Source organism: Lentzea sp. NPDC054927, assembly GCF_053610285.1.
Window position 1 is genome coordinate 1 of sequence record NZ_JBSGXZ010000048.1, and the last position, 56,145, is coordinate 56,145.

The 56,145-nt window shown below is 68.0% G+C and carries 55 protein-coding genes (1 of these 55 only partly in view); 24 read left to right on the plus strand and 31 right to left on the minus strand.

Going from position 1 to position 56,145, the window contains the following annotated elements; genetic code table 11:
- The first annotated feature begins 180 nt into the window (after positions 1 to 180).
- Complete coding sequence (locus ACWGE0_RS39035) at positions 181 to 1,074, plus strand: 1-aminocyclopropane-1-carboxylate deaminase/D-cysteine desulfhydrase (protein WP_452265910.1); 894 nt, start codon at positions 181 to 183, stop codon at positions 1,072 to 1,074.
- Here the strand turns inward: ACWGE0_RS39035 and ACWGE0_RS39040 are convergent.
- On the minus strand, positions 1,056 to 1,967 hold the full coding sequence (locus ACWGE0_RS39040; RefSeq protein ID WP_452265911.1) for a helix-turn-helix domain-containing protein: 912 nt from the start codon (positions 1,965 to 1,967) through the stop codon (positions 1,056 to 1,058). The genes ACWGE0_RS39035 and ACWGE0_RS39040 overlap by 19 nt on opposite strands.
- Before the next feature lie 273 nt (positions 1,968 to 2,240).
- Here ACWGE0_RS39040 and ACWGE0_RS39045 point away from each other — a divergent pair, with 273 nt between their 5' ends.
- The 3 genes from ACWGE0_RS39045 to ACWGE0_RS39055 all read left to right on the plus strand — a co-directional run bounded on the left by ACWGE0_RS39045 (position 2,241) and on the right by ACWGE0_RS39055 (position 4,187).
- Positions 2,241 to 2,939, plus strand: coding sequence for a DUF5753 domain-containing protein (locus tag ACWGE0_RS39045; protein ID WP_452265912.1), 699 nt, complete (start codon positions 2,241 to 2,243; stop codon positions 2,937 to 2,939).
- 72 nt (positions 2,940 to 3,011) lie between these two features.
- Positions 3,012 to 3,461, plus strand: a complete 450-nt coding sequence (locus ACWGE0_RS39050) for a hypothetical protein (protein WP_452265913.1) — start codon at positions 3,012 to 3,014, stop codon at positions 3,459 to 3,461.
- Between the two features lie 90 nt (positions 3,462 to 3,551).
- Entirely contained in the window at positions 3,552 to 4,187 is a 636-nt protein-coding gene (locus ACWGE0_RS39055; RefSeq protein WP_452265914.1) for a class I SAM-dependent methyltransferase, read from the plus strand.
- A 68-nt stretch (positions 4,188 to 4,255) separates the two neighbouring features.
- Here the strand turns inward: ACWGE0_RS39055 and ACWGE0_RS39060 are convergent, their stop codons facing one another.
- Both ACWGE0_RS39060 and ACWGE0_RS39065 read right to left on the minus strand, forming a co-directional pair.
- The gene (locus ACWGE0_RS39060; RefSeq protein WP_452265915.1) at positions 4,256 to 4,858 is read right to left on the minus strand and encodes a hypothetical protein; all 603 of its coding nucleotides are present in this window, start codon (positions 4,856 to 4,858) and stop codon (positions 4,256 to 4,258) included.
- 11 nt (positions 4,859 to 4,869) lie between these two features.
- A complete protein-coding gene (locus ACWGE0_RS39065) occupies positions 4,870 to 5,412 on the minus strand; it encodes a hypothetical protein (protein WP_452265916.1) in 543 nt (180 codons plus the stop codon).
- Positions 5,413 to 5,476: 64 nt separating this feature from the next.
- On the opposite strand from ACWGE0_RS39065, the gene ACWGE0_RS39070 reads away from it, so the two are divergent.
- The 3 genes from ACWGE0_RS39070 to ACWGE0_RS39080 are packed head-to-tail and all read left to right on the plus strand — an operon-like array spanning position 5,477 to position 7,208.
- Entirely contained in the window at positions 5,477 to 5,797 is a 321-nt protein-coding gene (locus ACWGE0_RS39070; protein WP_452265917.1) for a hypothetical protein, read from the plus strand.
- Positions 5,794 to 6,732, plus strand: a complete 939-nt coding sequence (locus tag ACWGE0_RS39075) for a hypothetical protein (RefSeq protein ID WP_452265918.1) — start codon at positions 5,794 to 5,796, stop codon at positions 6,730 to 6,732. The genes ACWGE0_RS39070 and ACWGE0_RS39075 overlap by 4 nt, the downstream gene beginning before the upstream one ends.
- Positions 6,732 to 7,208, plus strand: a complete 477-nt coding sequence (locus ACWGE0_RS39080) for a YbaB/EbfC family nucleoid-associated protein (protein WP_452265919.1) — start codon at positions 6,732 to 6,734, stop codon at positions 7,206 to 7,208. The genes ACWGE0_RS39075 and ACWGE0_RS39080 overlap by 1 nt, the downstream gene beginning before the upstream one ends.
- Positions 7,209 to 7,292: 84 nt before the next feature.
- On the opposite strand, the gene ACWGE0_RS39085 is transcribed toward ACWGE0_RS39080, so the two are convergent.
- The 3 genes from ACWGE0_RS39085 to ACWGE0_RS39095 form a co-directional block, all read right to left on the minus strand.
- A complete protein-coding gene (locus tag ACWGE0_RS39085) occupies positions 7,293 to 7,853 on the minus strand; it encodes a hypothetical protein (RefSeq protein WP_452265920.1) in 561 nt (186 codons plus the stop codon).
- A 167-nt stretch (positions 7,854 to 8,020) separates the two neighbouring features.
- Positions 8,021 to 8,815, minus strand: coding sequence for a helix-turn-helix domain-containing GNAT family N-acetyltransferase (locus ACWGE0_RS39090; RefSeq protein ID WP_452265921.1), 795 nt, complete (start codon positions 8,813 to 8,815; stop codon positions 8,021 to 8,023).
- 31 nt (positions 8,816 to 8,846) lie between these two features.
- Positions 8,847 to 10,289, minus strand: coding sequence for a neutral zinc metallopeptidase (locus ACWGE0_RS39095; RefSeq protein ID WP_452265922.1), 1,443 nt, complete (start codon positions 10,287 to 10,289; stop codon positions 8,847 to 8,849).
- Between the two features lie 180 nt (positions 10,290 to 10,469).
- Here ACWGE0_RS39095 and ACWGE0_RS39100 point away from each other — a divergent pair, with 180 nt between their 5' ends.
- The 3 genes from ACWGE0_RS39100 to ACWGE0_RS39110 are packed head-to-tail and all read left to right on the plus strand — an operon-like array spanning position 10,470 to position 12,237.
- Positions 10,470 to 11,060 carry a DUF6230 family protein gene (locus ACWGE0_RS39100; RefSeq protein ID WP_452265923.1) on the plus strand — a complete coding sequence of 197 codons (591 nt, stop codon included), beginning with the start codon at positions 10,470 to 10,472 and terminating at the stop codon, positions 11,058 to 11,060.
- The gene (locus tag ACWGE0_RS39105; RefSeq protein ID WP_452265924.1) at positions 11,051 to 11,512 is read left to right on the plus strand and encodes a DUF6114 domain-containing protein; all 462 of its coding nucleotides are present in this window, start codon (positions 11,051 to 11,053) and stop codon (positions 11,510 to 11,512) included. The genes ACWGE0_RS39100 and ACWGE0_RS39105 overlap by 10 nt, the downstream gene beginning before the upstream one ends.
- Positions 11,509 to 12,237 (plus strand): hypothetical protein, encoded by a 729-nt coding sequence (locus tag ACWGE0_RS39110; protein ID WP_452265925.1) that lies wholly within the window; start codon positions 11,509 to 11,511, stop codon positions 12,235 to 12,237. The genes ACWGE0_RS39105 and ACWGE0_RS39110 overlap by 4 nt, the downstream gene beginning before the upstream one ends.
- Before the next feature lie 63 nt (positions 12,238 to 12,300).
- Here ACWGE0_RS39110 and ACWGE0_RS39115 read toward each other — a convergent pair whose 3' ends face one another.
- Complete coding sequence (locus ACWGE0_RS39115) at positions 12,301 to 13,671, minus strand: neutral zinc metallopeptidase (RefSeq protein ID WP_452265926.1); 1,371 nt, start codon at positions 13,669 to 13,671, stop codon at positions 12,301 to 12,303.
- Positions 13,672 to 13,804: 133 nt separating this feature from the next.
- Between ACWGE0_RS39115 and ACWGE0_RS39120 the strand changes: the two genes are divergently transcribed.
- A complete protein-coding gene (locus ACWGE0_RS39120; RefSeq protein ID WP_452265927.1) occupies positions 13,805 to 14,455 on the plus strand; it encodes a DUF7850 domain-containing protein in 651 nt (216 codons plus the stop codon).
- Here ACWGE0_RS39120 and glgB read toward each other — a convergent pair.
- From glgB to ACWGE0_RS39140, 4 genes are read right to left on the minus strand one after another with little or no spacing between them, the layout of a single operon-like run.
- A complete protein-coding gene (gene glgB / locus ACWGE0_RS39125; RefSeq protein ID WP_452265928.1) occupies positions 14,445 to 16,799 on the minus strand; it encodes a 1,4-alpha-glucan branching protein GlgB in 2,355 nt (784 codons plus the stop codon). The genes ACWGE0_RS39120 and glgB overlap by 11 nt on opposite strands.
- Positions 16,800 to 16,802: 3 nt before the next feature.
- Positions 16,803 to 18,113 carry a maltokinase N-terminal cap-like domain-containing protein gene (locus ACWGE0_RS39130; RefSeq protein WP_452265929.1) on the minus strand — a complete coding sequence of 437 codons (1,311 nt, stop codon included), beginning with the start codon at positions 18,111 to 18,113 and terminating at the stop codon, positions 16,803 to 16,805.
- Positions 18,114 to 18,120: 7 nt separating this feature from the next.
- Complete coding sequence (gene treS / locus ACWGE0_RS39135) at positions 18,121 to 19,929, minus strand: maltose alpha-D-glucosyltransferase (protein ID WP_452265930.1); 1,809 nt, start codon at positions 19,927 to 19,929, stop codon at positions 18,121 to 18,123.
- Positions 19,930 to 19,979: 50 nt separating this feature from the next.
- The gene (locus ACWGE0_RS39140) at positions 19,980 to 21,956 is read right to left on the minus strand and encodes an alpha-1,4-glucan--maltose-1-phosphate maltosyltransferase (protein ID WP_452265931.1); all 1,977 of its coding nucleotides are present in this window, start codon (positions 21,954 to 21,956) and stop codon (positions 19,980 to 19,982) included.
- A 241-nt stretch (positions 21,957 to 22,197) separates the two neighbouring features.
- Between ACWGE0_RS39140 and ACWGE0_RS39145 the strand changes: the two genes are divergently transcribed.
- A complete protein-coding gene (locus tag ACWGE0_RS39145) occupies positions 22,198 to 23,757 on the plus strand; it encodes a serine/threonine-protein kinase (RefSeq protein WP_452265932.1) in 1,560 nt (519 codons plus the stop codon).
- On the opposite strand, the gene ACWGE0_RS39150 is transcribed toward ACWGE0_RS39145, so the two are convergent.
- Positions 23,735 to 24,079: an Imm1 family immunity protein gene (locus tag ACWGE0_RS39150; RefSeq protein WP_452265933.1), complete on the minus strand. Its 345-nt coding sequence runs from the start codon at positions 24,077 to 24,079 to the stop codon at positions 23,735 to 23,737. The genes ACWGE0_RS39145 and ACWGE0_RS39150 overlap by 23 nt on opposite strands.
- 116 nt (positions 24,080 to 24,195) lie before the next feature.
- On the opposite strand from ACWGE0_RS39150, the gene glgP reads away from it, so the two are divergent.
- From glgP to ACWGE0_RS39165, 3 genes are all read left to right on the plus strand, one after another.
- Complete coding sequence (gene glgP / locus ACWGE0_RS39155; protein ID WP_452265934.1) at positions 24,196 to 26,784, plus strand: alpha-glucan family phosphorylase; 2,589 nt, start codon at positions 24,196 to 24,198, stop codon at positions 26,782 to 26,784.
- A 299-nt stretch (positions 26,785 to 27,083) separates the two neighbouring features.
- The gene (locus ACWGE0_RS39160) at positions 27,084 to 27,629 is read left to right on the plus strand and encodes a hypothetical protein (RefSeq protein ID WP_452265935.1); all 546 of its coding nucleotides are present in this window, start codon (positions 27,084 to 27,086) and stop codon (positions 27,627 to 27,629) included.
- A 241-nt stretch (positions 27,630 to 27,870) separates the two neighbouring features.
- Entirely contained in the window at positions 27,871 to 28,194 is a 324-nt protein-coding gene (locus ACWGE0_RS39165; protein ID WP_452265936.1) for a hypothetical protein, read from the plus strand.
- A gap of 76 nt (positions 28,195 to 28,270) precedes the next feature.
- Here ACWGE0_RS39165 and ACWGE0_RS39170 read toward each other — a convergent pair whose 3' ends face one another.
- From ACWGE0_RS39170 to ACWGE0_RS39180, 3 genes are read right to left on the minus strand one after another with little or no spacing between them, the layout of a single operon-like run.
- Positions 28,271 to 29,392: a hypothetical protein gene (locus ACWGE0_RS39170; protein WP_452265937.1), complete on the minus strand. Its 1,122-nt coding sequence runs from the start codon at positions 29,390 to 29,392 to the stop codon at positions 28,271 to 28,273.
- Between the two features lie 50 nt (positions 29,393 to 29,442).
- Positions 29,443 to 29,832, minus strand: coding sequence for a rhodanese-like domain-containing protein (locus tag ACWGE0_RS39175; protein ID WP_452265938.1), 390 nt, complete (start codon positions 29,830 to 29,832; stop codon positions 29,443 to 29,445).
- Positions 29,829 to 30,416 carry a cysteine dioxygenase gene (locus tag ACWGE0_RS39180; protein ID WP_452265939.1) on the minus strand — a complete coding sequence of 196 codons (588 nt, stop codon included), beginning with the start codon at positions 30,414 to 30,416 and terminating at the stop codon, positions 29,829 to 29,831. Before ACWGE0_RS39180 ends, ACWGE0_RS39175 begins: the two co-directional genes overlap by 4 nt.
- Positions 30,417 to 30,848: 432 nt before the next feature.
- Here ACWGE0_RS39180 and ACWGE0_RS39185 point away from each other — a divergent pair, with 432 nt between their 5' ends.
- The gene (locus ACWGE0_RS39185; RefSeq protein WP_452265940.1) at positions 30,849 to 31,010 is read left to right on the plus strand and encodes a hypothetical protein; all 162 of its coding nucleotides are present in this window, start codon (positions 30,849 to 30,851) and stop codon (positions 31,008 to 31,010) included.
- Positions 31,011 to 31,025: 15 nt separating this feature from the next.
- On the opposite strand, the gene glgX is transcribed toward ACWGE0_RS39185, so the two are convergent.
- Positions 31,026 to 33,140 (minus strand): glycogen debranching protein GlgX, encoded by a 2,115-nt coding sequence (glgX, locus tag ACWGE0_RS39190; protein ID WP_452265941.1) that lies wholly within the window; start codon positions 33,138 to 33,140, stop codon positions 31,026 to 31,028.
- A gap of 89 nt (positions 33,141 to 33,229) precedes the next feature.
- On the opposite strand from glgX, the gene ACWGE0_RS39195 reads away from it, so the two are divergent.
- Genes ACWGE0_RS39195 through ACWGE0_RS39210 form a run of 4 tightly spaced genes read left to right on the plus strand, consistent with a single transcriptional unit; the run spans position 33,230 to position 37,014 of the window.
- Positions 33,230 to 34,072, plus strand: coding sequence for an ABC transporter ATP-binding protein (locus tag ACWGE0_RS39195; protein WP_319965875.1), 843 nt, complete (start codon positions 33,230 to 33,232; stop codon positions 34,070 to 34,072).
- Between the two features lie 54 nt (positions 34,073 to 34,126).
- Positions 34,127 to 34,906, plus strand: a complete 780-nt coding sequence (locus ACWGE0_RS39200; protein WP_191301169.1) for an enoyl-CoA hydratase/isomerase family protein — start codon at positions 34,127 to 34,129, stop codon at positions 34,904 to 34,906.
- Positions 34,896 to 35,852: a methyltransferase domain-containing protein gene (locus ACWGE0_RS39205; protein ID WP_452265942.1), complete on the plus strand. Its 957-nt coding sequence runs from the start codon at positions 34,896 to 34,898 to the stop codon at positions 35,850 to 35,852. Before ACWGE0_RS39200 ends, ACWGE0_RS39205 begins: the two co-directional genes overlap by 11 nt.
- Before the next feature lies 1 nt (position 35,853).
- Complete coding sequence (locus ACWGE0_RS39210) at positions 35,854 to 37,014, plus strand: THUMP-like domain-containing protein (protein WP_452265943.1); 1,161 nt, start codon at positions 35,854 to 35,856, stop codon at positions 37,012 to 37,014.
- Here ACWGE0_RS39210 and ACWGE0_RS39215 read toward each other — a convergent pair.
- Positions 36,973 to 37,560, minus strand: a complete 588-nt coding sequence (locus tag ACWGE0_RS39215; protein WP_452265944.1) for a TetR/AcrR family transcriptional regulator — start codon at positions 37,558 to 37,560, stop codon at positions 36,973 to 36,975. The two genes, ACWGE0_RS39210 and ACWGE0_RS39215, sit on opposite strands and share 42 nt — an antisense overlap.
- 91 nt (positions 37,561 to 37,651) lie before the next feature.
- On the opposite strand from ACWGE0_RS39215, the gene ACWGE0_RS39220 reads away from it, so the two are divergent.
- On the plus strand, positions 37,652 to 38,041 hold the full coding sequence (locus ACWGE0_RS39220; protein WP_452265945.1) for a DUF4267 domain-containing protein: 390 nt from the start codon (positions 37,652 to 37,654) through the stop codon (positions 38,039 to 38,041).
- 383 nt (positions 38,042 to 38,424) lie between these two features.
- On the opposite strand, the gene ACWGE0_RS39225 is transcribed toward ACWGE0_RS39220, so the two are convergent.
- The 8 genes from ACWGE0_RS39225 to ACWGE0_RS39260 form a co-directional block, all read right to left on the minus strand.
- Positions 38,425 to 39,150, minus strand: coding sequence for a nucleotidyltransferase domain-containing protein (locus ACWGE0_RS39225; protein ID WP_452265946.1), 726 nt, complete (start codon positions 39,148 to 39,150; stop codon positions 38,425 to 38,427).
- A gap of 9 nt (positions 39,151 to 39,159) precedes the next feature.
- The gene (locus ACWGE0_RS39230) at positions 39,160 to 40,707 is read right to left on the minus strand and encodes a peroxidase family protein (protein WP_452265947.1); all 1,548 of its coding nucleotides are present in this window, start codon (positions 40,705 to 40,707) and stop codon (positions 39,160 to 39,162) included.
- A 67-nt stretch (positions 40,708 to 40,774) separates the two neighbouring features.
- Positions 40,775 to 42,784 carry a hypothetical protein gene (locus tag ACWGE0_RS39235; RefSeq protein WP_452265948.1) on the minus strand — a complete coding sequence of 670 codons (2,010 nt, stop codon included), beginning with the start codon at positions 42,782 to 42,784 and terminating at the stop codon, positions 40,775 to 40,777.
- A gap of 25 nt (positions 42,785 to 42,809) precedes the next feature.
- Positions 42,810 to 43,520, minus strand: coding sequence for a response regulator transcription factor (locus tag ACWGE0_RS39240; RefSeq protein WP_452265949.1), 711 nt, complete (start codon positions 43,518 to 43,520; stop codon positions 42,810 to 42,812).
- 119 nt (positions 43,521 to 43,639) lie between these two features.
- On the minus strand, positions 43,640 to 46,897 hold the full coding sequence (locus tag ACWGE0_RS39245) for a GH92 family glycosyl hydrolase (protein WP_452265950.1): 3,258 nt from the start codon (positions 46,895 to 46,897) through the stop codon (positions 43,640 to 43,642).
- Positions 46,898 to 46,955: 58 nt separating this feature from the next.
- A complete protein-coding gene (locus ACWGE0_RS39250) occupies positions 46,956 to 47,813 on the minus strand; it encodes a nucleoside hydrolase (RefSeq protein ID WP_452265951.1) in 858 nt (285 codons plus the stop codon).
- Positions 47,814 to 48,000: 187 nt separating this feature from the next.
- Positions 48,001 to 48,276 (minus strand): hypothetical protein, encoded by a 276-nt coding sequence (locus ACWGE0_RS39255; RefSeq protein WP_452265952.1) that lies wholly within the window; start codon positions 48,274 to 48,276, stop codon positions 48,001 to 48,003.
- A 51-nt stretch (positions 48,277 to 48,327) separates the two neighbouring features.
- Complete coding sequence (locus ACWGE0_RS39260) at positions 48,328 to 48,603, minus strand: hypothetical protein (protein WP_452265953.1); 276 nt, start codon at positions 48,601 to 48,603, stop codon at positions 48,328 to 48,330.
- A 55-nt stretch (positions 48,604 to 48,658) separates the two neighbouring features.
- Here ACWGE0_RS39260 and ACWGE0_RS39265 point away from each other — a divergent pair, with 55 nt between their 5' ends.
- Positions 48,659 to 49,408, plus strand: coding sequence for an acyltransferase (locus ACWGE0_RS39265; RefSeq protein WP_452265954.1), 750 nt, complete (start codon positions 48,659 to 48,661; stop codon positions 49,406 to 49,408).
- 147 nt (positions 49,409 to 49,555) lie between these two features.
- Here the strand turns inward: ACWGE0_RS39265 and ACWGE0_RS39270 are convergent, their stop codons facing one another.
- The 5 genes from ACWGE0_RS39270 to ACWGE0_RS39290 are packed head-to-tail and all read right to left on the minus strand — an operon-like array spanning position 49,556 to position 54,176.
- Positions 49,556 to 50,314: an SGNH/GDSL hydrolase family protein gene (locus ACWGE0_RS39270; protein ID WP_452265955.1), complete on the minus strand. Its 759-nt coding sequence runs from the start codon at positions 50,312 to 50,314 to the stop codon at positions 49,556 to 49,558.
- A gap of 48 nt (positions 50,315 to 50,362) precedes the next feature.
- Positions 50,363 to 51,610, minus strand: a complete 1,248-nt coding sequence (locus tag ACWGE0_RS39275) for a glycosyltransferase family 4 protein (RefSeq protein WP_452265956.1) — start codon at positions 51,608 to 51,610, stop codon at positions 50,363 to 50,365.
- Between the two features lie 4 nt (positions 51,611 to 51,614).
- A complete protein-coding gene (locus ACWGE0_RS39280) occupies positions 51,615 to 53,093 on the minus strand; it encodes a 1,4-alpha-glucan branching protein domain-containing protein (RefSeq protein WP_452265957.1) in 1,479 nt (492 codons plus the stop codon).
- Positions 53,090 to 53,827 carry a class I SAM-dependent methyltransferase gene (locus ACWGE0_RS39285; RefSeq protein WP_452265973.1) on the minus strand — a complete coding sequence of 246 codons (738 nt, stop codon included), beginning with the start codon at positions 53,825 to 53,827 and terminating at the stop codon, positions 53,090 to 53,092. Before ACWGE0_RS39285 ends, ACWGE0_RS39280 begins: the two co-directional genes overlap by 4 nt.
- Before the next feature lies 1 nt (position 53,828).
- Complete coding sequence (locus tag ACWGE0_RS39290) at positions 53,829 to 54,176, minus strand: hypothetical protein (protein WP_452265958.1); 348 nt, start codon at positions 54,174 to 54,176, stop codon at positions 53,829 to 53,831.
- A 120-nt stretch (positions 54,177 to 54,296) separates the two neighbouring features.
- Here ACWGE0_RS39290 and ACWGE0_RS39295 point away from each other — a divergent pair, with 120 nt between their 5' ends.
- Positions 54,297 to 54,932, plus strand: coding sequence for a TetR/AcrR family transcriptional regulator (locus ACWGE0_RS39295; protein ID WP_452265959.1), 636 nt, complete (start codon positions 54,297 to 54,299; stop codon positions 54,930 to 54,932).
- On the opposite strand, the gene ACWGE0_RS39300 is transcribed toward ACWGE0_RS39295, so the two are convergent.
- Positions 54,933 to 55,775: a DegV family protein gene (locus ACWGE0_RS39300; RefSeq protein WP_452265960.1), complete on the minus strand. Its 843-nt coding sequence runs from the start codon at positions 55,773 to 55,775 to the stop codon at positions 54,933 to 54,935. It abuts the gene before it with no gap.
- A gap of 315 nt (positions 55,776 to 56,090) precedes the next feature.
- On the opposite strand from ACWGE0_RS39300, the gene ACWGE0_RS39305 reads away from it, so the two are divergent.
- A protein-coding gene (locus ACWGE0_RS39305; RefSeq protein ID WP_452265961.1) for a hypothetical protein crosses the window boundary here: on the plus strand, positions 56,091 to 56,145 show its beginning. 896 nt of this gene lie beyond the right edge of the window; 55 of the gene's 951 nt are visible here — the first part of the coding sequence; its start codon is at positions 56,091 to 56,093; its stop codon lies beyond the right edge, outside the window.

Genomic DNA, 56,145 nt, shown 5'->3' on the forward strand with positions numbered 1-56,145 from the left:
CAGGGCGAAAAGCGTGCCCGCTTGACACCCCTCCTCGTGCGCGGCAAGAGCTGCGGTGCGACTCGTGACGGGACCCCACCGCCGGGACTGCTCGCTCAGGGCGGCGTGGACGGCTCGGCTTCGCCATCGCTGTGCCTGCGATGATCTGGTCTCCGAGTTGGCGAGCAGAGGAGTGCGGTCGTGGACAGCCCGTCTCTTCGATTGCCGTCGCCTGTTGAGGAGGTGCACGACGAGCGGGTGAGTCGTCGTGGTGTTCGGCTCTTCCTGAAGCGGGACGATCTGATTCATCCTCAACTCACTGGTAACAAGTGGCGGAAGTTGCGCCTCAACCTCGCGGCTGCCAAGGAGCAGAGCTACTCCCGGCTGCTGACCTTCGGCGGTGCCTACTCGAACCACATTGCCGCTACAGCCGCGGCAGGTCATCTTTTCGGGTTCGAGACTGTGGGCGTGATCCGGGGTGAGGCCCACGAGCCGCTCAACGATGTTCTGGCGTTCGCTGTTGGTCGGGGTATGGAGCTCACGTACCTCGATCGCGGCACTTACCGCCGCAAGATGCATGCGGACGTCCTGGGGCTGTTGCGCGATCAGTTCGGCGATTTTTATCTCTTGCCCGAAGGCGGCAGCAACGGGCTCGCCGTTCAGGGCTGTGCCGAACTCCCTGCGGAGATCGACGTTGAGTTCGACAGGATCTGCTGTGCGTGTGGTACCGGTGGCACGTTGGCGGGCATTGCCTATGGCTTGCGGGAGAACCAAAAGGCGGTGGGGTTCGCTGCGCTGAAGGGTGGCGACTTCCTGGTCGAGGACGTTGAACGACTCCAGCGTGAGGCGTTCGGTGCTGTGAGTACCAATTGGACGGTCCGCACGGAGTTTCACTTCGGCGGGTTTGCAAAGCGGCGTGGCGAGCTGGATGCCTTCATCGACGACTTTGAGGCACGGCACGGCCTGCGTCTGGAGTGGGTGTACGTCGCCAAGATGATGTACGGCGTGTTCGCGTTGATCGAGCAGGGAGTCTTTGCTCGTGGCCAGAGGGTCGTTGCTGTTGTCACAGGTGCGGATCAAAGCTTCATGTCGTAGGCCAGCTGTGCGTCCTTCGAAATGTCGCTCTCGCACCACTCCAGTTCCCAACGGCCACTGTTGATCGAGAACTTGCGGCTGAAGCCCAGCCACATCCCGTGCATCCGCCGGCCGGACGGGTCCACCACCATCTGCATGGTGCCGTGGTAGACGGCGCCTCGGTAGTACCCGGTCGGTGAGGTTGTCTCACGCCATGTGCCTGTGGCAACCGCGGAATCAGTCATCAAGTCGAGTTTCATGCTCGAACCTGTGGTGTGAGGAAGGCTTTGCGCGGTGAGCCGATTCTGCTGCTGCCGGATTACTACGTAGTGCTTGCCGACGAACTCTTCGTCGCGGCCCTCACTGCGGTAGTAGTACTGGCTCAGCCAGATTCCGGTCAAGCGCTGCGTGCTTTCACTTTGGTCGGTCGGCAAGGCCAGGGCTGCCGTTGCCTTCGCGAGCAGTGCCCGTCCGAGTTGGTCGGCCAGAGCGGCGATGTCCAGGTGGGGACTCGCGTCCTTCCCGATCAGTTCGAGTTGCTTCGCGGTGTCGAACGCGGGATCGGACGATCGGAAGTCGGCGCAGTCCGAGACGAGGTCGCTCGTGCTGCACTCGTACAGCTCGGCAAGTCGGTTGAGGACAGCGATAGATGGCTCGTGTCCGGTCGGTGCAGGCCACGTTTCCCAGTAGGAGAAGGCCTTGGACGACTTGGAGTCGGCAGGCCACCTCTCGTTCCAGTGCTCGGCTGCCTCACGCTGACTCCACCCTCTCGCGAGGCGGAAGGCCACACGCATGTTGACCTTGTAGCGCTGCGAGAAGTCACGCGCGATCTCGCCCCACGTCTTGTGCTGGGATCGAGCTGTCGCGGCCAGGGCGGCTTGCTCCTGGCGGATGCTCCGAAACGTAGGCGGCACCTCACGAGGCTACAACTTGTCCCCGTTTAGCGGGGAGAAGCTGTGTCGCAAGATCATCGTCGGGCAGGATTCCCGGGCGCGCTGAGCTGCGGTTTCCTGGTGTACATGCCAAAGAGGACATCCACAGCGCGGGGGCGCGAGTTCGGTGACGGACTGCGAGCGGCCATCAGGGCAACTGGCCTGCCCTCGTGCGCGGTCGCCGAGATGGTTGGGTGGCACGAGAGCAAGCTTTCGGATCTGGTGCGGGGTAAGGGTGGCGCTACCGAACTCGAAGTGGCCGTCCTGCTGGGTGCCTGCCGCACTGCGCTTCCCGAGCGTGAGCACCTGCTGAAGCTCTTCCGGGAGACGGAGGTCAAGGGCTGGTGGCAGCAGCACGGCACCTGCAATCCCGTTCGTCTCCGCACTGCGGTTGGGCATTTGGCTGTCGCCGAGTCGATCGTCAGTTGGCAGACCCACGTGGTGCCGAGCTTCTTGCAGACGGGTAGCTATGCGCGTGAGGTGATAGCTGCGTCCGTCAACGTCCGGGCGAATGAGCTGGAGGATCGGATAGCGGCCCAGGTCGAGATGCAGAGGCTGCTTTGGCGCATCTCGGAGTGCACGTTCTACATCCACGAACTGGCTCTGTCGCTTCAAGTTGGCGGCCGAGACGTGCACGTCGAGCAGTTGCGGCACCTCCTCTTTGCTGGGAACCGGCCGAGCTTCGCCATTCGCATCGTTCCTGCTGGGGTCGGTGCGCACGCTGGGATGAACGGGTCGTTCACGAAGCTGGACTTTGAGAGACATGAGTCGATCGTGTGGCTGCAGAACGAGAACTCCAGCCTCTTCGTCGAGGACGAGTCGGCGGTCGCCGGCTACGGGGCGGTCGTTCGGCGCCTGGATGAGATCAGTCTGGACGTCGAGCAATCCAAGGTCATGATCACTCGTCTTGTGGATGCGTTCCTCGCCGAACGGAATCTGGCCACCTCTGGCTGATGGACCCCTGGTGGCACATCGAGCAGCCGCGCATCAACGCGGCCCGACAAACCGCACCAAAGGAGAAGCAGCATGTCTACTGCAGTGACCCTGCGCGACCCGCGGACCTGTGTGTCGGCTGAGGTGTGGGACCGAGAGGTCCGTCTGATCATGCGCGACCACGACCGGGATCGTGACATGGCCGAGCGCATCTTCGGTCAGGCTGTCGCCTACCTCGTGGTCGCGGGCGAGCACTCGGACATCCCGATGGGGCCGACGCCGATCGTCGACGAGGGCGTGCACAGCTTCATGCTCGACACACCCAACTACTTCCTGTTCTGCGACGAGAACAACAACGGCCGGTACATCCACCACGTCCCCAACCTGCCCGAGGACGGTGGGGCAGGGCCGCTCGTGCTGAACAGCACGATCAAGGCCATCCGCACGGCCGGGTTCGCGATCGACGCCGAACTGTGGAACGCGCAGTCCGTGGACTGCAACCAGTGCTATGCGGGTTGCCACGACAGCCCCGGCGGCAAGTAGCACGCACTGGGGGTACGACCGCTGATACCGTCCCTCGTTCCGCGTGTCCGGAGCGTGGAACGAGGGACTCTCCACACGAAGGGATCGCTGGTGAGCAGCGCCCAAGCAGAGATCTGGGAGCGGTACGCCGCGAAGTACACGCCGCGTCGCGCCGTCAACGTGGCCGGCGCGACGACCTGGCTCAACTGGACCCAGTACCCCGACCACGGCCCCGACGAGACCGTCCTAGGTGACATCTACGGCAAGAGCGTGCTCGAACTCGGGTCCGGCGCCGGGGCCAACTTGGCCCATCTCGCCACCCTGGGCGCGGTCTGCACGGGCGTCGACATCGCTCCCAGTCGTGCTGACCTTGCTCGCCAGGCCTGGGAGCACCTCGGGCGGTTGGAGTTCGTCACCGCCGACGCGCTTGGCTACCTCACCAACACGAGGACCACGTTCGACGTTGTCTACTCGATCTTCGGTGCGGTTTGGTTCACCGAACCGGAAGCTCTCTTTCCTTTGGTGCGCAAGAGGATGAGCGGCGGCGGTGTCTTCGCCTTCTCGCAGCCGCCCGCCACTGTGCAGGAGGACGAGGCCCGCCAGATCGTTCGGCAGCGGCACCTTCCTGTTCGCCAGTGGATCGAACAACTCGCCGCGACAGGGTTCACGGAAATCGTGGCGGAGACCATCGATGCTCCCGAGCTGGGCAAGCCCGGGACGGTGCTCATACGCGCACGTGCCGCATAGATGCGCCTAGGAGCCACGTGCTGGATGCACGGGCCGGGGTGACCGTGTGGTCAACCCCGGCCCGCCGGTTAGGAAGCCGGGACTGCTGCTGCGCTTGTCGTGAAGATGTTGTCCACCGTCAGGCCGTCTGGGGACGGGGCCTGGTTTTTCATGGGCACGCGGCCTTCGGAGCGCATGTCCTCGGCCAGGCCGGGGTCGCGTGGGGTTGAGATTGAGCCGGCCTCGATGCCTACGGCGCACATGCCTACGGACGTGCAGCCGTACACGGGGCCGTCCGGGCCGTCGTACCAGTGCTGCAGGTAGAAGACGTACTTGCCTTTGGGCAGGGCCGAGGCGGCGTCCGGGAGGGTCGTTTCGGGCTGCCTGGAGAACTCCACCACGGCCTTGGAGATGCTGGGGGTGCTCGACTTCTCCACCTGGATCGCCACGTTCGACGTGCGGTGGGCGGGCTTGCCGGGGTCGGTGTACTCCTTGCCTTCGGTGACGCCGCTGATGGTGCCCAGCACCACCAGTTGCGACTGGGAGGCCAGCTGCTCGACGGTTTCTGGTTCGTCCGGCATCGAGCCCTGGACGGTGTGTGCGTCCCAGAAATCAGGAGTGGTGGCGGGGGTGGTTGATGAACATGCGGTGAGCGCCAGTGCGGCTGCGCCCGCCAAGAGCAAGGTGCGCATGGGGATCCTCATCAGTAGGCGCCGTTGATGTGGTTCTTGTCGTGCGTGGCGTAGTAGTTGTGGTCGGGGTTTCCGCGCATGCACGAGCGGTTTGGTGTGGTGTACGAGCTGTTCTTGCCTGAGGCGTGGCCGAGGCCGACGGTGTGGCCGATTTCGTGGCAGCCGAGGGACTTGTAGTTGCTGTGCGGCTTGCGGTTGTTGATCACTAGTTCGTGCTGGTCGCACTTGGCCGCGTTGACGCGCTTGATGCAGCTTGCCCAGGCGTAGGCGTTCCGCAGGTCTGCTGGTGGGTTCCAGGTTGAGTACACCCACACGTCGACCTTGGTGTTGTAGGTGGTGTTGACGCTTGTGGTCATGTCGGTTGGCGCTAGCGAGTTCTTGCGCGCCCAGTCGACGCCGGATTTCTGGGCCGAGCTGAGGTCGTCGTCGAAGTAGAAGCTGTGTGCCTTGTTGTCCGCATGTGGGCTGAAGCTGTTGGCGGCCGCCGTTAGTGGCGCCGCTACCAGCAGAACCAGTGCGGAGAGCAGCACTGCGAAGGTTCGCTGTTTCCCCATGTCACCAATTTGTCAGCGGGCGCTGACAGATTGGTGACACTGAGCGTGACAACGAGGGAGAGAGATGGGCGCGGGATTCCACGCCGAACCAGAAGGCTTGAAGTACACGGCGACGCACGACGTCGGCAAGCTCATCGACCACACGCACACCGCGCGGAGCAAGATCGCTCAGACCGAGCAGCTCGACGGGCGGGCGTTCGCTGGGGACGTCGAGGTCTACGAGGCGCACGGGGAGTGGTTCGGTGCGCGGTCGACGTTGTTGGGCGTGTTCGCGAAGAACGAGGAGAACCTCGTGTTGGCGCAAGAGGCTCTCACCGAGGTTGCCGAGCGCTACATCGCCGCGGACGCGGACAACGAGCGGGCGTTCGGAGGGTTCCTGTCGTGAGCTGGGCCAATGACATGCAGAAGCACGCCGACTACTTCTGCAAGAAGTTCGACGAGCAGGACGACTGGTTCTTTCCTGACCACCTGGAGAAGAACGCCAGCTACCCGACGGCGAAGGAGGACGTCCAGCTCCTGTTCGCCAAGTTCGGGCGGTTCATCGACGTCGACGTGGCGCTCGGGGGTGTGCGCGACGAGATCTCGTTGCTGTCCAAGGCGGCGGACGACATCGACCAGGACTTCTGCGAGGGCGTGCTCAACGACATCGACCTCTACCTGGAGAACTGGGAGGGCGACGCCGCCGACGGCTTCCGCTCGTACCTGCGCGGACAGCCGAGCATCGAGGGTGCGCTCGCTCGCAAACGGGACATCGTCCGTGCCGCGAAGTACGCGATGCAGGCCTACGAGAAGGCGATCACGAGCTTCCGCGACGACGTGCTGTCGCTGGTCGAGACCGGGCACAAAGGGGTCGAGGCCGGCGAGGTCAGGGAAGCCAAGATCATGATCACGCTCGCGTCCGCGGCGGTGTCGATCGGGGTCGCGGCCGCTACCGCTGGTACCGGTGCGGCGTTCGTCGCCACGCTCGCGGTGGGCGACGCGCTGCAGACCGGGGCTTCCGGCGTCAACTCGACGGTGCTCGAGGCGAGCAGTGTGGAGGAGGTCATCGGCAAGCTGCCGGAGAAGGGCGAGGACATCCTCGAGACCGGTCGCAGGCAGATGGAGAAGGTCCGCATGGGCTTCCGCGCCGTGGCCGAGACCATGGCGGGTGCCGGTGTGCCCGAGGTCAACCCGCCCCGGCCGCGCCTGGTCACCGATGACAAGTTCAACCCCGACGACTTCCACCAGGACGGCCGCAAGCCGTCGGGCAAGATCAGCCACGACGACCTGGTGAAGGAACCGAAGGAAGTGGACAGCGGTCCCGCTCGGCCGGGTCTGTGATGGAGGACGCGGAGGCGCGCGCGGCTCGGCTGCGCGCCCAGTCCGAGGAGGGTGCCGCGACGGTCGACCGTCGTCAGCAGGCGCGGGAGTGGGCCGAGAAGCAGGTCGCCGCGGTTCGCGGCACCGCGGGGTCCGAACACGGTGACGTGCGCGCGACCGTCGACCACTCCGGACTGCTCCTGCGGCTCGAACTGTCGCCTCTCACCAAGCAGGCCAAGCACGAGGACCTGGCGCACGCGATCACCGCTGTCGTGCGCCAGGCGACGGCCGACGCGCGGAACCAGGTGCGCGAGGTCTACGTGCGGTTGCAGAACGAGGGTGTGATCCGGGCTCTGCCGCCGTTCCTGCTGCCCGCACCCGAGGCAGGAGCGGTGACGCTGGCGCTGCCGGTGCGCGGGAACTCGCCGTCGAGGCGAGCAGGTGACCACGCCGAGGTGGGACCACCGGACAGCTGGCTCAAGGAAGAACCCTGGTGAACTAGCCCGGATGTTTCGCGTGGCTGCCGGGTTCCAGCCCACCACACCCGCACGAAAGCCCCGGGGCTGGACCTGCCAAGGGCATCAGTGAAGTAGGTCCGGCCGGACTCTGGCTATCTCCTGGGTCAGCTGCCGGACCGTGGCGATGTTCGGCAGTTTCAGTTCCACTTCCGGATTGGCGTCCGGCACGGGTTTCACCAGCGCGCTGTGGCGAGTCGCGAAACGGCCGTCCGCGGGGGTGAACACCAGGGCCGACAGCACGGGCTTCGAGTTCGGGTCGCCCTTGACAGGCGGACGGGGTTCCCGTCCGCGCACGGCACGCAACTCCTCCCACGCGATCAGATCGGATCTGCGACCGGCTCGCCACCACAGTCCACGTTGATCGACGAAGAAGCGATGCATGCGGGGGACGGAGCCCATCATGACCAGCAGGCCGCCCAGCGCGAGCGCGCCGAAGAGGAACGACGCGGCGGCCGGAGAAATGTTCTTCGCTCTCGACGAAGCTGACGGATGCCCGACGTCCGGGAAGACAGCGATCAACCCGAAGATGACGAACATGGCCAGCCCGCCGATGAACAACCACCGGCCGGGCCGGTATTCGATGACGGGCGTCTCAGGATCGGGGAACGACGTCTGTCCTGGCACGAACGGCAGGCTAGCCGAAGACGGCTCCAGCATTGAGGGTTTCGCGACCTGCGCCCCGGAGCGCGCCAGCCACCAGCAGATCGCCGTTGTCGCGAACAGGCGTGCTCAGCGCACCACTCTCCATTCGCGGCACACCGCCGAACCTTCACTCCCGTGAAAGCCCTGGGCTAGGACCGGCGGCGTTCCAAAAGGACGGTGTCCCGCCATTCGCCGTGGTGCTGCGCGATTCGCTCGCGCACGCCCACCGTGCGGAAGCCTGCCTTGTGGTGCAGCGCGATGCTTGCCCGGTTCTCCGGGAAGATCACTGCCTGCAGGGTCCACAGGCCGTCGGCGTCCGCTGCCGAAACCTGGTGGTGCAGCAGGGTTTTGCCGACGCCTCGGCCCTGGGAGGCGTCGGCCACGTAGATCGAGGTCTCGACCACCCCGGAGTAGCACTCGCGGGCGGAGACCGGGGTGGCGGCGGCCCAGCCGGCGATCGCGCCGTCCACCACGGCGATCCAGCGGTGGTCCGGGAGCCACTTGGACTCCAGGGTGCGGCGGGACGGGACGTCGGTTTCGAAGGTCGCGTTGCCCGAGGCGATGCCCTCGCCGTAGATGCGGCGAACGTCCGGCCAGTCCGCAGCGGTCATCGGGCGCATGGTCACGCCTGGCACCGGGCGGACCGAGCCTGTGGTCAGGGCACCCATCACCGCGTCCGCGGCGTGGGGGAGGCCCGTGCAGCAGGCCGGGTTGACGGTGACGAGCGTGGTGGTGCCCTCGCGCTGGACGTGGACGAAGCCGACTTCCGCCAGCTTGCGGACGTGGTGTGAGCAGGTGGACTGGCTCACGCCCAGGAGGGTGGTCAGCTCGCCGACGGTCACCGCGCCCGGCGCTGAGGCCACGTGGTGGAGCAGGCGGACGCGGGTGGGGTCGGACAGGGTCGAGAACCAGCTGGCGTAGGTCGCGGCTTCGTCGGTCAGCACCCGGCAAGTATCGACGAGCGTCGATGGAGGATCAAACCGAATACTTCTTCACGCAGAACGACGAACCGCGGAAGAAGCCGTCACCGAAGGCCTCCACGCGGGCGAAGCCGGAGGGGACGGCTTTGCCGTTCACGTCGGAGGCGATGAGGCTGTCGTCGGCCAGGAGCTCGGCCACCGCCTCGTCCAGGTCGCCGGGGGACAGGCGCAGGCCCGCGGCGGGGTCGGGGCGGTTGGTGAGGCCCGCCCAGGCGCCGGTCAGGCAGGCGGTGCGCTGACCTGCGGCCTCGTCGTCGAGCTTGAAGCCGGTGGCGTGCTGGATGGAGAGGGAGAAGCGGGAGGCGATCACGGCGAACGCCGCGAAGTCGCCGATGCCGCCCTTGCTGCCCTTCTTCGGGGGCGTGCCGATCTTGACCAGGCTGGGGAGGTCGAGCTGGACCTGGTTGACCGCCGGGCAGTAGGAGGCCGGCGAGGTGGTCTGGGCGTCGTTGCAGGACTTGATGCCGCCCTTGTCGAACGCGGGGAAGGCCGCGCCGCTCGACTTGTAGGCGTCACGCAGGGACTCTTCCAACGCCTTGAGGTACTTGTCCTCGCTGATCTTGGCGTTGCCGCGACCCTGACCCTGATCGGTGTCCGAGAGGTCGAAGGGGCGTTCGGTGATGCGCTTGTCGATCTCGGCTTCGTTGATCTCCGCGCACCTCGCGGCGCCGCGGGTGAAGCCGAACTGGAAGGCCGAGACGCGGTCGAACGCGCTGCCGTGGGCGCCCTGCTTCTCGAACGACGTGCCGGCGCTGTCGCGGATGAAGAACATCGTCTGCAGGACCTGGTTGAGGCCTTCGCCGGTGGAGAGTTCGAAGTGCTTCGACTTGTTCTCGGCGATCCAGCGCATGAAGACGCCGGTGTAGCAGTCGGCCTGCTGCTCCTTGACGATCGACGGCGTGTTGGCGCCGATGTTCGACGCGGGGCCGAGTTTGTACTGCACGGCGTGACCCATCTCGTGCGCCAGGACGGTCACCACGGCCATGGGGCCGAACGAGTCCTTGAGCATCGGGAGGAGCTCGCCCCGGTCCCAGGTGATGCTGTCGTCGAGCGCGCAGTAGAAGGCGTTGGCGACGCCGGCGGTGTTGAGCTTGCAGACCTCGACGCCCTTGCCGTTGGAGTCGTAGGAGATCAGCCGCTTGACCGGTTCGAAGGTCTTGCCGGGGAACGAGCCGGGGAACTCGCCCTTCCAGAACTCCTGCACGTCGGCGAGGGTGTTGATGGCCAGCCGGTCCATCTCGCCGCCGTCGCCGTTCTCCACGCTCAGGTCCGCGTCCGGCACGCCCGCCTTGGGGCCGGACGGGCCGTTGGAGATCTCCAGGCCCGCGACCTTCGTGGGGTCGGGCCGCTCGCCCTTCGGGTCGCCCTCGACCACGGAAGCGCAGGCGGTCAGGGCTGCGGTCGCGGCCAGCGCGACGGCGATTCGTCCGATCCCCATGGACCGGAACAGTACTAAGAGTGTTTCGAGGCCGTGTGGCAAGGACCTGCGGCCAAACGTGAAACGGTCTCACCCTCTGGGGTGATTTCAAGACTGCACGGACTCGTTTTCGTTGTCTCGCCGATGTTTCGGAGCGCACAGTCCGTCCGCAAGCCTTCGGTGTGGAAGGAGTTTGGCGGTATGGGTAGAACGCGCTGGGCACGGTTCGTAGGGGTGCTCGGAATCGGTGCCGTGGGTGCCGGTGCACTCCTCGTCGGCATGTCCCAGGGAGCGCTGGCCGCCTCGTTCGCGGTGTCCGGCACCAATTTCAAGGTCTCCGCCGACAGCTTGACGGGCCAGGGATTCGTCCAGTTCGGCGGCGTGGACGCGGGTGCCGGTCAGGTGCACGTCGTCGCGGTCAGCGGCTTCAAGACGGCGACGCTCAACAAGTTCTGCCAGTCGGTGTTCGTCGCCAACATGCCGATCGTCGGTGACGTGACGATGCGCATCACCGCGGACGGCGTGGGCGGTATGTCGGCCGACAACCTGGTCGTCAACCTCACCGACCTCTCGGGTGACCTGACGCTGGGCAACCCCGAGATCGGTGTCGACGCCGGCAAGGTGACCAAGGGGCCGGACAACCTCAGGGGTCTCCCTGGTTCGTTCGGTCTGCAGGCTGACTCGGCGAACATCTCCGGGCTGAAGCAGACCGCCTGGGCCACCACGGCTCAGACCATCAGGTTCAAGGGCATGAACCTGACCATTCGCCAGGGGAAGCAAGAGTGCTTCTGAGGATCTGGCGCGCATTCACCGCGTGGCGACGTGGCCGGCCCTTCTGGGCCGGCCTGTTCGTGGCAGGCGGTGCGTTGATCATCCTGTTCCCGCCGTTCTTCGGCGTGAAGCTCGGCGACATGGTCATCTCGATCCAGACGCTCGGCGGCGTGTCCGCGCTGCTGATCGGCTCGTTGCTGGCGATCTGCGCGGTGGCGTTGTGGGTGGCGCCCAAGTTCCGGTTGGCGTCGGGCATCGTCACGGTGCTGCTGTCGCTGGTCGCGCTCGTCGTGACCAACATGGGCGGGTTCCTGGTCGGAACCATCCTCAGCCTGCTCGGCGGCGCGCTCGCGGTGGCGTGGACGAACGAGCCCAAGGAACCCAAGAAGTCGAGGAAGGCGAAGCGCGAGGACAGCGCGGAGCTGGAGTCCGAGCCGGAGCCTGAGCCGACCCAGAGGGTTCACCCCACATGATCCGAACACAGCCGATGGCGGCGGTCGCGATGGCCGCGGTCCTGGCGCTGCAACCGCCGTCGAGTTCGGAGCCGCCGCCTTCCAGCAGCAGCAGCTCCCCGGCTCCGACGACGAGCTCCGAGGCACCACCTGCGTCAAGCACGCCCTCCGAACCACCGCCGGTGTCGTCCACCGTGCCGACGCCTCCGTCGAGCACGGCGCCTCCTACGACGCCGACGCCCCCGCCACCGGCCCCTGCCCCGGTGGCGGCGGGAGGACGGGAGTGGACGCTCACCGCGTCCCGGCTCGAGCTCGGTGGCCTCAACTTCGTCGGCGTCGTCGACTCGGTGGTGAACGGCAAGGTCCTCAAGGTCCTGAAGTTCACGACGAGCGACATGAAGATCAGGGACCTGGTGCAGACGGCCGAGGTGTCACCGGGGGTCAAGCTCGTCACCGCGGCGCGCGCTGGCAGCACGTCCACGGTGAACCGGGTGAAGCTGCCCGGTCAGGGGCAGCCGCCGCCGGTGATCGAGCTGTTCACCCTGCAGCTCAAGGGCAACCTGGACATCCTCGGCATCAAGATCCCGGTCGACTACACGGCAGCGCACCCGCCGCCCCTGAACGTGCCGTTCGCGACGTTCACCGAGGTGACGGTGCGCAACACCGACCTGATCGGTGGAAACCTGACGATTCCGGGCGCGCGGATCTCCGTCGTGTCCGACCAGGCACCGGTCAACAGACGCTGAAGCCCGCACCAGGCCACCGAGCCGGTGCGGGTTTCCGCTCATTCAGGTCAGGGTCGGATCAGGTCAGAGCCCGCACTTCTTCGGGCCCTCGAACACGCCCTCGCGGAACCGGGCCACCCGCTCGAACCCCGGATCCACCGCGTCCTCGCCCTTCGCGTCACGCGCGGCGTAGTCGAAGCGCAGCAGCACGGTCACGGCCTCGTCGAAGTCACCCGGCGAGAGCCCGAACCCGTCCTGGCGCTGGAACACCGCGCCCGTGTACGCGCCGGCCAGGCACAACGCCGCCTTCGACGCGCCCTCGCCCTCCGTCGGCTTGCCCTGCGCGGCCAGCTCGGCCAGCGCGTACCTGGTCGCGATCAACGTGCCGGTCGCGTAGTCGCCGAGTTCCTTGTGCAGGGCCGGTAGCTCGTCCTTGGTGTCGATCTTGATCGTCTTGTCCGACGGGCAGTACGCGACGGGACCCTGGTCGCCGGAGCAGTTCGGCTCGCTCTGGGCGGCCTCGGCGCGCGGCGCGGGCCAGGTCTTGCCCGCAGCGGTGGCCAGGCCCTTGAAGTAGAGGTCCAGGTCCGGCGTCACCGACTCGAGCATCTCCGAGAACGGCAGGTTGCCGGCGTTCGCGCGGTCCTTGACCGTGGTGAACGCGCGCTGGGTGAACTGGCGGTTCTGGACGCTCATCTGCGCGCAGAACTTCGGTCCCTGCTCGTAGCCGTCCTGGAACGCCGCCACGCGGTCGAACGCGCTGCCGTGCGCCTGCTCGTCCTCCGGGGAGGTGCCGACCGGGTCGCGGAACGAGATCAGCGCGCCCAGGGCCTTGTCCAGGGCGTCCGCGCCGATGTCGAGCCGCCCGGACTTGCCGTCGGCGACGTTGCGGACGAACGAGCCCGCGAAGCAGTCGGCCTGCGCCTCGGTGAGGATCGTCGGGTACTTCTCCGGCTCGCGGCGCTCGGCCTCCGGCGTGATGCCCATGCGGTTCTGCACCGCGTGACCGATCTCGTGCGCCAGCACCACGACCACCGCGGCCTCGCCGAAGCGGTCCTGCAGCACCGGCAGCAGCGACGCGCGGTCCCAGGCGATCGCGTCGGCGGCCGGGCAGTAGAACGCGTTGCCCTCCACGTCCGCGGCCTTCTGCGTGCACGGTGGCGGCTTCGCGGTGGCATCGGCCGTGTCGACCGAGTAGTAACCGCCGCTCAGCTGCTTCCAGGGCTTGTTGAACGTCTGCTGGAACGACTGCTGCCAGAACTCGTCGATGTCGGTGAGAGCGGTCGCGGCCAGCTTGTCGATCGGGCCGTTGTCCGAGCCGCGCACCTGGATGGTCTCGGTGGAGGCCTCTTTCTTCACCACCTTGGCGGCACGCGGGCGCCCAGGGATCTCAGCGGTGCAGCCCACCGCGAGCAGGGCGGTGGCGACGATCAGCGCGATGCTCCGGTGCCGCATGAACCCATTGTGCCTGCCGGTCGGCTCGAGGGGCGTCCTACTCGTCGAACTCAGGCGCATACAGAAGCCAACGTGCGGCAGGCTGATCAGGTTCACCGCGCCGGAGTCGGCCGATCGACCTACATTTCCACCTGTGCGCGAATTGCTGTTCGCCGCGTTGCTCCTTCTCGGCCCTCCTACCGGGGCCGATCCGGCGATGCCCGGCTGCACCGGCGGCATCTTGCCGGTCCCGAAACCCAACGGCGTGATCGTGGGACCGGGCACTGTTTTCACGTCGATCGAAGCGGTCCCGCAGGGCATCTACGACCTGTCCGTCTGGGCCGGCAGCGCCAGGCCGAGGCCGACGACCGCGATCGGGCTGCAGTTCCTCGACCACGCCGGCGTCCAGACCGGCCGGACCTACTCCCGCCGGCCGCTCCAGCAGCAGCCGAAGCGGTACAACAGTTACGGCATGATCGCGCCGCCGAACGCCGCCACGGTGCGGTTCTTCGCCACCACGACCACGGAAATCCACTGGGACTGCGTGTTCCTCAGGGTCTCGGCCTACTCGCTCGCACTCGAGTCGGCCGGGGACATGCTGAAGATCACCGTCACGAACACCGGCGGCCTGCCGCTGAGCGGGCTCCGGCTCGGCGTCCCGGCCTGCGAAGGCCTGGACGCCGAGCCGTTCGACCTGAAAGACCAGGTGGTGCGCACCTGCGCGGGGGCGGTTCCTGCCACCGCGACCGTGTCCGGAGCGCTCTACTGGAACGGAGCGCTGCCGGACAGGTCAGTCAGTCTTTGATCGGCGCGACGGGCTTGGTCTCGGCCACGGGCTTGGGCTCGACGGCAGGCTCTGGCTCGACGATCGGCTTGATCTCCGTGGTGGTCTCCGCCTCGGTGACCGGCTCGATCTCCGCCGCGGTCTCCGTCTCAGCAGCAGCCTCGATCTCCGTGACCGCCTCGGCCTCCGCGACGACCTCGTCCGGCTCGTCGGCGGGGTCGGGCACCAGCCACAGCACACCGGCGGGCGGCAGCTGCAACAACGCCGAATACGGGCGGCCGTGCCACGGCCTGTTCTCGGTCTCGACGCCACCGAGGTTGCCCACGCCGGAACCGCCGTACACCGAAGCGTCGGTGTTCACGAGCTCCTTCCACCGGCCCGCGGTGGGCAGGCCGACGCGGTAGTCGTAATGCGGCATGCCGGCGAAGTTCGCCACGCAGACCAGCTGCGAGCCGTCCTCACCGATCCGCAGGAACGACAGCACGTTGCCCGCGGAGTCGTTCGCGTCGATCCACTGGAACCCCTCCGGCGTGACGTCGTGCGAGTACAGCGCCGCCGCCGTCTTGTACACCGAGTTCAGGTCGCGCATCAGCGACTGGATGCCCTGGTGCAACGGCTCCTGCTCGACCAGGTGCCAGTCCAGCGACCGCGACTCCGACCACTCCTGCCGCTGCCCGAACTCGCCGCCCATGAACAGCAGCTGCTTGCCAGGATGCGCCCACATGAAGGCCAGCAACGACCGCACGCCCGCGGCCTTGTTCCAGTCGTCGCCCGGCATCCGCTGCCACAGCGAGCCCTTGCCGTGCACCACCTCGTCGTGCGAGAGCGGCAGCACGAAGTTCTCACTCCACGCGTACACCAGCGAGAACGTCATCTCGTTGTGGTGGAACGACCGGTGGATCGGCTCGCGCGACAGGTAGTGCAGCGAGTCGTGCATCCAGCCCATGTTCCACTTGAACCCGAACCCGAGCCCGCCCAGGTGCGTCGGCCGCGTCACGCCCGGCCACGCCGTCGACTCCTCGGCGATCATCACCACGCCGGGGTGCCGCCGGTAGACGGTCGCGTTCAGCTCCTGCAGGAACCGCACCGCTTCGAGGTTCTCGCGGCCGCCGTACTCATTCGGCAGCCACTGGCCCGCCGGTCGCGAGTAGTCGAGGTAGAGCATCGACGCGACGGCGTCCACGCGCAGACCGTCGAGGTGGAACTCCTCGATCCAGTACAGCGCGTTCGCCACCAGGAAGTTGCGGACCTCGTTGCGCCCGAAGTCGAAGACGTACGTGCCCCAGTCGAGCTGCTCGCCGCGGCGCGGGTCGGCGTGCTCGTACAGCGGGGTGCCGTCGAACTTCGCCAGCGCCCAGCTGTCCTTCGGGAAGTGCGCGGGCACCCAGTCGACCAGCACACCGATGCCGCGCTGGTGCAACGTGTCCACGAAGTACCGGAAGTCGTCCGGCGAACCGAACCGCGAGGTCGGCGCGTAGTACGAGGTGACCTGGTAGCCCCACGAGCCGCCGAACGGGTGCTCGGCCACCGGCAGCATCTCGATGTGCGTGAAGCCCATGTCCTCGCAGTAGTCCGCGAGCTCGACGGCCAGCTCGCGGTAGCCGAGACCCGGCTTCCACGAGCCCAGATGCACCTCGTAGGTCGACATCGGCGCGTTCGCCCACTGCGTGGCCTCGCGCCGGGCCTCCCACTCCGCGTCCTGCCACTGGTACTCGGACCGCGTGACGACCGAGGCCGTCTGCGGCGGCACCTCGGTGGCGAACGCCATCGGGTCGGCCTTCTCGTGCCACACGCCGTCCTGGCCGAGGATGCGGAACTTGTACCGCGAGCCCACCACGACGTTCGGCAGGAAGACTTCCCACACACCGCTGGAACCCATGGAGCGCAACGGGTTCGCACGCCCGTCCCAGCCGTCGAAGTCACCCGTCACGCGCACACCGCGCGCGTTCGGCGCCCACACCGCGAACGAGACACCGGTGATGTCGCCGGAAGCCGTTTCGTAGCAACGAACATGCGCGCCCAGCACGTCCCACAGCCGTTCGTGCCGGCCCTCACCGATCAGGTGCAGGTCCAGCTCGCCGACCGTCGGCAGCCACCGGTAGGGGTCGTCGACCTCGACCGCGGGCCCGCCGTTGTACTTCACCAGCAACCGGTAGTCGCCGGGCGCCTCGGGCAGCTCGCCCTCGAACAGGGCGTCGGCGATGCGTGGCAGCTCGACCTGCTTGTCTCCCCACGCCACCGCCACCGAGGTCGCGCCAGGCCGCAGGGCCCGCGCGATCACCTGGTCACCGATGGTGTGCACACCCAGCACCGAGTGCGGGTCGTGGTGCGCACCTGACAGGAGCCGGTCCAGGTCGGCCTTCACGATCTACTCGCCTCCGCTAGTCATCCGGGCGATCGACGAAAGCGGAACCGTCAACCACTCCGGCCTGTTGGCGTGCTCATAGGCGACCTCGTAGACCGCCTTGTCCAGCTCGAAAGCGCGCAGCAGATGCGCGTTGTCCCGCGGATCGGCCGCCACCTCGGCGTACCCGTCGCAGAACGCCGCCCGGTTGCGCTTCGTCCACTCCATCGCGCGGTAGGCGAGCTGGTCGTCGTCGGGCTGACCGATGAGCAACTGCCGTGCCGCGTAGTCGAACGACCTCAGCATCCCCGCCACGTCGCGCAACGGCGACCTCAGCGCGTTGCGTTCGGCGACGTCCGCCGCCGGCTCGCCCTCGAAGTCGATCAGCAGCCAGCCGTGCACGGTCCGCAGCACCTGACCCAGGTGCAGGTCGCCGTGGACGTGCTGGATCGAGATGGCGCCGATGTGCCGGCGCGCCTCCTCGAACGCGGCGCGCAACGGCTCCTCGTACCTGCCGAGCTCCGGTACCGCCTCCAGCACGACGCCGAGACGCCGCTGCATGCCCGCGATGGCGCGGTCGATCGCGTCGTCGTCCGCGATCCGCGTGCCGAGCGCCTCGGCGAGATCGGCGTGCACCTTCGCGACGGCGTGGCCGAGGCGTTGCGCCTCACCAGCGAAGTCGCCACCGACCTCGAACGCGTGCAGGTCGGCCTCTGCCATCAGGTCGCGGACGGAGGTCTTGGCCATGTCCCAGCCCTCGACCGCGTCCGGCAGGAACTCCTGCAGCATCGCGAGAGTGACCTGCTCGCCGTCCAGCTCGGTGGAGATCGACCCCAGCGGCTGCGCGATGTGCTCGCAGCCGACCGACCGCAGCGCGCGGTGCATCGTGAGGTCGCGGTTCTCGCCGATGGCGAGCTTGCGGAAGATCTTCAGGATGTACTGCTGGCCGTAGATCAGTGACGTGTTGGACTGCTCGACGCCGATCGGCCGCCCGCGCAGGCCCGAGCGCAGCTCCGCGCCGGGTTCGTGCGCGAACGTGATTGCGTCCGTGCTCTGCCCGGACGCGATCCGGTCGAGCAGCACCCCGTTGTGCTCGGGGTCGAGCAGCACGTCCCACGCGCCGGTGCTCAGGCTGAGCGCGCCCTGGTAGCACTCGGTGCGGCCGGGCTGCTCGACCTCGAAGATCACGTGCACCAGGTCGCCGTCCACCACCGTCGTCCGGAGTGGACGGACAGCCGTGATCGGCTTGTCCTTGCCGCCGAACCACCTGGCGGCCGGGAGCAGATCAGGCAGTGAGGCGACCAGTTTCTCGACGAGCTCGTGTGGATCGGTCACGCGCGATTCACCTCATCTCGCTGTCGTCGCCCGCCTCTACCAGCTGGAACCAGTAGAAACCGTGACCCGGGAGGGTCAGCAGGTACGGGAGTTCCCCGATCGCGGGGAATTTGACACCTCCGGTGAGCTCCATGGGGGCGGAGTCGCGGTGCTCGGAGAGGTCCAGCTCGACGGGTTGCGGGAAGCGTGACAGGTTGTTCACGCAGAGCACGATGTCCTCGCGGCCGTCCGGGCGCTTCCACTGCCGCTTGTAGGCCAGCACGCTCGGGTTCGACCCGCCCAGCTCGGTGAAGTCGCCCTCGGCGAACGCGTGGTGCTGCTTGCGCACCTCGATCATGTGCCGGGTCCAGTTGAGCAGCGATGTCGAGCTGTTGAGCTGCGCCTCGACGTTCAGGCCCTGGTAGCCGTAGACCGGGTCCATGATCACCGGCAGGTAGATCCGGCCGGGGTCGCAGCTCGAGAAGCCCGCGTTGCGGTCGGGCGTCCACTGCATCGGCGTGCGCACCGCGTCACGGTCCTGCAGCCAGATGTTGTCGCCCATGCCGATCTCGTCGCCGTAGTACAGAACGGGCGATCCGGGCAGCGACAACAGCAGCGCGGTGAACAGCTCGTGCTGGTTGCGGTCGTTCTCCAGCAGCGGCGCGAGGCGGCGGCGGATGCCGATGTTCGCCTTCATCCGCGGGTCCTTGGCGTACTCCGAGTACATGTAGTCGCGTTCTTCGTCGCTGACCATCTCGAGCGTGAGCTCGTCGTGGTTGCGCAGGAAGATGCCCCACTGGGCGTTCTCGGGAATCGACGGCGTCTGCGCGAGGATCTCCGAGATCGGGAACCGCGACTCGCGCCGCACCGCCATGAAGATCCGCGGCATCAGCGGGAAGTGGAACGCCATGTGGCACTCGTCGCCGCCGACCTCCGGGTCACCGAAGTACTCGACCACGTCCGACGGCCACTGGTTCGCCTCGGCGAGCAGCACCCGGCCGGGGAACTCGTCGTCGACCACCTTGCGGCACTTCTTCAGGAACTCGTGCGTGCGCGGCAGGTTCTCGCAGATCGTGCCCTCCTCTTCGAAGAGGTACGGCACGGCGTCGAGGCGGAACCCGTCGATGCCGAGGTCGAGCCAGAACCGCAGGATGTCGAGCATCGCCTCCTGCACTTCCGGGTTCTCGTAGTTGAGGTCCGGCTGGTGGCTGAAGAAGCGGTGCCAGAAGAACTGCCCGCGCACCGGGTCGTAGGTCCAGTTCGACGTCTCCGTGTCGACGAAGATGATCCGCGCGTCGGAGTATCGCGAGTCGTCGTCGCTCCACACGTAGTAGTCGCCGTACGGGCCGTCCGGGTTCTGCCGCGACTCCTGGAACCACGGGTGCGCGTCGGACGTGTGGTTGAGGACCAGGTCGGTGATCACCCGGATCCCGCGCCGGTGCGCTTCCTCCAGCAGGTACACGAAGTCCTCGACGGTGCCGAACTCCGGCAGCACCGCGCGGAAGTCGCTGATGTCGTACCCGCCGTCGCGCAGGGGCGAGGCGTAGAACGGCGGCAGCCAGAGGCAGTCGACGCCGAGCCACTCCAGGTAGTCGAGGCGGGAGGCGAGTCCTCTGAGGTCACCGGTCCCGTCGCCGTTGGAGTCGCTGAACGCGCGGACGAGGACCTCGTAGAAGACAGCGCCCTTGAACCAGCTCGGGTTCGCCGACGCCGGTTTGGCTGACCTGAAGTCCTCTGCCTGCGGTTCGACCAGGAAGCCGTCGTCGTCGATGGCTTCGCCGGTGTGCGGTGTTCCTTCCAACCCGAGTGCAGCGTCGGGACGGGAGTCGTCGGCCATGGTTCCCACCTCGTCGGGGGTTGTGCGGTGAGCGGGCTGAAGCGCGCGCCCTAAGAAAAACGTCGCTGGAGGCTCACGACGTGCGCCGTGGCACGCCACGGCTCGAGGCGGACGAAGTTGGCCTGACCCCAGTCCCAGGTCTCGCCGGTGACCTCGTCGTGCGCGATCACGCGCTCGTGCCAGTCGAACCCGAGTCCCGGCAGGTCGAGGTAGAGAGTCCCCTCCTGCGCGTTGTGCGGGTCGAGGCTGACGACGACCACGACGGTGTCGCCGGTCTCCGGGTCACGCTTGGAGTAGGCGACCAACGCGTCGTTCTCGATGTGCTGGAACTTCAGCGTGCGCATCTGCTGGAGTGCGGGATGCGCCTTGCGGATGTGGTTGAGCTTGCGCAGCCACGGTTCGAGACTTCGCCCGTCCGCCAGTGCACGGGCGTAGTCGCGCGGCCGCAACTGGTACTTCTCGGAGTTGAGGTACTCCTCGCTGCCGGGCTTCACGGCCTCGTGCTCGAACAGCTCGTAGCCGCTGTACACGCCCCACGTGGGGGAGAGGGTGGCCGCGAGCGCCGCGCGGAGCCCGAACATCGCCGGGCCGCCGTGCTGCAGCGACTCGTGCAGGATGTCCGGGGTGTTCACGAAGAGGTTCGGCCGCGCCTCGTCCCAGTGGTCGCGGACGTCCTCACCGAACTCGATCAGCTCCTGCTTGCCGGTCCGCCACGTGAAGTACGTGTAGGACTGGGTGAACCCGAGCTTGGCCAGGCCGTAGAGCCGGGCCGGGCGGGTGAAGGCCTCCGCCAGGAACAGCGTGTCCGGGTAGACCTCCTTCACCTTCCAGATCAGCCACTGCCAGAAGTCCGGCGGCTTGGTGTGCGGGTTGTCGACCCGGAAGATCCGCACCCCGTGCTCGGCCCAGTACAGGACCACGCGCAGCACCTCGTGGTAGAGGCCCTGCGGGTCGAGGTCGAAGTTGATCGGGTAGATGTCCTGGTACTTCTTGGGCGGGTTCTCCGCGTACGCGATCGAGCCGTCCGGCCGGGTGGTGAACCACTCCGGGTGCTTGAGCACCCACGGGTGGTCCGGCGCGCACTGCAGTGCGAAGTCCAGCGCCACTTCCAGGCCGAGCTGGTGGGCGCGCTCGACGAGCGCGTCGAAGTCCTCGATCGTGCCGAGCTCCGGCGCGATGGCGTCGTGCCCGCCCTCGTCCGCGCCGATGGCCCACGGCGAGCCGCAGTCCTGCGGCGTCGCGACGAGCGTGTTGTTGGGGCCCTTCCGGTTCACCCGGCCGACCGGGTGGATCGGCGGGAAGTAGACGACGTCGAAGCCCATCGCCGCGACCCGGTCGAGCTCCTTGGTCGCGGTGGCGAACGTGCCGTGCACCGCCTGGCCGGTCTCGTCGATCCCGCCGGTGCTGCGCGGGAAGAACTCGTACCAGGAGCCGAACGCGGCCTTCTTGCGGTCGCACCAGACCTTGTGCGTCTTGCCCTTGGTGATCAGCTCGCGCACGGGGTGCTCGAACATGATCCGCTGGACGTCGTCGGCGAAGGCCGGCGCGACGCGTTCGTTCAACGGCCGGTCTTCGTCGCGGAGTGCCGTCGCCGCGGACATGAGCAGTGCTCGCTCTTGCCTTCGATCGGGTCGCCTTGCCACTCGATCGAGTAGCAGCGCACCCATTTCGAGATCATTTGCGAGATCACCGGGGCCTTGTCCGGCCGCGATCTTCACCTCAACGGCGTGGTTCCAGGTGCCCCAGGGGTCACTCCACGCATCGATCCGGAAGGTCCACGCGCCTTCCGCGTCCGGAACGATGGTCGCGCCCCAGCGATCGAGGCCGATGCCGACCTCGTGCATTCTGGTCTGCCTGGCGACTCGGTCCTTCGGCCCGCGCCACGAGACTGTCGCCGCGAGTTTGTCGTGCCCCTCGCGCCACACCGTGGCTTCCACCGGGATGTGTTCTCCCACAACGGCTTTGGCTGGATACCTACCAGCCGACACCACCGGGGATACGTCGTCGATACCGAGTCGTCCGCTCATCCGGCAGCGCCCTTCCGCCGTGTCACTCCGTGTCGCTTCGTAATCCTGCCTTGCTCGATCAAGCCGTCTGACAGCGGGTTGCCCCATCTAGATCCGTACCCCGCCGATGTCGATCGCACACCTTGAGCGCCGTATGTGTCCAGGGTCTCTCGCCACCATGTGAGCACTTCACGTCCTCTCCAGTGGACCCTTCCCGTTCAACTCACGGTGTTACAAGGGTGCTACGGGTACCGTGCCGCGCGTGAACAAGCTTGGCGACCGCTACGTGTTGCTCGATCAGTTGGGTGCGGGTGCGATGGGCGTCGTGTGGCGCGCACGTGATGAGCTCCTGCATCGGGACGTCGCGGTCAAGCAGCTGCTCCTCAACGACGTGCAGCCGCACGAGTCCCACGAGGCCGTCCAGCGCGCCATGCGCGAGGGCCGCATCGCCGCGCGCCTGCAGCACCCGAACGCGATCGCCGTGTACGACGTCGTGGTCGACGCCGGCAAACCGTGCCTGGTCATGGAGTACCTGCCGTCCAAGAACCTCTCCGCGATCCTGGACGAGCGCGGCCCGATGCCTCCCCAGGAAGCCGCGAGGATCGGCTCCCTGGCCGCGTCCGCGCTGGCCGCCGCGCACGAGGCGGGCATCGTGCACCGCGACATCAAGCCCGGCAACGTCCTCATTGGACGTGACGGCGCCGTCAAGATCACCGACTTCGGCATCTCACGCGCCCTCGGCGACGTCGCGGTGACCAAGACCGGCATGCTCGCCGGCACGCCCGCCTACCTCGCTCCCGAACTGGCCCGCGGCGCCGACCCCGCGCCGCCGTCGGACATGTTCTCGCTGGGCGCGACGATCTACGCGATGACCGAGGGCGAACCGCCGTTCGGCAAGAGCACCAACGACCTGGGCCTGCTCTACAAGGTCGCGCGCGGCGACACCCGCCCACCGGTGCGCTCGGGCCCGCTGACGGGCCTGCTGGTGCGGATGCTCTCCAACGAGCCGTCGCAACGCCCCACCGCCACCCAGGCGGCCCAGGAACTGAAGGCGATCGCGTCCGGCGCCGTCGCCACCGTGACGCGCGTGATCCCGCCGGGCCCGCCACCCCGCTCCGGCACCGCCGTGATGCCGTCCACGGGCCCAGGGACCCAAAGCCCGCGCCCCATGCCACCCCAGGGCCCGCGCACCACACCCCCGCGCACCCGCCCGCCGGCCCCGCTGCCGGACCCGGAGCCCGAACCCTCGTCGAAGGGCCGCGGCCTCGCGATCGCCGCCTCGATCCTCGCGGTGCTCCTGATCGCCGGCATCGCCTACGCGATCGTCCAGGGCAACAAGGGCGAGAACAACGCGGCCGACCCCAGCTCGACCCCGGTCACCACGTCCGAGACCCCGGTGGAGACCTCGGAGAAGCCGACCCAGAACACCCCGGCACCCACCACGGGCAAACCGACCCAGACCAAGCCGAGCCCGCCGCCGTCCACCAAGCCGCCCGCGACCAAGTTCACCGCGGCCCAGGTCGTCACGTTCGTGAAGCTGCACTACGGCAAGCTGCCGAAGAACCCGGGAGGCGCGCGCGCCGACTGGAATCCCGACGACGCGCCCCAGGCCTCCGCCGACGACGAGTACTGGAAGGCCTACTCGAAGGTCACGGTCAAGGGCAACCCGCTGGTCACGCCGTCCGACGACGGCACCTTCTCGGTCACGACGGCGCTGGAGCTGACCGAGGCCGAGACGAACAAGGTCACGACCGAGGAGCACACGCTGACGATCTCGGGGAAGGGCGAGAAGCTGCTGATCACGGCTGAGGACCGGGGCTGAACGGCTCCCACTCCACGTCGCCGGAGCGGTCCCCGTGCTCGACGAACCGCTCCAGCACCCCGACCACCACTCCGATCGGGTGCTCACAGCCCACCGGGAACTCCGCCGTGACCCCTTCGTCGGTTTCGTACTCGACGGGCGCATCGTTGACCCCGCCCGAAGTGATCCACGCGTCCGTCCACACCGCGAACCCCACGCCGGGCCCGAGGCCGACGGTCAGCGTCTCCTCGCCGCGCGTGTACGACCAGCACTCGCGGTGGCCGGCGTGGTCCGCGGCGCGCTCGTGGACGTGCTCGACGAACTCCCGCGCCAATTCGGACATGAGTCCAGTATCGGCTGTTCACGGGCCGTGCTCGTCTTGACCGGTTCTGCAAGTCGTTGCAGGTGTGGCCGGGAACGTTGTCAGGCACTCAGGGGTGGCAGGTAAGTTCGCTCGTCATGCGAGCACTTCGCCGGTTCACCGTCCGAGCCAGCCTGCCGGAGCCCCTGTCCGCGCTGAGCACGCTCGCCACCAACCTGCGCTGGACGTGGCATCCGCCCACGCAGGAACTCTTCGCCTCGATCGACCCCCGCGTCTGGTCCGAGGTCGGTGGCGACGCGTTGCGCCTGCTCTCCGTCGTCGATGCGGGGAAGCTGGAGTCGCTTGCGAGAGACGAGCAGTTCTTGCTCAAGCTGCACGCGCTCGCGAGTGACCTGGAGCGGTACGTCCAGGGTCCGCGCTGGTACCAGCGGCGTCAGGAGGAGATCGTCCAGCGCCGGGAGCACGGAGCACCCGACACACCGTTGCCCACCAGCGTCGCGTACTTCTCGATGGAGTTCGGCGTGCACGAGGCGCTGCCGAACTACTCGGGTGGCCTGGGCATCCTCGCCGGCGACCACCTCAAGGCGGCCAGCGACCTCGGCGTGCCGTTGATCGCCGTCGGCCTGCTCTACCGGTCCGGGTACTTCCGGCAGTCGCTGTCGCTCGACGGCTGGCAGATCGAGCACTACCCGGTGCTCGACCCGCGTGGGCTGCCGCTCGAGCTGCTGACCGAGCCGTCCGGGTTGCCGCTGCTCGTCCACGTCGCCATGCCGGGCGACCGGATGTTGCGCGCGAAGATCTGGAAGGCGCAGGTCGGGCGCATCCCGTTGCTGCTGCTCGACTCCGATGTGGAGCAGAACGACGAGGACCTGCGCGGCGTCACCGACCGGCTCTACGGCGGCGACCAGAACCACCGCATCCGGCAGGAGATCCTCGCCGGCATCGGTGGCGTGCGGGCCGTGCGGACGTTCTGCGAGCTCACCGGGCACGCGCAGCCGGAGGTCTTCCACACGAACGAGGGCCACGCCGGCTTCCTCGGCCTCGAGCGGATCCGCGAGTACATCACCAACGACGGTCTCGACTTCGACCAGGCGCTCACGGCCGCACGCGCCGGTGCCGTGTTCACCACGCACACGCCCGTGCCCGCCGGCATCGACAGGTTCCCCGTCGACCTGGTCCAGCACTACTTCGGCGCCGAGAACCTCGTGCCCGGCGTCAACACGCAGCGCATCCTCGCGCTCGGCGCCGAGGACAACCCCGGCATGTTCAACATGGCCCACATGGGTCTGCGGCTCGCCCAGCGCGCGAACGGTGTGTCCAAACTGCACGGTGAGGTCAGCCGGGACATGTTCCGCGGCCTCTGGCCGGGCTTCGACACCACCGAGGTGCCGATCGGGTCGGTCACCAACGGCGTGCACGGGCCGACGTGGGCCGCGACCGAGATGAGCAAGCTGCTCGGAGCGTCCGAGGCGGACAGTCACACCAGCAACGGCCTGGGCATCGGCGCGTTCGAGCCGGTCACCGACGCCGGCCTGTGGGAGCTGCGCAGCACCCTGCGCGGCCGGCTGGTCACCGAGGTCCGCCGCAGGCTGCGGGAGTCGTGGCTGCAGCGCGGCGCGTCGGCGTTGGAGCTGGGCTGGACCGACTCCGTGTTCGACCCGAACGTGCTGACCGTCGGGTTCGCACGGCGCGTGCCGACGTACAAGCGCCTCACGCTGATGTTGCGCGACCCGGAGAGGCTGCGGTCCCTCCTCCTGCACCCCGAACGGCCCGTGCAGCTCGTGGTCGCGGGCAAGTCGCACCCGGCGGACGACGGCGGCAAGGCGTTGATCCAGCAGATCGTGCGCTACGCCGACGAGGCCGGCGTGCGGCACCGGATCGTGTTCCTGCCGGACTACGACATGTCCATGGCCCGGTACCTGTACTGGGGCTGCGACGTGTGGCTGAACAACCCGATGCGTCCCCTCGAGGCGTGCGGCACGTCCGGCATGAAGGCCGCGTTGAACGGTGGCCTCAACCTGTCCATTCGCGACGGTTGGTGGGACGAGCTCTACGACGGGTCCAACGGCTGGGCGATCCCGACCGCGGACGGCGTCAACGACCCGGTCCGCCGGGACGACCTGGAGGCCAACGCGCTGTACGACCTGCTCGGCTCGCAGGTCGCGCCGCTGTTCTACGACCGCGGTGACGACGGCGTGCCGACCCGGTGGATGTCGATGGTCCGGCACACGCTGGCCTCGCTCGGCCCGGTCGTGCAGGCCTCGCGCATGGTCCGCGAGTACGTCGAGACCTACTACGCGCCGGCTGCCGCGTCCGCTCAGACCGTCGTCGGTGAGGGCTACCGCGGCGCGAAGGAGCTGTCCGCGTACCGGCACCGGCTGCGCGCGTCGTGGACGCGGGTGCGGGTGCTCGACAGCGACCTGGTGCTCGGCGGTTCGTCCGTGCCGGTGCTCGGGTCGCCGGTCATCGTGCGCGCGCGGGTCGAGCTGGCCGGGCTGGAACCGTCCGAAGTGGACGTCCAGGTCGTGCTCGGCAAGGTGTCCCACGACTCCGACGAGCTGAAGGACATCGTGTCCGCGCCGATGAACTACGCGGGCAACGGCAACTACGAGGCGGAGGTGCCGCTGCCGCACGCCGGTGCGCTCGGCTACACCGTGCGCGTGCTGCCGCGTCACGGCCTGTTGGCGACTTCTGCGGAACTTGGCAGGGTCGTTCTGGCTGGTTGATCGTTTTACGAGATCGACACAGGGCATCCAGTTCGCCTTCAAACGGCGGGCTGGATGCCCTGATGTGTTCGTCTTCTTTGTTTCCTGTTCACTGCTGGTGACCTGCTCCAGGCGCGTGCTCGATTCAGGCCCTCCCTCAATCGAATGAGCCATTTTTCGAGTGGGTGAATTCACGATCTCCGCTGGTAGGGGGCCGTGTGCAGGCATACGCTCTGCCACATGGAATGAACCGCACCAGAATTCCGTATGGCATTTCCGGCGCGGCTCCACTGAATTGCGCATTGAGGAAGAAGGTAGCCGTGAGGAAAACGATTACCGCACTCTCGCTCGTCGCAGCTCTGTTCACTGCTTCATCAGTACCGGCTGCCAGTGCGACGCCTGCCGCGCCAGAACTCCCAGCCGCCTGCGCCGGTCTCGTGACCGATCTCGCCGGGAAGCTCACGAAAGTCGTCGGCAGCCTGTTGCCCATTCCGAACGTCGGTGCCGTGACACCGTTGATCGGCGATCTGCTCGGTCTGGTGACCGCGTTGCAGAGTTCCGGGTGTCTCCCGACACCGCCCGTGAGCGTGCCCGGCGTACCGCTGCCGGCGAAGGCCGTCGAGTACAGCGGCCCGGTCGACCAGTGCCTGCCGGTCGTGCTGAACCTGATCTCGACCATCGCGGGCCTCGGCGGCACGATCCTCGGCGCCGCCAGTGGTGGTCTGCCGGACGTCGGCAAGATCACCGGACTGCTGACGACGTTGCTGAAGACCGTCACCGACCTGCTGAGCAAGTGCGGCCTGCCGGCACCTCCCGGTGGTCTGCCCGCGCTCCCCGGCCTGCCGCTGCCGGTCGAGAACAGCTGATCTCCACGCGGGGTGGGAAAGGGCCCGTCACCGGTCTCGGTGACGGGCCCTTTCCTGTGTGCGGTGCGTAGTATTCCGTCCAATGCGGAATAGCTGTTACCACCTGCGCGGTCACCCATTTGCCGCAGTTCAAGTGCTTTTCCTGAATGCACACAATGGTGCGACTGATTCGTTTTCGTTCAGAAGGTGTGGTTAACCTGCGATTGCTCGATCCGCTGCTCTCAGATCGGAAAAACTGCAGATGATCAAGAAAGCAATCGTCCTCGGAGTCGCACTCGCAGGCATGGGCCTGTTCGCGTCCACCGCACAGGCCGCTCCCGCGCAGAGCCGGGATGTGCTGGACACGCAGCTCGTCGGTCCCATCTCGATCACCGCGCTGTCGCACAACCCGTGGACTCCCGGCAACGGCAACGTCACCGGATCGGGCAACATCGGAGGTAATGGCAACAACGTCGGAAACAACAACAACGGAGGTAACGGCAACAGCAACGGTGGCGGCGGCAACAACGTCGGCGCCGGCAACTCGGGCGGGAACGGCAACAATTCGCCCGGTTTCCCCGGCTGATCCGCCGAGATCTCCGTCGAGCTGATCTCCGGCCGGTCCGCTGATCTTCCAGCCGGACGGGCCGACCTTCCTCAGGTCAGCTGATCTCCAGACGGGCGCGGGTCGCCGCCACCCGCGGATTCCAGCCCGCGAGCTCGTGCGCTTCGGCCGCGAGCTCGCGGGCCTTCGCGTTGTTGCCGTCCGCCATCCACGCCCGTGCGATGGTGACCAGGTCGTCGGCCCTGTTCAGCGCGGTCTCGCTCGACTCGGCGGCGTACCCCGCCAGCTGCCTGGCCTTCGCCGTGTCACCCTCCAGCAACGCCATGATCGCGAGCGTCCCGTTCGCACGGTGCTTCGGGTATCCGGCGGAGTAGGCGTTGCCGAGCATGCCGCGGGCGGTCTCCAGCCCGACCTCGGAGGGGAACTGCCCCGCCTCCACCGCGTACACGGCGAGCCCGGCCGTGGTGGCCATGACGAACGCCAGTTCGCGCTCGCCCAGGTCCGGCCGCCCGGTCAGCCCGACGACGGTCTGCAGCGCGTCGAGGTACTTCTCGCGGGCACAGGCGGTCGCGACCTTGAGCCCCACCACGGTGAGCAGGTCCGAGTGGTCCTTCTCCAGCTCCTCGCAGATCCGCTCGGCCTCGTCGACGTCACCGCGCTCGTAGGCGTCCATGCCGGCGAGCACCCGCGGCCGCGCCTCGAGTTCGGCGAGCGGCCGCCCGGTGAGCTTGGGCAGCGTGAACACGAACCAGCCCAGGCTGGTGTAGGTGGGCTTCTCGACCGGCACGAGCTGCAGCAGGAAGCACGCCGTGGTGGCCAGCGCCAGGCCCTTGCCGAACGACGAGCCGATCGCGAGCCAGCTGACCGCCGCGACCGCCGCGCAGAACACGATCGCGAACGCGCCGGTCAGCACGGTCCGCCTGCGCACGCCCGGCTTCTGCCCGGTGATGCCGATCGTGGTGAGCAGCGGGATGTTCCGCAGCACGATCCGCCGGTGCGCCGAGGTCCACGACTTGAGCTCGCCACCGACGCCGATGATCAGGTGCGTGATGCGAAGTCCGAAGAGGACGGCTCCGAGCGCCAGGCCCACCTGTGCCGCGTTCACCCCCAGCAGCAACCCGACCAGCGCTCCGGCCAGTCCGAGGTAGAACTCCGAGAGGGTCCAGGCGATCGTTCCGGCCACGACCAGAGCGGTCGCGGCCCAGCGCACAACTGTCACGGTCTCCAGACGCTACCGGCGTGACAGCGGTTCCAAACGCACTTCGCAGTTCACACGACGGCTTGAGAGCCGCCTTCCCTGATCGGCAGCCCGGCCGCGCGCCAGTTCCGGTACCCGCCGACGAGGTCCGTGGCGTTCGCGAGCCCGATCCGCTGCAGGTCACGGGCGGCCAGCGACGAGGCCCAGCCCTCGTTGCACACCACGACGACGGTGGTGTCCGCGGTGAAGCCGGGCAGCCGCCAGTCGCCGACCGGGTCCAGCCGCCACTCCAGCACGATCCGCTCGACCACCACGGAGTTCTCGATCTCGCCCTCGGCCAGCCGGTTGTGGATCGGCCGGATGTCCACGACGAGCGCGTTCTCGAGCTGGTGCAACTCGTGCGGTTCGAGCCGCTTCAGGTGCGACCTGGCCTCTTCGAGGATGGTGTCGACGGTGCTCACGGGCCCTCCTGGTCGGCCAGCTGACGCAGTTCGGACAGGGGAAGGCGCTGCGCGGGCAACGGCGGGATCGAGTCGGGGATGTCGAGCAGCGACGCGTACTCGCGGGTCGGCACGAGCGGCGGCGAGTAGGCGTGCACGGTCGCGGCCGGCGCCTCGAACGGGTTCGTCACCTGGTGCGCCCGCCCGGACCCGAAGCCCAGCGCGTCACCGGTGCCGCGGACGGCGGACCTGATCGGACCGGCCGGGTAGCGGTAGTCCTCCTGCAGCGAGCCCGTCAGCACCGTGAACGACCCCGCCGACCCACCGTGGTCGTGCGGTTCGGTGCCCTGGCCGGGCAGCCACGACAACAGCCACAGCTCGACGCCCTCGGTCAGCCCCAACCGCGCCCACCAGCGGCGTTCGGTCGAGTAGTCGAGGACCGAGAGCAGGCCGGTGGTCAGCTCGCTCGCCACGAAGGAGGTCAGATCGCGCAGCTCGCGCGGCGTCCACAGCGACCGGGACGGATGGATCACGTCCCGCAGCAGCTGGCCGTCCAGCTCGGGGTGCAGGTCGAATTGATCTTGATCGGCGAACGTCGAAGTCACGTACTCGCTCCTGATGCCACGTCGGTACGGGGTAGCGATCAAGACGCGACGCAGGGCGCCTCAGCGCACGCGTCGCGTCGAGCTACACCCGCACGACGCCACGAGCAAGAGGTCGATCGTGCGGTCAGTCCAGCAATAGACGACCACAGCCCGCATGGTGCCAGACGCCGTCGGAGAGTGGCTAGAGCGTCCACTGCCTGGTCTGTGGTCTTCACCAGGGTTGCGTCCACCTGCTGGGACGCGGTACGCGACAGAGCATGGACCTCAGCCGCCGCAAGGCGCTCGCACCCGGTGCCGCCGCAACGTTGCTGCCAGGTACGGCCCACGCTGCCGCCACTCCGCCCGCGATCTTCTACTCACCACACCAGGACGACGAGTCGCTGTCCGCTCGGGCCGGATCGCCCCGGCGATGGTTCACGCAGCTTCAGCCTCGTGCACAACGGCAGCGTTCGGGACGCATCGCGGAGTTCACCTCTGCCGCCCAGCGCTTCGTTCAAAGCCGCCGCCCAGCGCCTCGGCGTCGACCGGGTGGTGATCAGGGGCTGGCCGGACCCGGCGGCGGCCGATCCGCACGAGTACATCGACCTGCCCTGATCATTGCTGCCCAGGTCACTGCGGCACGCGCAGCAACAGCAGCGAGCGCGCCTCGACCGTCAACTTCGCCTTGGGCCCGTACGCGCCAGGAGCGGCGGGGGAACCGTCCGCCGTCGTCGTGTCCAGGTACGGCTCGTACGACGGCCCGTAGCGTTCGTGCGGCATCGTCACGGTGATCGCGTCCGCACCGGCGTGCATCAGCAACAGCCACGAGTCGTCCGACACCAGCTCACCGTCCCGCGTGCGCGACAGGCAGTTCGAGCCGTCGATGAACATGCCGAGCGTGCGGCGCCCCTCGTCGAACCAGTCGGTCTCGGCCATCTCCTGCCCGTCCGGCCGGAACCACACCAGGTCCGGGTTGCCGCTGGGCGTGGTGCGGCCCTCGAAGAACTCGGGCTGCCGCAACGCCGGCGACGACGAGCGCAGGTCGATCAGGCGCTGGGTGAACCCGAGGAGCGCGTTGCCGGCGTCGGTCTCCGTCCAGTCGACCCACGACACCGCGTTGTCGAGGCAGTAGGGGTTGTTGTTGCCGCCCTGGCCGCGCCACATCTCGTCGCCCGCGGTCATCATCGGCGTGCCCGTCGACAGCACCAGCGTGGCGAGCAGGTTCCGCGCCTGCTTGGCCCGCAGCGTGAGGACCTCGGGATCCGTCGTCTCGCCTTCGACCCCGCAGTTCCACGAGCGGTTGTCGTTCGTGCCGTCGCGGTTCTCCTCGCCGTTCTCCTCGTTGTGCTTGTCGTTGTACGACACCAGATCGCGCAACGTGAACCCGTCGTGCGCGGTGATGAAGTTGATCGACTGCCACGGCCTGCGCAGGTCGTCCGCGTAGAGATCTGACGACCCGGAGAGCCGGTACGCGAGGTCGCGCACGGACGTGTGCCCGCGCCAGAAGTCACGGACCGTGTCGCGATAACGGCCGTTCCACTCGGCCCACTGCACGCCGAAGTCGCCGACGCGGTAACCGTCGCCCGTCGCGTCCCACGGTTCGGCGATCAGCTTCGACCGGCACAGCACCGGGTCCGTGGTGATCGCGGTCAGCAGGGCGCTGTCGCGGTCGAAGAACCCGCCGCCCGGCCGCCCCATCGTGGAGGCGAGGTCGAACCGGAACCCGTCCACGCCCATCTCGTCCGCCCAGTACCGCAGCGAGTCCGTGACCAGCCGCACGACCTGCGGCGACCCTGCGTCCAGCGTGTTGCCGCAGCCGGTGATGTCGACGGTGCTGCCGCCGCCCGTGTGCAGGTAGTAGCCCGGCGCGTCGTAGCCGCGGAAGCAGAGCGTCGGTCCGTCCGGCCCGCCCTCGCAGGTGTGGTTGTAGACGACGTCGATCAGCACCTCGATGTTCGCCGCGTGCATGGCGGCCACCATCGTCCGGAACTCCTGGATCTCGTTGCCGGGCTCGCTCGCGTACGCCGCGTGTGGTGCGCAGTAGCCCAACGGCGAGTAGCCCCAGTAGTTGCTCGCGCCCCTGCTGATCAGCGACGGCTCGTCCTGGAACGCCTGCACCGGCAGCAGTTCGACGCTGGTGACGCCGAGCCGGGTGAGGTGCTCGATCGCCGCCGGGTGCGCCAGCCCGAGGTAGGTGCCGCGCAGCTTCTCCGGGATCTCCGGGTGGTTCTTCGTGAAGCCCTTGACGTGCATCTCGTAGATGACCGCCTCTTCGAACGGCACCTCTGGCTTCACGCCGGTGTCCGCGCCGCCAGGTGAGCTGACGACGCTGAGGGGCACGCTGCCGAGCGAGTCGACGGCGGACGGCGGGCCGTGCATCGGGTCGCCCACGTAGCCGAGCGACGCCTCGAGGTCCGTGATCTTGCCGGTGATCTGCCGCGCGTACGGGTCGACCAGCAGTTTCGCCGGGTTGCACCGCAGTCCGCGCCCCGCGTCGTACGGCCCGTGCACCCGGAACCCGTACCGCTGGCCAGGCGTGACGCCCGGCACCAGCCCGTGCCAGACGCCGAAGGTCCGTTCGGTCAGTTCGACCCGCTTCTCCGCCCCGTCGTCGTCGATGAGACAGACCTCGACGGCATCGGCGACGTGGGAGGTCACCGCGAACCGGACACCGCCTGCTTCGGCGTGTGCCCCCAGTGGGAACGGTCGGCCTGCCAGCACCTCGGACTCGGGTCGCGTAGCCATACCTCCGATCTTGGCATCCGGGACCGACAAAAAACTTGAGAGTTCACACCGGCGGCGCAGTGGGCGCGCCCATCGCGTCGACCACCCCGATGAGTGGTCGGTGCAAGGCCGTTCGGAACAATGGGCTCGTGGCGGACGTCGACGTGACAGATCTGGTCGTGCACATGGCGGGCGTGTCGGTCCGTCGTGGGAAGAACGTGCTGGTCGGCAACATCGACTGGAGCGTGGAACTGGATGAGCGCTGGGTGGTGCTCGGCCCCAACGGAGCCGGCAAGACGACCCTGCTACGGCTCTCCAGTGCCGAACTGCACCCGACCAAGGGCAAGGTCCACCTCCTGGGTGAACGTCTGGGCAAGACCGACGTCCAGGAGCTCAAGCCTCGGATCGGGCTGTGCTCCGCGGCGTTGAACGGCCGCGTCCCCGGTGACGAGAAGGTCGTCGACCTGGTCGTGTCCGCGGGCTACGCGGTGCTGGGCCGGTGGCGCGAGGACTACGGCAAGGAAGACACCGACCGTGCGCGCGAGCTGCTCGGCACGCTGGGCATCGCGCACCTGGCCGACCGCCTGTACGGGACGTTGAGCGAGGGCGAGCGCAAGCGCACGCTGATCGCCCGCGCGTTGATGACCGACCCCGAGATGCTGCTGCTCGACGAGCCCGCCGCGGGCCTCGACCTGGGCGGCCGCGAGGACCTCGTGGCGAAGCTGTCGGAGCTGGCCCTCGACCCGGACGCGCCGGCGATGGTGCTGGTCACGCACCACGTCGAGGAGATCCCGCCCGGCTTCACGCACGCGCTGCTGCTGCGGGAGGGCTCGGTCGTGGCCCAGGGGCTTTTGGACGACGTGCTGACCGAGGAGAACCTCTCGAAGACGTTCGGCCAGGACCTGGAGCTGCAGAAGTCGGGGGAGCGGTTCTTCGCCCGCCGGAAGGTCTGAGAAGCTACTGCCGGGTAACGTGACACTGCTGTCGCGAGAAACATGGAGGGCCGCGTGGCTGAGTTCGTGAGGCTGGAAGTCGAGGACGGGATCGGGACGATCCGCCTGGAGCGGCCCCCGATGAACGCCCTGAACCGGCAGGTGCAGACCGAGCTCCAGGCCGCCGCGAAGGAGGCCTCGGAGCGTTCTGACGTCTACGCGGTCATCGTCTACGGCGGCGAGAAGGTCTTCGCGGCCGGTGCGGACGTCAAGGAGTTCGCGCAGATCTCCCACGCCGAGATGACGCTGCGGGCCAAGGGCCTGTCGGACGCTCTCGGCGCGCTGGCCTCGGTGCCGAAGCCGACGGTCGCCGCGATCACCGGGTACGCGCTGGGCGGCGGCTTCGAGGTCGCGCTGGGCTGCGACCGCCGGATCGCCGGCGACAACGCGAAGGTCGGCCAGCCCGAGATCCTGCTCGGCCTGATCCCCGGCGGTGGCGGCACGCAGCGCCTCGCCCGGTTGATCGGACCGTCGAAGACCAAGGACTTGCTCTACACCGGCCGGTTCGTCGGCGCCCAGGAGGCGCTCGAGATCGGCATGGTCGACGAGGTCGTCGCACCCGATGACGTGTACGCCGCTGCCGTTCGGTGGGCCAAGCAGTTCGTCGGCGGGCCGGTGCTCGCGCTGGCCGCCACGAAGGCGGCCGTCGACGGCGGTCTCGACACCGATCTCGAGTCGGGTCTGAAGCTCGAAAGCCACCTCTTCGCGGCGCTGTTCGCGACGGAGGACAAGAAGAACGGCGTGGAGTCGTTCATCGCGAACGGTCCCGGAAAGGCGAAGTTCAGTGGCAACTGATCCGGCACCGAACCCGCACGCGACGGCCGAAGAGGTCGAGGCCGCCTACAAGGACACCAAGCTCGCGCAGGTGCTCTACCACGACTGGGAAGCGGGCACGTACGACGAGAAGTGGTCGATCTCGTACGACGACCGCTGCATCACCTACGCGACGGAGAGGTTCCGCGCCGCCGCGGGTGACGTCGGCCCGTACGAGCACGCGCTGGAACTGGGCTGCGGCACCGGCTTCTTCCTGCTGAACCTCATGCAGGGCGACGTGATCAAGAAGGGCTCGGTCACCGACCTCTCGCCCGGCATGGTCGAGGTCGCGCTGCGCAACGCGTCGCACCTCGGTCTCGACGTGGACGGCAGGGTCGCCGACGCCGAGCGCATCCCGTACGACGACAACACGTTCGACCTCGTCGTCGGCCACGCGGTGCTGCACCACATCCCGGATGTGGAGGCGGCGATGCGCGAGGTGCTGCGCGTGCTGAAGCCGGGCGGCAAGTTCGTGTTCGCGGGCGACCCGACGAACATCGGCAACTTCTACGCCCGCAAGCTCGGCCAGGCGACGTGGTGGCTGACCACCAACATCACCAAGGCCGTGCCGGTGCTGGGCGGGTGGCGCCGTCCGCAGGAGGAGCTCGACGAGTCGTCCCGTGCGGCGGCTCTCGAGGCCGTCGTCGACCTGCACACGTTCGACCCGGACCAGTTGGAGGCGACGGCTCGTCGCGCCGGTGCCATGGGCGTTCGCGCGGTGACCGACGAGCTGTCCGCGGCTTTGTTCGGCTGGCCGGTGCGCACGTTCGAGTCCGCCGTGCCGCGCGAGAAGCTGGGCTTCGGGTGGGCGATGTTCGCCTACCGCACCTGGCAGAACCTCTCGTGGGTGGACCAGAACGTGCTGTCGAAGGTGCTGCCGCGCGAGGTGTTCTACAACGTGTCGATCACCGGCAAGAAGACTTCCTGAGTTGGGCTACGCGTTCACCTCTTCCGACGTGGCGTTCCTGTGCTCTGCCGCAGGGATCGCCGCGTTGGCCGAGGTGGACGCGTTGCCCTTCTCGGACTCTTCCCGGGTTCGGGACGTCGAGGCGGCACGTCGTCTGCTCGGTTCCTCCTTCGCCCCGGTCGTGGAAACCGTGCTGCTGCGCCGCCGTGCAGCGTCCAAACTGGACTCTTCTGGCAGCTGGCTCTTCACCGACGACGCTTTGCAGCAGGCCACCGCTTCTGCCGTTGCCCGCCATCGCGCGTTGCGGTTCGCCGGACGTGATGTCCACGACGTGACGTGTTCTGTGGGTGCCGACCTCTTCGCTTTGAGCGCGGTCGCCGCGCGGTGCATCGGGTCTGATCTCGATCCGGTCCGGCTTGCCATGGCGCGCAACAACGTTCCTGGCCAGCTGGTCGTCGTCGCCGACGCGCTGCGGCCGGTGTCTCGGGCTACGGCGGTCACCGCCGATCCGGCTCGTCGTGACTCGTCCGGGCGCCGCAAGTGGAATCCCTCCGACTTCGTGCCGCCTCTGGACGAGTTGTCTTCGGTGTACGCCGGCGTCGATCTCGCGGTGAAGTGCGCTCCCGGCATCGACTTCGCGGTCGCGCCGTGGGCCGACGAGATCGAGGTCGTGTCGTTGGACGGTGCCGTGCGGGAAGCCTGCCTGTGGACGCGAGGCCTTGCCACGCCTGGTGTTTCACGCCGTGCAACGGTTCTGCACGGTTCGGAGTCGTGGACCATCACCGACGCCGAGCCCGACGACTGCCCGGTGCTCGCGCCCGGCTCGTGGATCATCGACCCGGACGGCGCCGTCGTGCGTGCCGGTCTGGTTCAGCACTACGCGGCCCGACACGGCTTGTGGCAGCTCGACGAACGCATCGCGTACCTGAGCGGTGACAAGCCTCCCGCCGGTGTCCGCGCGTTCCGCGTGCTCGAACACGGCCACTACACGGAGAAATCCCTCAAGTCGCTGCTGAAGACGCGTGGCATCGGCCGGCTGGAGATCCTGGTGCGCGGCCTGGACGTCGACCCGAACACGTTGCGCAAACGCCTGAAGCTCTCCGGTCCCGCCGAGGCCTCCGTCGTGCTGACCCGCGTCGGCTCAAAGCCCGTTTTTCTGCTCTGTCAGGCTGAGCGCACCTAGCATCAGAGCGAGCCGGGCCTCGTGATGGTCCGGCCGCAGCCTCTTGCCGTGCGTGAGCGTCGCAATCCCGTGCATCGCACTCCAGAACACCTCGGTGAGCGTCTCCAGATCCCGTTCGCCCACCACAGGTTCCACCGCCGCCACCAGCTCGCCGAACGCGTCGCGCAACTCCTGCGGCACCTCGTCGGTGCCGAACGGGATGTCCACCTGCTGCACGAACATCGCGTCGTACAGCGCGGGCCTGGTCTCCGCGAACTCCAGGTACGCCTCCGCCGCAGCCCGCAACCGTGACTTCCCGTGCGCCGCCCGCGCTTTGCGCAACTGCCTGGCCAGCACGCCACACCCTTCGATCGCGACCGCCCGCACAATCGCGTCCTTGCCCTTGAAATGGCTGTAAAGCACCGGCTGGCTGTACTCGACCTTCTCCGCGAGCCGCCGCGTGGTGACCGCGTCCCAGCCCTCCGCCTCAGCCAACTCCCGCGCCGCGTCGATGATCAGCTGATGCCGCTCCGCACGTTCACGCTCGCGCCTGTTCTGGATGCTCACCCCCAGAATCTAGCACCGCTAGACATCCGAGCGCCCATAATGTTAGCGTCGCTCCACTACCTAGCACCGCTAGCTTCTTGTGGAGGATGCAATGCGCTTGACCACGATCATGGCCTGGCTCGTAGTGCTGGCGGGCTTCTACTTCGGCCTGAACTACCTGCTCAACGGCCACGGCGCGGCCGCGGGCTTCGGCATCGTCGACCCAGCCGGCTACTACGTCGTCAAGGGCGTCCGCGACCTCGCCTACGCCCTGACCGCCCTGATCCTGCTGCTGATGAAGCAACGCCGAGCCCTGGGCTGGGTAGTCCTGGCAGACGCGATCATCCCGATCGGCGACTGCCTGGCCGTGATGACCCACGGCGGCACCGTGGCCTACGCCCTGGCAGTACACGGCTCAGCAGCCGTCCTGGTGCTTCTCACCGCGGCCCTGCTGCTGCGGGAGTCGACACCCGCGAAGCCCCAACCGGCCGTAAGCCACTGACCAGTGCTGGTGAGGCTCACGGCCAGGTAGTTGCGGGCGCCGTGGGGGACCAGTCGCAGCTCGTCACGACTCCGCGCCGGTGCCACCGGACCGCTGGCCGAGGTTCGTCACGACTCCGCGCCGGTGCGTGGGCGGCTCTCCGCTGACTGCGGCTCCCGCAGTCAGCGCCCCACCCGTCCTCCGCGAGCGCGGAGTCGTCGGTCTCGCCCAGCTACGGCCGCACCCGCGAGCGGACCGCCGACCGCGGTTCGCCATCGTTCCCGCCGGCGCATGCGCTGCTCACCGCTACACCGCGTCCCCAGGCGGCAGCGCCACCCAGCAGCCTCGGCCAGCGCGGAGTCCTCGCCTCCGCCCCATCAGCCGCCCGCCACCGCATGCTTGGCTCACCCCCGCACCCCAACCCCAGGCGACAGCGCCCGCACCGCCTCCGCCAGCCCCGAGTCCTCGATCTCCCCCACCAACATCCCGGTCAGCACGTGAAACGCCCGCCGCAGCTCATCGGGATGCGTCGACAACACGAGCGTCCCAGCGAACGCGTCAGCATCAGCCAGGTCGTCCAGCCCTCGCCCCTGCACCGCGTTGACCCCTTCGCGCACGCACCACAGCGCCATCACCTGGTCGCGCATGTTGTTGACCATGTAGAGCGCCTGCCAGCCGCGGCCGCGTGCGATGGACGACCGCGCGTGCAGGCCGTAGAGCCAGGCGAGACCGATGAGTTCGGCGCGGTCGGGTTGCCGGGACTGCGGCAGCGAGTTGGCCTCGCCGAAGAGCAGCCGGAAGGTCGGTCCCGTCGCGCCGAACTCGGTCGAGGGCCAGAACGCGATGTCGACCTGCAGTGTCGAGCGCATCAGGTAGACGCGGAACAGGACCTTCCCGTGCCGCACGTCGAGGTGGCTGACGGCGCCGCACGCGTACATCAGCGCGGTCCAGTCGGTGACGACCGAGTCGAGTTCGCGGTCGATCGACAGCGCGAAGTCGATGTCGGACCAGCGGTCTTCCTTGCCCACTGCCACCGAACCCGTCAACGCCGCCCCGACCACTCGCGGGTCGGTGTCGGCGGCGTTGGCGAGGTCGCGGCGCAGCTGGTCACGTTCCGAAACTGTGAACACCGCCTAATTTTATTGGCCGCGGCTCGAGGGATCGACGCGGGCGAACCGAAGCAGGTCGACCATTCCGAACTGGCCGCTCACGCGGGACGGCAGCGTCGGCTTCCACTGGGGTTGCTGCCTCAGGTACGACTCGGGATCCAGCTGAAGCAGCCCGACGAACACCTCACCGATCAGCCGGGCGCTCGCGCCCGCGAGTGTGATGCCGTCGCCGAGCGTCTCGGCTTCGCGCAGCGTGTAGTACCAGAGCGGCGTTGAGCGGTCGAAGCCGAACTCCCGCAGCTCCGGCACCGAGTCCAGCACCGGAATGCCCATGGCCCGCGCCACCGCCTGCCCGGACGGCAGCGACCAGGTCAGGTGACGAAGCAGGTTGCGCTGTGGCAGCGACACCGGCGGCGAACCGTCCGCGATCGCCCCGAGCGGCAACCGGAACAGCGGCGTCGAGATGTGCGTGTCGATCCGCTTGTTCGGCCGCACCTGGCCGTCCCCGAAGTCGAAGAACGTCTGCCACCCGATGAACCTCCGGCGCGCCCGCCGCCCGCCGCGCAGGTCCACCGGATCGCTCTGCCCTTCCCCTGCGGGGTCGAAGACGAAGCCGAAGAACGGCTGACCGTTGTCTCCCTTCAGGTTCGCTCGGTAGGAAGGCCGCACCTGGCTGTGCCCGAACCGGTAACACGCGCCCTGAAACTCCACCGGCATGTAGTGCTGACCCTGCGCCGGCCGGTAGAAGCGCCGCCCGTGCGCGAGGATGTCCTGCGTGAGCCCGAAGCCGATGATCTGCGGCAGGAACTCGTGCACCACCATCCACTGGTAGTGCCACACAACGGTTCTTTGCGCGTCCGCGAAAACCCGGTCGCCAGGCACACCCGCGGCGCGCAGCCGATCCACGATCCGGTTGTGGAACAACAGGAAAGCCGCGTGCAGCCCGGCGATCATCAGGTTCTCGTCGTTGCGCGGGTCCCCGATGATCGCCACGCCGTCGGCGCGCCGCGGCAGGTCCTCGAACGACCCGCCGTTCTCCACCCGGAACTTGGCCCGGTCGCCGGAGTCGTACAGCTGCGGCGACAGAACCGGCCCGCCGCCGTACACGGAATCCAGTGACAGGGTGGGATTCCGCGTGTTCGGACTCTGCTCCGGCACGGCGGGCACCGCCAGCCGCGAGTGGAGGTCGAACGTGAAGTCGTGATCGATGAACTGCCCGACGAACGTCGTCCCCGCGGTGTTGAAGGGGTTGTCGAGGTTGCCAGGACTCAGTTCCGGATTGGTGATGAGTCGAACAGGCCCTTCGTGCAACGGATCCTTGGCGTCCAGCGGCCCGCCCGGCGCGCCCATCGCACGCAACGCGTCCTGCACGCGCTGCGTGTTCTCGGCGAACGGCGGCAGGTCCGGAAACATCCGTCCGAAGAACCTGGGCGAGGTGGCCGCCGCGTCGACAGCGGCCACCTGCGCGGCGGCAGGGGAGGGAGCCAGCGTCACGGCACCGGCGCCCGCGACGCCTCCCAGAAATCCACGTCTGGTGAGATTGCCCATGTCGGCGCAGTGTTCTGCAAGATCACTCATCGCCGCACGGACGAACAACCATGCAGGGGACGCCAATCCCTTACGCCGCGTTCCGGCCGGCCGCGTCTCAGCCGGGCTTGCGCACCAGGTTCGTGTACCCGGCCAACGCCAGCGTCGCCAGCCCCCACACGGCCAGCTGCACCAACCAGATCGCCGCGGTGAACGCCTGTCCCGCCCGCGCAGCGGTGTCCAGGTCGCATCGCGCCCGCATGCCGGTCATTCCCAACGGCAGCCCGCGATCAAGCCCCAGCCCCACCAGCTCCACAGTGGAACAAGGCACTCCAGCGGCAGCTGTCGCACTCGCCACGCGTTCAGCGGCGAGATGCCCGGGACGGGTGGAGACCTGGCCCGCCCACCAGCCGAGGAACCCCGCCATCGCCAGCACCAGCAACAGTGCCGCAGCGGTGCGGCGCGCCCGGTAGCCATACCCGGCCAGCACGCCCCACAACCAGTGGAACCACAGGGTCAGCCGACCGCCCAGAGCCTGCGGGTTGCGGCGCCGGAGATCGGTTTGCTGCGCCATGAGGATCCGGCGCACGGTGCCGTCGTGCCCGGCGGCCCGCTCGACGGCGGCGAGGCGCTGGTAGGCGGAGGCGTGGTACGCGGGCGTGTGGTGGCGGATCAGGTGCAGCCACTGCTGCCAGTCCCATCCCTCACCGAGCGAGGCGTAGGAGAGCCCGTCCATCCGCACCCAGCTCCTGTGCGCGCAGGTCCAGTCGTTCCCGCGGCGGTGGCACAACAGGGTGGGCGGCAACGTCACGGTGGTCCCGACCCCGAGTTCCTGGAGGTTCAGCACCGGGCCGAGCCCGCCCTGCACCTTGAGCGCGACCTCGCCTTCGCCGTGGAACTGGCCGCCGATGTGCGCTCCGTGCAAACTCACCGCGCCGAATCTGCCGGCGCCCGTGAGCGACGTCCGTCCCAGGAGGAACAGGCGCCCGTCGATCTGGACCTGGTCGGCGGACACCGCCGGACCCAGCGCGTTGGTGACGACCGCGTCCGAGATGTCGAGATCTCCCGTGAGGTGGCCGCTGATCAGGTCGATCGCGCCGCCGGGATGGCGCGCGGTCAGCCGGGTTCCCGTGCGCAGGAACAGGCTTCCGCTGATGTCGACGCCGTTCGCGTTCACCGCCGCACCGCGTTCGTTGGTGATCACCGCGTCTTCCAGCACGACGATCCCGCCGAGGTGACCACCTGCCAGGACGATCGCGCCGGTCGGCCCGCGCCCGGCGATCCGGACCCCTTGCCAGATCAGCACGTCACCGCCGACGCGGGCGTTCGTGGCGGTGAGGCAGGGGCCTGCGTTGTTGGAGATCTTCGCCTTCACCACTTTGACGTTCAGGACCACGTTGGCGTTTTCGAACGAGACTGCGCCCTCTTTGCCGTGTCCGGTGGCTCGGAAGCCGTCCGTCAGCAGGACCTCACCCTGAACGCGGATGTCGTCGGCGTCCAGAGCAGGCCCGCTGGGGTTCGTGATCGTCACGTCGTCGTCCAACAGGAGGTCTCCGGCGATGTGGGCGCCGAGCAGCACGAATGCACCTAGTTCGCTGTCCCCGGTGATCCGCACCCGGTGCCGCGCGAAAACGCAGCCGTCGACACGGAGCCGGTTGGCGTCGATGGCGGGACCGGCGGCGTTGGTCAGCGCCACCTTCTCCAGGTTCAGATCTCCACCGATGTGGCCACCGACCACCCTGATCAGGCCGACCTTCTTGTCGCCGTCGACCTGCAGCCCGCCCCGCAGGTACAGGCCCCTCTCGATGTGGACGCCGTCGGCCTGCAGCCCGGCGCACCGCCCGCCGCTGAGGACGAGCTCCCGCAGGTGTGCGTCGCGAGCGTCGATCGGTTCGTCGATGGTGCAGTCGTACAGGTACAGGCCGACGGAGGCCGTCACGTTGTCCAGGTCGAGCACGCCCTTGATCCGTGCGCCCTCGATCTGCACGCCTCGTGGGTCAAGCTCGCCGTGACGGCCGAGCAGCAGCTCCCTGATCAGCTCGGCGCGCACCGCGGGAGCCGACTTCGGGCACACCAGCAGTTCACCGCGCTGGGCCGCGGTGACGAGCCGTTTCTCGAACTCGGTCACATACGGAAATCCCCTGGTGGGGGCGCTACGTTAGCAATCCGAGCCGTTGTGCCTCCGAAAGCGCCTGGGCCCTGTTGTGCACGCGCAGCTTGAAGAACAGCTGCCGCTGCTCGGACTCCACGGTCTTCACCGCGATCCCCAGCGCCGACGCCGTCTGCCGCACCGACTCACCCCGGGCGATCGAAGCCAGGATGTCGTTCTCGCGGTGAGTGAGAGTGGGAACGTTGTCATGCAACACAGCGTCACGACAGGGAACACGAACAAGCCCGAGCCTGGTCACCACCGCGGCCGCCTGCGCCCGGCTCTGCACGCCGAGCTTGGCGAAGATCCGCCGCTTGTAGTTGACCACGGTGTGCGGCGAGAGCCGGAGGGCGGACGCGACGGACACCGCTGACAGCCCGGAACAGACGTGGGCGAGCACCTCCATCTCGCGGTCGGTCAACGCGCCGGGCGAGACGCGGTGCAGCGAGGTGAGCGGCACGTGCTCCAGCGACGCCCGCAGCGAGGCGAGGCCACACGCCGGGCAGAGGACCACGAGTGGAAATCCCGGTACGAGTTCCGGGGAAAGTTGCCCCACCACGACGTCCGGCGGGCGCAAACGGCACAGCAGCAACAGGTCTTCGAGTGTGTAGGTGGTGCCCACCACGAGCCAGCCGGGCAACGCGTCCAGCCAGCTCGCGACGGCATCACTGACCAGGGGTTCCCACGAATGCACCGCGATCCTCGTTGACCGCACGCAGTTGGGCATGGCGCCTCACGCTCACAGCGATGCGGCGGCGCTTGGGCTTATGCCACACGATAGGGCGTGGATGGTTTCTGTCACCAGAGCGACAGAAACCATCCACGCTTGACGAACTAGCCCACCGCTACCGCAAAAACGTGCATGTTCACATCATCTGGCAGCACAACGGAAGCGAGTGTTTTGCCCTCCGGTGCCACGTACGTCTTCGTCGCGAAGATGTGCGTGGCGACCTGTTCGCTGCCGCCGCCGGACTGGTTGCGGTACGGCGTGTTCGCGATGATCACGTTGCCGAAGCTCGGGGTCGCCCCGCCGCCGCCGAGCGTCCAGTCGCTGAAGCCGATCTCGACCGACGCGGTGGTGCCGTCCGTGAACGTCACCGTGGCCGCCTTGGCGCGTGCCCCGTTGGCGGCCGAACCCACGAACGCGAGCCGGGTTCCGGACAGTGCAAGCGTTTGCTTCGCGGCGGTCGCGTTGTCCGGACGGCCGGGAGGCGACGACGGCCAGGTGAACGTCAGGCCGTCGACGGTGCTGGTGCCGCCCGGTGCGAGGCCGGCCTTGGCCAGCGCCTCCCGCGAGTAGCTGTAACCGCCGCCGTCGAAGTCGCCCTCACCGTCGGCGTCGGCGGAGGCACCGACGTTGTTCACGGCGGCGAGCATGCTGCCCGCCGGCGCGACCTTCACCGTCTGCGGCAGCACGACCGGCTTCGCGGCGCCCTCGACGGTCACCGTCACGGTGATGTCGTAGAAGCCCTGCGGGGTACCGGGGTCGGCCGAGACCGTGAACTCCGACGGCACGGAACCGGTGGTGGGCGTGAACTTCAACGCGTCCGTGCCGGTGATCGTGTACGTCGCTTTCGGGTCGCCGTCGTACAGCTTGACCGAGTTGACCTTCGCCGTGACCGACTTGCCGGGCTCCACGACGAGCTGGCGCGGCTCGACCGTGAGGTAGTACGGCTGGTCGTGCTTGATCGGCTGCTCACCGTCGCGGAACGACGGCGGGGCGTCGGAAGTGCCGGTGCCCCAGGAGGAAGGCGTCTTGCCGAGCACGAAGTCCAGCTTGCCGCCGCGTTCCACGAACGACTCGGGCAGCCAGGTCTTGGACGACGAACGGCCGTTGACCTTCAGCGACTGCACGTACTTCGTGGCGGTGTTCGCGGCGGGCGCGTTGATCGTGATGTCCTTTCCGCCACCGCGGTTGATCTTCACCGACGTGAACAGCGGGCTGCTCAGCACCAGCTCGGCGCGCGACGGCACCTGCGGGTAGATGCCCATCGAGGTGAAGACGAACCACGACGACATCGCGCCGAGGTCGTCGTTGCCGGGAATGCCGCCGGGGGCGTTTTTCCACAGCGTGCCGATCGTCTCGCGCAGTGTCTCCTGCGTCTTCGCCGGCTGGCCCGTGTAGTTGTAGAGCCACGGCACGTTCACCGACGGTTCGTTGTCCAATTCGGACTTCGCACCGCCGCGACCCGTGAGCGCCCAGCTGCCGTCGGCGTTGTGGAAGAAGTCGTCCAGCCGCTTGTTGGCGCGTTCGCGACCGCCCAGCGACTCGACGAGCCCGGCGACGTTGTGCGTGACCATCCACGTGTACTGGGCGCTGCTGCCCTCGACGAACCCGTTGCCGGTGTCCGGCGTGAAGTCCTTGACCCACGTGCCGTCCGCGTTGCGGTTGCGGATGTAGCCGCCGGTCTTGTCCGCCACCGGGTCGAAGTTGTTCTGCCACCACTGCGCCCGCTCGGCGAACGCCTTGGCGGTCTTCTTGTCACCCGTGCGCTCGGCCAGCTGGCTGATCGCGAAGTCCGCCGCGGAGATCTCCAGGGTCTCCGCCGCGCCACCCCACGCGTTCGACACGGACGGCATGAACTTGTTCTTCAGGTACTTGTCGAGCGACGGCCGTTGCCCGACGGACATCACGGCCCAGCCGTCCTTGCTCAGGTCCAGCGCCGTCGGCACGGTCGCGGCCTTCACCAGCGACTTGAGCGACGACTTGATGTCGTACCTGTCGCCGCCGAACGCCGAGATCGCGGCCAGCGCGATGGGCGCGGGGTCGCCGTTCATCACGTGCGTGCCGCCGCCGTTGTGCGTCCAGCGGTCCCACACGCCGTTGTTCTGCTCGGCCTGGTTGAGCAGCGACTGCGCGATGTCCGAACCGATCTGCGGTTCCAGCATCGTCACGAGCTGCAGTTGCGAGCGGTAGATGTCCCAGCCGGAGAAGGTGCCGTACTGGGCCTTCTGCTTGCTCTTGTTGATCTTGTGCGTCTTGCCGTCGAATCCGGCGTACTCGCCGTTGACGTCGCTGAACAGGTTGGGGTGCAACAGCGAGTGGTACAGCGCGGTGTAGAACTTGGTCCGCTCGTCATCGGAGCCGCCGCCGACCTCGATGCGCTTGAGCTGCTTCTGCCACGCGATGTACGCGTTGTCCCTCATGTCCTCAATGGACTGACCCTTGTTCTCGGCCTTGAGGTTGGCCCGCGCGTTGTCCAGGCTGACGTAGGAGATGCCGACCTTGACCCCGACCTGTGAGCCGGGCGCGAACCCGAGATAGGCGCCGGACCCCTTGCCCAGCACCGGCCAGCCGTTCGTCCCGTACGTCGTGCCGCCCTTGGAGGTGACGCTGCCGGGGGTGACAACGTTGTCCTGGTACGTGCCGACGTCGGTGAAGTCCTGGTCGAACTCCGCCACGAAGTGCAGCGTGTAGTAGCTGCGGCGGCCGACCTGGTTGATGTACCCGCAGAAGTTGCCCGACGTCACCGAGCCGGTGATCGTCCGCTTGTCCTTGTCGATCACGGTCTGCGCGTCACTGCTGCCGACCTGCGACTTCGACGTGTTGATGAGCACCGTCGCCGGCTTGTCGGCCGGGAAGCTGAACCGCGCCGCACCGGTGCGTTCGGTGGCGGACAGCTCGGCCTTCGCGCCCGACTTCAGCGTCACGTCGTAGCGGCCGGGCTTGGCCACCTCGTCCGTGTGCGCGAACTCGCTGGCGTACACGGCGTCCGTCGCGTCGACGGTCGGCGACGTGGTGACGGTCCCGACGTGCGGGAAGATCGGGATGTCACCACTTCCGCCCGCGCAGCCCGTACCGGACATGTGGGTGAGGCTGAAGCCGCGGATCTTCGTGGCGTCGTACCGGTAGCCGCCGGGCGCCGCGGCGCGCAGGGTGTTGCCGCGACTGGCTTCCGGGCTGAAGGAGAACATGCCGAACGGCACGACCGCGCCGGGAAAGGTGTTCCCGAGGTTGGTCGTGCCGATGAACGGGTTCACGTGTGCCGCCGGATCCGGCACCACCTGAATCTGGGGCTGAGCGGAGGCAGGGACCACTCCGAACGTCATGGCCACCGCCACCGCAGCTGTCGTGAGGACTCTTCGCTGCATGGTCGCGGACCCTACTTTCCGTGCCCGCCCAACCCCAGAGAGCGACGCGAAGTTGTCGTCAAACGGACAAGCGCTGCTCCATGAAGGCCCTCAGCGCGGGCCAATCGGTGTCCTCCGCGACCTCTACCTGGTGCTTTCCCTCGACGAGCGCGCCATCGTCGTCGATGTCGAGGTGGTGGACCTTGGTGCGCAACGTGCCGGGGACGATCGCCTCCGCCACGGCGACGGCGTCGTGGATCAGGATGCCCTCCTCGCGGTGCGAGAGGTTCTGCTCGGAGTGCCGGGCGAGGTACTCCCGGTAGGTGCCGGTGAGGTTGCTCAGCACCGGGTCGACGTTCGCGAGGAACTCGGTGTCGGCGATGCACCGCTGGGTGAGGTTGAGCGGCACGATGATCGGGTTGCCCCGGCGGATCACCGTCTGCGCGGCCTCCGCGTCGGCCCAGAAGTTGAACTCGGCCCGCGCGGTCATGTTGCCCAGCCCCAGGCCGCCGCCCATGACGATCAGCCGGGGAAACGTGATGCCCCCGTCGAGCGCGGCGGCGATGTTGGTGAGCGGCCCGATGGCGGCGACCACGGTGTCCGGCGTCAGGTTGTCCGCGAAGAACCGGACGGGATCGTCCCCGTAGAGGCCCTTCGGGTTCTCCGGCAACGTGTGCGCCTGCCCGCCGAGCCCGTCCTCGCCGTGCACGTCCGCCGCGCCGCCCGGCCCTTCTTCGTACCCCCGCACCACCGGCACGTCGGTGCGGCCGAGGTGGGCGAGCAGGCGCAGGGCGTTCGCCGTCGTGAGGTCGAGCCCGACGTTGCCGAAGACGGTGGTGAGGCCGACGAGGTCGACCTCGGGGCTGCGGGCCGCGAGCGCGATCGCGAACGCGTCGTCGACGCCGGGGTCGGTGTCGATGATGAGAGGAATCGCCATGCCATCAGCCTGCCCGAAAGTCGCCTACTGGCGCCGCCGGGAGCGCACGACGACGTTCCCGAGCACGAACAGCAGACCGACGAGCAGTCCCACTCCGGCACCGGCCCAGAAATCCATCGACATCTGGTGGACGTTAGCCAGTCCGCACGTCACCCGCCCGGCGAACCCGACCAGGTGGCCGACGGCCTCACGGTGCTTGCGACTCGGCGCCCACCTCGGCCACGTCCCACACGACGTTCCGCAGGCCCGGCCGTTCGAGGTAGCCGTTGTCCCGCATGTCCGCGTGGTAGCGACGCGCACCGGCCTCGTTGTCGTACACCTGGATCGCGTGGCCGTCCAGCGTCCACGTCCCGTGCACGAACCCCGATAGCTCCACCTTGCTCGACGCCATCAACGGCACCTGCGCCCGCCACTCGTCGTGCATTTCGGGACTGAGCTCCCAGACGCCTATGACAGCCCACATGCCGCACCTCTGTTCGCCGTGGTCATGACACTCTAGGGCCGTTTCGGCTCGTCAGCACAGGTCCAGGAGGGTCTCGAGACGGGCGGCGAACACCTCGTTGAAGTCGCCGCTGAAGTAGACGGCCAGCTGACCGAGCTCGTGATCACGCGCGATCATCACGGTGAGTCCGCGCATCGTGTAGCCGTGCCACTTCCCGATGCTTCTGTCGCTGACGGTGACAGAAGCATGAAGTGCGCTTGCGTCGTGCTCGTCCCACTCCTGGTCCAGGAGACCCGACACGTAGTAGGCGACCAAGTTCAGGCTGCCCTCCTGGATCCAACCGCTCACCTCGCTCACGATCCGAATGATGCCCGACCGCGAGCGCGTTTTAGAGTCTCCGTCCATGACTTCCATGTGGGGTGCACCCGTCTGGACCAGGTGGGCCAGGTCGCGACGAGACCCCGCCCAGGCACGCTTCCTCACGATGGCCTCCCTGCGCTGGGTCCTGCGCCACCGCGCCTACAGCCCCTGGTACCTGGTCCGGTACTGGCGGCTGCTGAAGTTCCGCCTGCTCAACCCCCACGTGGTGCTGCGCGGCATGGTCTTCTTCGGCAAGCGGGTCGACGTGATGGCCCGCCCCGGCTACGGCCGCATGGAGATCGGGCGCTGGGTGCACATCGGCGACGGCAACGCCATCCGGTGCCACGAGGGATCGCTGCGCATCGGCGACAAGGTCGTGTTCGGCAAGGACAACACGGTCAACTGCTACCTCGACATCGAGATCGGCGCGTCGTCGCTCGTCGCGGACTGGGTCTACATCTGCGACTTCGACCACAAGACCGAGGACATCACCCTGCCGATCAAAGACCAGGGCATCGTGAAGTCGCCCGTCCGCATCGGGCCGGACTGCTGGCTCGGCGCCAAGGTGACGGTGCTGCGCGGCACGCGGGTCGGGCGCGGGTGCGTGCTCGGCGCGCACGCCGTGGTGCGCGGGGACTTCCCGGACTTCAAGATCGCGGTGGGCGCGCCGGCACGGGTCGTGCGGGATCGGCGCGCCGACTACGAGGCGGACGCTCAGCGGCGGGCGGACATCGCGGACATGGCCCGCAAGGCCAAGGAGGCGCTGGAGAAGTCGATGGAGAACCAGTCGTGATCGAGTCTGATCGCGTGCGGTCCAGGCTGCGCAACCACTTCCGGGCAACGCGTCCGGCCCGGTTTCCGCTGAACATCAAGGGCAACCCGCACCCGTACGCCGCGACCGTCAGCCGGCGGCGGGCGGCCACGAGGGCAGCGGCGCTGGCTAGGCGAACGGCAGAAGCGTCGGACGCTTCGGCCTGAAGCCGTCGCCCGGCTGGCGGCCGATCAGCTTGTTGCGCGACCGCGAGTACGCGACGGGCAGCACCTGGTCCCGCAGCCATCTCAGGTGGTCCAGCATCGACGAGGGTGCCGCCGAACCCTCCAGAGGCGCCATCCACGAGGCGTCGAACGGGATGTCGAGCGCCGACAGCAGGTGGCCGGCCAACCGCCTGTGTCCCAACGACGATAGGTGCAGGCGGTCGGGGCCGAAGTAGCGTGAGTCCTGCACGCACGTGTTGTCGTCCCACACGTCGACCAGGATCGCGCCGTAACGCACGGCTGCAACGCGCACGGCGTCGTTCAGGGCCTCGATGCGTGGACGCATGCGCCAGCCGAAGGGCATCCGTTGTGAGACGTCGCTCAACGTGAAGACGGCGACGGTCGGTGCGAACGACGTCACGGCGCTCACGAGAGCATCGACCCGGCGCGCGATCTGGCCGACGGAGGCGCCGGACATCACGTCGTTGCCGCCGCCGAAGATCGCGACCAGGTCAGGCCTCAACGCCGCCGCGGACGGGACCTGCTCCACCAGCATCTGGTCGAGGCGACGGCCGCGCACGCCCAGGTTGGCGTAGCGGAACCCCGGCGCGTCCAGCACTGACGCGACGCGGTCCGCCCAGCCTCGGTATCGGCCGTCGGGCAGCAGGTCGTCCAGGCCCTCGGTGCAACTGTCCCCGAGCGCCACGAAGCGTTGGTATTTCATTCAGTCCTCGGTCACCTCTTGTTAACGGGACCGGCGACTGTAGCCGACTCAGGTGAACAGATTTCCCGTAGCGATCTTGGGGCGGCCCAGGACGCGTGGTTCGCGCACGATCGCGTCCGCGTAGACCGAGGCGGTGGAAGCAGCGATCTTGGCCCAGTCGAAGTCCGTGCCCAGACGCTCTTTCGCAGCTCGCGCGCGCACGGCAGCGCTCGTCGGGTCGGACAGCACGGCACGCACGGCGCGTGTGAGTCCGTCCACGTCACCAGGTGCGAACGACAGACCTGTCACTCCATCGAGCACGACCTCGCCGAGCCCACCCGCGGTCGACGCGACCAGGGGCGTTCCGGCGGCGGCGGCTTCCAGGGCCACGATCCCGAACGGCTCGTAGCGGGACGGCAGCACGACGGCGTTCGCGGCTGTGAGCAACGCCGCCAAAGACCTGTCGGAGAGGTGTCCGACGAACTCCACGGCCCGCAGCACGCGGTGCTTGCGCGCCTGCTCCTGCAGCCACTCGGTCTGCGAACCGCCACCGGCCACGACGACGCGCGTGCCCCGGTGGTAGCGGCGGATCCGGGGGAGTGCGGCGATCAGGTCCTGGATGCCCTTCTCCCACTCGATGCGGCCGAAGAAGAGCAGCAACGGATCACCGTGCGGCGAGTACGTCCGGCGGGCAGCGCCCACGTCCTTGGCCCGCACTTTCCATCCACCGGGCTCGATGCCGTTGTGCAGCACGGAAACGTCGGCGGTGTCCACATCGAACAGATGCGCGACCTCGCCTCGCATCGCGGACGAGCAGGTGATCAGGGTGTCGGCCCGGTTCGCCAGCCACCACTCCACCGAGTGCACTTGCTGGTTCAGCGGGTGCGAGAGCCAGCCGGAGTGCCGCCCGGCCTCGGTCGCGTGGATCGTGGCCACCAGCGGCACGCCGAAAGCCTCGGCCAGGGCAACAGCGGGGTGCGCGACCAGCCAGTCGTGCGCGTGCACGACGTCGGGGCGCCACGAGCTCAACGCCAGACCGGCGCGTGTCATCGCGTGACCCATCGCGAGCGTCCACGCCAGAAGGTCCTTCTCGAACACGAAGTGCGCGGGATCCTCGGCGACGCGGATCAATCGCACGCCCTCACTCACCACGTCCACCGTGGGGTGCGTGATCGCGTCGGTGCCGGAAGGTTGACGGCACAGCACGACGACGTCGTGCCCTTGCGCGGCCAGCTGTGTCGCGAGCGCGTGGACGTGCCTGCCCAGCCCGCCGACGACCACCGGCGGGTACTCCCACGACAACATCAGCACGCGCATTCCGTTACCTCATTCCTCGCGCGTCCAGATGCCCGAACGGGCCGTCTGCCGCGCGGAGCTCCGCCGCTCGTGCATGACCACGACCGCCGCGAACCAACGCCGCGAGCTCGCTGAAACGATCGCTGTGAATCTTCGCGCGGTAGCGGGCGTAGTCGGCGGCCGAGTCCTTGGTGACCATGAACGCCCAGTCGCTCGACAACGCCAGCAACGCCTCGCGCACCGCCTGGTCCAGCACCGGATCCCGCACGTCGGACGAGAAGTCCAGGTCCAGCAGTTCCTTCTGCACCGACTCGTTCAGCGACACGATGTCCGACACCTGCGCGCCGTCCCACACCCGCCAGTCCTTGCCGCTGCCCCACGACGAGGCCGGCAGCTCGACCGGCGCGCCCACGTGCCCCGCCTCGACCGCGCCCTGCAACGTCGTCACGCGCACGCCCGCTTCCGGCAGCGCGCGCAACACACCCTCCAGCCACAAGGGACCTTCGTGCCACCAATGTCCGTAGAGCTCGGTGTCGTACGCCGCGACGACCAGCCCGCCGTCGATCGCCCGCAGCCTGCGCACGACCGTCTCGACGAAGTCCTCGACGTGGCGTGCAACGGCCTCACGCGCGAGCAACGGGTCGTACGGCCGTTTGTCCTCGGGCGCGATGTTCTTGCCGGTCACCCGTGACGGCTTCAGCCCAGTCGGGTGGTCGTAGGTGTGAAAATCCCGGTACGCGGCATCGCCCGGATAGCCGACCTTCGGCGACCAGACGCGGTACGAGACCTCGAGATCACGCCCGAACGCCAGCACGTCCGAAGAGCCGACCGGGTGCGCGGACGAGGTGTCGCCGTGCAGCGCGGGCCCGTCGACCATGAACCGCCGCACGCCCGCCGCCGCGTACCCCGCCTCCATACCCGGCGAGTAACCGCACTCCGGCGCCCAGATCCCTTCCGGAGCCTTGCCGATGCGCAGCGCGGTGTCTTCCAGACCGGTCCGCAGCGCGAACGACCGCACCCGAGGATCCAGCAACGGCTGAAAGGGGTGCGTGGCCGGCCCGCCGAGCAGCTCGATCGTCGAAGAGTCCACAAGGGACCGCAGGATCGGCGAGAACCCGTGCCGCCAATGGGTTTCGAACTGGTCCAGCGCCCACGACGACGCGCGGTGCTCGTAGGTGGACAGCTCGCGCAGCCGTTCCCCGGCGTAGTGCGAGCGCACGTGCCAGTTGCCGAGCCAGTCGTGCGCGCCTCGTAACGAGTACGGGTCGTCGAGCTGAGCGGCCAGGACTGGCGTGACACCGAGTGTGAGGACGTCGGAACGACCCTCGTCGGCGAAGCGCCGCAGCATGTCCACGACGGGCAGGTACGAGTGCGCCCACGCCTGGTAGAGCCACTCCTCGCCGACCGGCCACGCGCCGTGGTGCGCGAGCCAGGGCAGATGGCTGTGCAGGACCAGGCAGAACGTGCCCTCGGAAGCCTTCCCCGCGGTTGTCCTCCCGGTCACGTGCGCACCGCCACGGCCACGAGGTCGAGGCAGGTGTCCATGTCCTCAGGGGTGATGTCGAAGTCCTGCACAGTCACCGACTCCACCGCCTCCTTCAGCTCGGCGGGCCACGGCGCGCCGGACAGGGCGACTTCGACCTGTGCGTTGATGATCTGTCCGTTCAGGAGCGTGTCAAGCCTTCGTCCGTGACGCAGTCCCGTCAGTTCGTCAACGCGGAAACCAGCTTCGCGCAGCATCTCGTCCAGTTCGGACGGTGCGAGTTCCCTGGTGTGGAACGGGTTCAGCGGGGTGTCCTGGCCCGGCGAGAACGTCAGCCTGTTCGGCGTCGTCACGATGAGCGTCCCGCCTGGACGCAGCACCCGCAGGCACTCCGCCAGGAACCCCTCCTGGTCCCACAGGTGCTCGATGACCTGCAGGTTCGCCACGACGTCGACGCTCCCGTCGCGCAACGGCAGCGTCGCGAGGTTCCCGCGCAGCACGTCGAGCTGGGGGTACGCGCGGGCGACGTGCTGCGAGGTCAGTTCGTCGTAGTCGAGCGCGATCACCCGCCGCGCGACCGTGCGGATCAGCTGGGCGCCGTAGCCCTCGCCGCAGCCCGCCTCCAGCACGACCGCGTCCGCGCAGTGGCCGATGAGGTGCAGATACGCCGCCTCGTGTCGCCTGAACCAGTAGTTCTCTTCCGCGATACCGGGCACCGTGCGTTCGCCGGTCAGGGGGAGGGTCACGCCCGTCAGGTTACTTGCCAGTAGACCTCCTGCGAACTACCTGGTGCGCGACGGCGACGGCGACACCGACCGCCGTGAGCGCCGCGGTCATCGCAGGGCTCATGTACTTCGACAGGCTGGGCGCCTCGCTCGGCCCGGTGAGCCAGAGCGTCAGCGGCGTGGCGTAGGCCAGCGCGAGGGCTCCTGTCCACCACCGCAGGGCCTTGGAGCGGCGGTCGCGCAGGCTCGCGACGAGCACGACGGCGATCGGAATCCCCGAGAGCAGGCCGAACTGGCCGATCACCATGACGGGTGCGGCCCAGGCCGCGACCAGCACGGACGTCGACGGGTGAGCGGCGGCACGGGTCTTCGTGGACATGAGGAGCTCCTTCGTTAGTTAAAGCAGGTCGTGTTAGTTATAGCCTCTAACTCTGGTGACATGCTGAAGCTAGAGTGAGGTGTGGGTGACTGTCAATAGCGAACGTGAGAGGGTCTAACCATGGAGACGGTGCAGAGCCCCCGGGAGCGCTACCGGGCCCAGGTGCGCGCGGAGGTCAAGAAGCACGCGTGGGAGCAGATCGCCTCGGCCGGGGTGACGGCGTTGTCGCTCAACGCCATCGCCAAGGAGATGGGCATGAGCGGGCCGGCCCTGTACCGGTACTTCGCCGGCCGCGACGAGCTGATCACCGCGCTCATCGAGGACGCCTACCGCAGCCTCGCCGACACCGTCCGCGCGGCGTTTGAGGCCGGCACCACGGTGGTGGCGCTCGCCGGGGTCATCAGGGAGTGGGCGCTGAACGATCCGCACCGGTACCTGCTCATCTACGGCACGCCGGTGCCCGGCTATCACGCGCCGGAGGAGATCACCGCGATCTCGGACGAGATCCTGGCGGTGCTGCTGGAGGTCTGCGCCGATCCGTCGGGGGACGACGGGCCGAAGACCCCGTTCGACGTGCTTCTGGGGATGAATCGCGAGTGGGCGGGCAAGCTGCCCGCGTCGCCGGCGACCGTGCATCGCGCGTTGTCGTTCTGGACACGCCTGCAGGGCGTGCTCTCGCTAGAACTGGCCGGTCACCTCACGCCGATGGGGTTCGATGCCGGACTTCTTCTCGCGGAGGAAGTGGAGCGGCTCTGATCAGTACGGCGAGACCGTGACGGCGAGCGCGCCAGGCCCCACGTTCGCTCCGATAGCCGCACTGACCTGCGTCAGGACGACGTCACGCGCGTGAGGAATCCGCTTCTGCAGCTCCTGCAGCAGCTGGTGACCCTCCTTCTCGGCAGCGAAGTGCTCGACCGCGAGATCCACGTCGCGCCCGTACGCGAGCGCCACGGCCTTGTCGGCGAGCTTGCCGAGCGCCCGGTCGCGGCCGACGACCTTGTCGAACGGCTCCACCTCGCCGTTCACGACGGTGAGCAGCGGCTTGACCGACAGCGCGTCGCCGAAGAGCTTCGCCGCGGCGCTGACCCTGCCCGCCTGGCGCAGGTAGTGCAGCGTGTCGACGTAGATCAGCACGTGGGCGTTGCGGCCGCGCTGCTCGGCGACGCTGCGCGCGTTCTGGACGTTGCCCCCGGTCTGCACGATCCGCGCGGCCGCGAGGGCGGCGAATCCGAGCGTCATGCCCGACGAGTGCGAGTCCACGATGAACACCGGCACGCGCGACTTGGACGCTGCCGCTCTCGCCGCGTCCGTGGCGGGGGAGAGCTTCGGCGTCACGTGCACCGACACGATCGTCTCCGCGCCCTTGGCCCACGCGTCCTGGTAGGCCCAGAAGAACGCGTCCGGCGCCGGCGGCTGCGTGGTGATCGGGATCTGCGCCTCCATCGCCTGCAGCAGCCTGTCGGTCGGCACGTAGGCCTCGTCGATCAGCTCCGACCCGATCTTCAGCTGCATCGGGACCGTGATGATGTTGAACCGCTCCGCCAAACGGGCCGGAAGTGACGCTGTCGAGTCGGTGACGACGGCTACTCGTGAGGGCACGAACGAGAAGGTTAACGAAGGGTGATCGCAGTAGCCACCAACGATCGAAGGCAATTCGTGTGATCTACGCCTGGACGGTCGCTTTCCGTACACGGCGAACGCACGGAGTGAACCCCTCGGAAAGGCGTCCAGCTTGACACAATCGGGTGACTGGCCGTTCTTTGGTGTTGATCTACGACTGTCTCATTTGCCCTGGAAATCGGCGTTATTCCACGTGTTACACGCACCCGTTCTGTCCACTGTCGACGCTGGTTGGGGTCACCTGGCGTGGGTAAGCTCGCACAATCTTCAGCCTGGTTGAGTGAGTAGGTGACCATGGGTGCAAAAGAGCAGGAACTAGTTCCGCTGCACGCCGCTTTCGACGTTGTCT

Bases quoted from the DNA above. Each gene is read 5' to 3' on its own strand.
- ACWGE0_RS39050 (WP_452265913.1), top strand. From the start codon at position 3,012: ATGTCTACTGCAGTGACCCTGCGCGACCCGCGGACCTGTGTGTCGGCT.
- ACWGE0_RS39060 (WP_452265915.1), bottom strand. From the start codon at position 4,858: ATGCGCACCTTGCTCTTGGCGGGCGCAGCCGCACTGGCGCTCACCGCA.
- ACWGE0_RS39065 (WP_452265916.1), bottom strand. From the start codon at position 5,412: ATGGGGAAACAGCGAACCTTCGCAGTGCTGCTCTCCGCACTGGTTCTG.
- ACWGE0_RS39070 (WP_452265917.1), top strand. From the start codon at position 5,477: ATGGGCGCGGGATTCCACGCCGAACCAGAAGGCTTGAAGTACACGGCG.
- ACWGE0_RS39080 (WP_452265919.1), top strand. From the start codon at position 6,732: ATGGAGGACGCGGAGGCGCGCGCGGCTCGGCTGCGCGCCCAGTCCGAG.
- ACWGE0_RS39095 (WP_452265922.1), bottom strand. From the start codon at position 10,289: ATGGGGATCGGACGAATCGCCGTCGCGCTGGCCGCGACCGCAGCCCTG.
- ACWGE0_RS39100 (WP_452265923.1), top strand. From the start codon at position 10,470: ATGGGTAGAACGCGCTGGGCACGGTTCGTAGGGGTGCTCGGAATCGGT.
- ACWGE0_RS39110 (WP_452265925.1), top strand. From the start codon at position 11,509: ATGATCCGAACACAGCCGATGGCGGCGGTCGCGATGGCCGCGGTCCTG.
- ACWGE0_RS39115 (WP_452265926.1), bottom strand. From the start codon at position 13,671: ATGCGGCACCGGAGCATCGCGCTGATCGTCGCCACCGCCCTGCTCGCG.
- treS (WP_452265930.1), bottom strand. From the start codon at position 19,929: ATGGCCGACGACTCCCGTCCCGACGCTGCACTCGGGTTGGAAGGAACA.
- ACWGE0_RS39140 (WP_452265931.1), bottom strand. From the start codon at position 21,956: ATGAGCGGACGACTCGGTATCGACGACGTATCCCCGGTGGTGTCGGCT.
- ACWGE0_RS39150 (WP_452265933.1), bottom strand. From the start codon at position 24,079: ATGTCCGAATTGGCGCGGGAGTTCGTCGAGCACGTCCACGAGCGCGCC.
- glgP (WP_452265934.1), top strand. From the start codon at position 24,196: ATGCGAGCACTTCGCCGGTTCACCGTCCGAGCCAGCCTGCCGGAGCCC.
- ACWGE0_RS39165 (WP_452265936.1), top strand. From the start codon at position 27,871: ATGATCAAGAAAGCAATCGTCCTCGGAGTCGCACTCGCAGGCATGGGC.
- glgX (WP_452265941.1), bottom strand. From the start codon at position 33,140: ATGGCTACGCGACCCGAGTCCGAGGTGCTGGCAGGCCGACCGTTCCCA.
- ACWGE0_RS39195 (WP_319965875.1), top strand. From the start codon at position 33,230: ATGAGTGGTCGGTGCAAGGCCGTTCGGAACAATGGGCTCGTGGCGGAC.
- ACWGE0_RS39220 (WP_452265945.1), top strand. From the start codon at position 37,652: ATGCGCTTGACCACGATCATGGCCTGGCTCGTAGTGCTGGCGGGCTTC.
- ACWGE0_RS39230 (WP_452265947.1), bottom strand. From the start codon at position 40,707: ATGAGTGATCTTGCAGAACACTGCGCCGACATGGGCAATCTCACCAGA.
- ACWGE0_RS39245 (WP_452265950.1), bottom strand. From the start codon at position 46,897: ATGCAGCGAAGAGTCCTCACGACAGCTGCGGTGGCGGTGGCCATGACG.
- ACWGE0_RS39250 (WP_452265951.1), bottom strand. From the start codon at position 47,813: ATGGCGATTCCTCTCATCATCGACACCGACCCCGGCGTCGACGACGCG.
- ACWGE0_RS39255 (WP_452265952.1), bottom strand. From the start codon at position 48,276: ATGTGGGCTGTCATAGGCGTCTGGGAGCTCAGTCCCGAAATGCACGAC.
- ACWGE0_RS39265 (WP_452265954.1), top strand. From the start codon at position 48,659: ATGACTTCCATGTGGGGTGCACCCGTCTGGACCAGGTGGGCCAGGTCG.
- ACWGE0_RS39270 (WP_452265955.1), bottom strand. From the start codon at position 50,314: ATGAAATACCAACGCTTCGTGGCGCTCGGGGACAGTTGCACCGAGGGC.
- ACWGE0_RS39275 (WP_452265956.1), bottom strand. From the start codon at position 51,610: ATGCGCGTGCTGATGTTGTCGTGGGAGTACCCGCCGGTGGTCGTCGGC.
- ACWGE0_RS39290 (WP_452265958.1), bottom strand. From the start codon at position 54,176: ATGTCCACGAAGACCCGTGCCGCCGCTCACCCGTCGACGTCCGTGCTG.
- ACWGE0_RS39295 (WP_452265959.1), top strand. From the start codon at position 54,297: ATGGAGACGGTGCAGAGCCCCCGGGAGCGCTACCGGGCCCAGGTGCGC.